59 protein-coding genes (1 of these 59 cut by a window edge) are annotated in these 54,252 nt (G+C 71.8%); 27 read left to right on the top strand and 32 right to left on the bottom strand.

All coding sequences use genetic code 11. The features are described from left to right. Positions 1 to 86 precede the first annotated feature (86 nt). The 6 genes from JAO84_RS20575 (at position 87) to JAO84_RS20550 (ending at position 4,926) form a co-directional block, all read left to right on the top strand. Positions 87 to 1,190, top strand: a complete 1,104-nt coding sequence (locus tag JAO84_RS20575; protein WP_370414191.1) for an XRE family transcriptional regulator — start codon at positions 87 to 89, stop codon at positions 1,188 to 1,190. Between the two features lie 15 nt (positions 1,191 to 1,205). Beyond that, positions 1,206 to 1,784 carry an HD family hydrolase gene (locus JAO84_RS20570; RefSeq protein WP_370414190.1) on the top strand — a complete coding sequence of 193 codons (579 nt, stop codon included), beginning with the start codon at positions 1,206 to 1,208 and terminating at the stop codon, positions 1,782 to 1,784. A 26-nt stretch (positions 1,785 to 1,810) separates the two neighbouring features. After that, positions 1,811 to 2,704, top strand: a complete 894-nt coding sequence (locus JAO84_RS20565; protein ID WP_370414189.1) for a glycosyltransferase family 2 protein — start codon at positions 1,811 to 1,813, stop codon at positions 2,702 to 2,704. Between the two features lie 389 nt (positions 2,705 to 3,093). After that, positions 3,094 to 3,810, top strand: coding sequence for a helix-turn-helix domain-containing protein (locus JAO84_RS20560; protein WP_370414188.1), 717 nt, complete (start codon positions 3,094 to 3,096; stop codon positions 3,808 to 3,810). A gap of 79 nt (positions 3,811 to 3,889) precedes the next feature. Beyond that, on the top strand, positions 3,890 to 4,396 hold the full coding sequence (locus JAO84_RS20555; protein ID WP_370414187.1) for a DinB family protein: 507 nt from the start codon (positions 3,890 to 3,892) through the stop codon (positions 4,394 to 4,396). 62 nt (positions 4,397 to 4,458) lie between these two features. Beyond that, complete coding sequence (locus JAO84_RS20550; protein WP_370414186.1) at positions 4,459 to 4,926, top strand: hypothetical protein; 468 nt, start codon at positions 4,459 to 4,461, stop codon at positions 4,924 to 4,926. 69 nt (positions 4,927 to 4,995) lie between these two features. On the opposite strand, the gene JAO84_RS20545 is transcribed toward JAO84_RS20550, so the two are convergent. The 3 genes from JAO84_RS20545 to JAO84_RS20535 all read right to left on the bottom strand — a co-directional run bounded on the left by JAO84_RS20545 (position 4,996) and on the right by JAO84_RS20535 (position 8,150). Further along, complete coding sequence (locus JAO84_RS20545) at positions 4,996 to 6,039, bottom strand: SGNH/GDSL hydrolase family protein (RefSeq protein WP_370414185.1); 1,044 nt, start codon at positions 6,037 to 6,039, stop codon at positions 4,996 to 4,998. A gap of 366 nt (positions 6,040 to 6,405) precedes the next feature. Beyond that, complete coding sequence (locus JAO84_RS20540) at positions 6,406 to 7,101, bottom strand: copper homeostasis protein CutC (RefSeq protein ID WP_370414184.1); 696 nt, start codon at positions 7,099 to 7,101, stop codon at positions 6,406 to 6,408. Positions 7,102 to 7,166: 65 nt separating this feature from the next. Further along, positions 7,167 to 8,150 carry a hypothetical protein gene (locus tag JAO84_RS20535; protein WP_370414183.1) on the bottom strand — a complete coding sequence of 328 codons (984 nt, stop codon included), beginning with the start codon at positions 8,148 to 8,150 and terminating at the stop codon, positions 7,167 to 7,169. A 191-nt stretch (positions 8,151 to 8,341) separates the two neighbouring features. Between JAO84_RS20535 and JAO84_RS20530 the strand changes: the two genes are divergently transcribed. The 10 genes from JAO84_RS20530 (at position 8,342) to JAO84_RS20485 (ending at position 17,672) form a co-directional block, all read left to right on the top strand. Continuing rightward, positions 8,342 to 8,632, top strand: coding sequence for a heavy-metal-associated domain-containing protein (locus JAO84_RS20530; RefSeq protein WP_265863753.1), 291 nt, complete (start codon positions 8,342 to 8,344; stop codon positions 8,630 to 8,632). A gap of 111 nt (positions 8,633 to 8,743) precedes the next feature. Next, complete coding sequence (locus JAO84_RS20525; RefSeq protein ID WP_370414182.1) at positions 8,744 to 11,017, top strand: heavy metal translocating P-type ATPase; 2,274 nt, start codon at positions 8,744 to 8,746, stop codon at positions 11,015 to 11,017. Between the two features lie 92 nt (positions 11,018 to 11,109). Next, complete coding sequence (locus JAO84_RS20520) at positions 11,110 to 11,391, top strand: metal-sensitive transcriptional regulator (RefSeq protein WP_265863751.1); 282 nt, start codon at positions 11,110 to 11,112, stop codon at positions 11,389 to 11,391. Positions 11,392 to 11,560: 169 nt separating this feature from the next. After that, a complete protein-coding gene (locus JAO84_RS20515; protein WP_370414181.1) occupies positions 11,561 to 11,935 on the top strand; it encodes a BlaI/MecI/CopY family transcriptional regulator in 375 nt (124 codons plus the stop codon). After that, positions 11,932 to 12,843, top strand: coding sequence for a M56 family metallopeptidase (locus JAO84_RS20510; protein WP_370414180.1), 912 nt, complete (start codon positions 11,932 to 11,934; stop codon positions 12,841 to 12,843). Before JAO84_RS20515 ends, JAO84_RS20510 begins: the two co-directional genes overlap by 4 nt. 228 nt (positions 12,844 to 13,071) lie before the next feature. After that, on the top strand, positions 13,072 to 13,431 hold the full coding sequence (locus tag JAO84_RS20505; protein ID WP_370414179.1) for a GNAT family N-acetyltransferase: 360 nt from the start codon (positions 13,072 to 13,074) through the stop codon (positions 13,429 to 13,431). A gap of 239 nt (positions 13,432 to 13,670) precedes the next feature. Next, positions 13,671 to 14,561, top strand: a complete 891-nt coding sequence (locus JAO84_RS20500; RefSeq protein ID WP_370414178.1) for a cyclopropane-fatty-acyl-phospholipid synthase family protein — start codon at positions 13,671 to 13,673, stop codon at positions 14,559 to 14,561. Positions 14,562 to 14,709: 148 nt separating this feature from the next. Further along, entirely contained in the window at positions 14,710 to 15,162 is a 453-nt protein-coding gene (locus tag JAO84_RS20495; protein ID WP_370414177.1) for a Fur family transcriptional regulator, read from the top strand. A gap of 97 nt (positions 15,163 to 15,259) precedes the next feature. Beyond that, positions 15,260 to 16,294 carry a LuxR C-terminal-related transcriptional regulator gene (locus JAO84_RS20490; RefSeq protein ID WP_370414176.1) on the top strand — a complete coding sequence of 345 codons (1,035 nt, stop codon included), beginning with the start codon at positions 15,260 to 15,262 and terminating at the stop codon, positions 16,292 to 16,294. A 253-nt stretch (positions 16,295 to 16,547) separates the two neighbouring features. Further along, complete coding sequence (locus JAO84_RS20485) at positions 16,548 to 17,672, top strand: LuxR C-terminal-related transcriptional regulator (protein WP_370414175.1); 1,125 nt, start codon at positions 16,548 to 16,550, stop codon at positions 17,670 to 17,672. 119 nt (positions 17,673 to 17,791) lie between these two features. On the opposite strand, the gene JAO84_RS20480 is transcribed toward JAO84_RS20485, so the two are convergent. The 6 genes from JAO84_RS20480 to asnB form a co-directional block, all read right to left on the bottom strand. Beyond that, the gene (locus JAO84_RS20480; RefSeq protein WP_370414174.1) at positions 17,792 to 17,974 is read right to left on the bottom strand and encodes a hypothetical protein; all 183 of its coding nucleotides are present in this window, start codon (positions 17,972 to 17,974) and stop codon (positions 17,792 to 17,794) included. A gap of 217 nt (positions 17,975 to 18,191) precedes the next feature. Continuing rightward, the gene (gene mshA / locus JAO84_RS20475) at positions 18,192 to 19,529 is read right to left on the bottom strand and encodes a D-inositol-3-phosphate glycosyltransferase (protein WP_370416819.1); all 1,338 of its coding nucleotides are present in this window, start codon (positions 19,527 to 19,529) and stop codon (positions 18,192 to 18,194) included. Positions 19,530 to 19,679: 150 nt separating this feature from the next. After that, positions 19,680 to 21,245 carry a class I tRNA ligase family protein gene (locus JAO84_RS20470; protein WP_370414173.1) on the bottom strand — a complete coding sequence of 522 codons (1,566 nt, stop codon included), beginning with the start codon at positions 21,243 to 21,245 and terminating at the stop codon, positions 19,680 to 19,682. Between the two features lie 18 nt (positions 21,246 to 21,263). Then, positions 21,264 to 22,010: an SDR family oxidoreductase gene (locus JAO84_RS20465; protein ID WP_370414172.1), complete on the bottom strand. Its 747-nt coding sequence runs from the start codon at positions 22,008 to 22,010 to the stop codon at positions 21,264 to 21,266. A 135-nt stretch (positions 22,011 to 22,145) separates the two neighbouring features. Further along, the gene (locus JAO84_RS20460) at positions 22,146 to 23,021 is read right to left on the bottom strand and encodes a hypothetical protein (protein WP_370414171.1); all 876 of its coding nucleotides are present in this window, start codon (positions 23,019 to 23,021) and stop codon (positions 22,146 to 22,148) included. Positions 23,022 to 23,379: 358 nt separating this feature from the next. Next, positions 23,380 to 25,191, bottom strand: a complete 1,812-nt coding sequence (gene asnB, locus JAO84_RS20455) for an asparagine synthase (glutamine-hydrolyzing) (RefSeq protein ID WP_370414170.1) — start codon at positions 25,189 to 25,191, stop codon at positions 23,380 to 23,382. A 152-nt stretch (positions 25,192 to 25,343) separates the two neighbouring features. Here asnB and JAO84_RS20450 point away from each other — a divergent pair, with 152 nt between their 5' ends. The 3 genes from JAO84_RS20450 (at position 25,344) to JAO84_RS20440 (ending at position 27,068) form a co-directional block, all read left to right on the top strand. Beyond that, entirely contained in the window at positions 25,344 to 26,096 is a 753-nt protein-coding gene (locus tag JAO84_RS20450; protein WP_370414169.1) for a PIG-L deacetylase family protein, read from the top strand. A gap of 76 nt (positions 26,097 to 26,172) precedes the next feature. Then, positions 26,173 to 26,595, top strand: a complete 423-nt coding sequence (locus JAO84_RS20445; RefSeq protein WP_370414168.1) for a hypothetical protein — start codon at positions 26,173 to 26,175, stop codon at positions 26,593 to 26,595. Between the two features lie 71 nt (positions 26,596 to 26,666). After that, positions 26,667 to 27,068: a DUF302 domain-containing protein gene (locus JAO84_RS20440; RefSeq protein ID WP_370414167.1), complete on the top strand. Its 402-nt coding sequence runs from the start codon at positions 26,667 to 26,669 to the stop codon at positions 27,066 to 27,068. A 9-nt stretch (positions 27,069 to 27,077) separates the two neighbouring features. Here the strand turns inward: JAO84_RS20440 and JAO84_RS20435 are convergent, their stop codons facing one another. The 4 genes from JAO84_RS20435 to JAO84_RS20420 form a co-directional block, all read right to left on the bottom strand. Then, on the bottom strand, positions 27,078 to 27,224 hold the full coding sequence (locus tag JAO84_RS20435) for a carboxymuconolactone decarboxylase family protein (protein ID WP_370416818.1): 147 nt from the start codon (positions 27,222 to 27,224) through the stop codon (positions 27,078 to 27,080). A 114-nt stretch (positions 27,225 to 27,338) separates the two neighbouring features. Next, entirely contained in the window at positions 27,339 to 27,614 is a 276-nt protein-coding gene (locus tag JAO84_RS20430; protein ID WP_370414166.1) for a hypothetical protein, read from the bottom strand. Then, positions 27,611 to 27,982, bottom strand: coding sequence for a hypothetical protein (locus tag JAO84_RS20425; protein ID WP_370414165.1), 372 nt, complete (start codon positions 27,980 to 27,982; stop codon positions 27,611 to 27,613). The genes JAO84_RS20430 and JAO84_RS20425 overlap by 4 nt, the downstream gene beginning before the upstream one ends. Positions 27,983 to 28,414: 432 nt before the next feature. After that, positions 28,415 to 28,624, bottom strand: coding sequence for a hypothetical protein (locus JAO84_RS20420; protein WP_370414164.1), 210 nt, complete (start codon positions 28,622 to 28,624; stop codon positions 28,415 to 28,417). Positions 28,625 to 28,740: 116 nt separating this feature from the next. On the opposite strand from JAO84_RS20420, the gene JAO84_RS20415 reads away from it, so the two are divergent. Together JAO84_RS20415 and JAO84_RS20410 are read left to right on the top strand one after the other, a co-directional pair. After that, the gene (locus JAO84_RS20415) at positions 28,741 to 29,619 is read left to right on the top strand and encodes a helix-turn-helix domain-containing protein (protein ID WP_370414163.1); all 879 of its coding nucleotides are present in this window, start codon (positions 28,741 to 28,743) and stop codon (positions 29,617 to 29,619) included. Then, positions 29,576 to 29,782, top strand: coding sequence for a DUF397 domain-containing protein (locus JAO84_RS20410; RefSeq protein WP_370414162.1), 207 nt, complete (start codon positions 29,576 to 29,578; stop codon positions 29,780 to 29,782). The genes JAO84_RS20415 and JAO84_RS20410 overlap by 44 nt, the downstream gene beginning before the upstream one ends. 11 nt (positions 29,783 to 29,793) lie before the next feature. On the opposite strand, the gene JAO84_RS20405 is transcribed toward JAO84_RS20410, so the two are convergent. From JAO84_RS20405 to JAO84_RS20395, 3 genes are all read right to left on the bottom strand, one after another. Then, the gene (locus tag JAO84_RS20405) at positions 29,794 to 30,210 is read right to left on the bottom strand and encodes a hypothetical protein (protein WP_370414161.1); all 417 of its coding nucleotides are present in this window, start codon (positions 30,208 to 30,210) and stop codon (positions 29,794 to 29,796) included. 61 nt (positions 30,211 to 30,271) lie between these two features. Beyond that, complete coding sequence (locus JAO84_RS20400) at positions 30,272 to 30,883, bottom strand: SMI1/KNR4 family protein (protein WP_370414160.1); 612 nt, start codon at positions 30,881 to 30,883, stop codon at positions 30,272 to 30,274. Beyond that, positions 30,880 to 31,167, bottom strand: a complete 288-nt coding sequence (locus tag JAO84_RS20395) for a hypothetical protein (protein ID WP_370414159.1) — start codon at positions 31,165 to 31,167, stop codon at positions 30,880 to 30,882. Before JAO84_RS20395 ends, JAO84_RS20400 begins: the two co-directional genes overlap by 4 nt. Before the next feature lie 184 nt (positions 31,168 to 31,351). On the opposite strand from JAO84_RS20395, the gene JAO84_RS20390 reads away from it, so the two are divergent. After that, the gene (locus tag JAO84_RS20390) at positions 31,352 to 32,590 is read left to right on the top strand and encodes a pentapeptide repeat-containing protein (protein ID WP_370414158.1); all 1,239 of its coding nucleotides are present in this window, start codon (positions 31,352 to 31,354) and stop codon (positions 32,588 to 32,590) included. A gap of 40 nt (positions 32,591 to 32,630) precedes the next feature. Further along, positions 32,631 to 33,149 (top strand): GNAT family N-acetyltransferase, encoded by a 519-nt coding sequence (locus JAO84_RS20385; protein ID WP_370414157.1) that lies wholly within the window; start codon positions 32,631 to 32,633, stop codon positions 33,147 to 33,149. Positions 33,150 to 33,168: 19 nt separating this feature from the next. On the opposite strand, the gene JAO84_RS20380 is transcribed toward JAO84_RS20385, so the two are convergent. Beyond that, positions 33,169 to 33,519, bottom strand: a complete 351-nt coding sequence (locus tag JAO84_RS20380) for a VOC family protein (protein ID WP_370414156.1) — start codon at positions 33,517 to 33,519, stop codon at positions 33,169 to 33,171. Between the two features lie 44 nt (positions 33,520 to 33,563). After that, positions 33,564 to 33,950, bottom strand: coding sequence for a VOC family protein (locus JAO84_RS20375; RefSeq protein WP_265863725.1), 387 nt, complete (start codon positions 33,948 to 33,950; stop codon positions 33,564 to 33,566). Positions 33,951 to 34,093: 143 nt separating this feature from the next. On the opposite strand from JAO84_RS20375, the gene JAO84_RS20370 reads away from it, so the two are divergent. Continuing rightward, the gene (locus JAO84_RS20370; protein ID WP_370414155.1) at positions 34,094 to 34,717 is read left to right on the top strand and encodes a histidine phosphatase family protein; all 624 of its coding nucleotides are present in this window, start codon (positions 34,094 to 34,096) and stop codon (positions 34,715 to 34,717) included. A gap of 11 nt (positions 34,718 to 34,728) precedes the next feature. Here the strand turns inward: JAO84_RS20370 and JAO84_RS20365 are convergent, their stop codons facing one another. The 3 genes from JAO84_RS20365 to JAO84_RS20355 all read right to left on the bottom strand — a co-directional run bounded on the left by JAO84_RS20365 (position 34,729) and on the right by JAO84_RS20355 (position 37,277). Further along, complete coding sequence (locus tag JAO84_RS20365; RefSeq protein ID WP_370414154.1) at positions 34,729 to 35,529, bottom strand: hypothetical protein; 801 nt, start codon at positions 35,527 to 35,529, stop codon at positions 34,729 to 34,731. Between the two features lie 163 nt (positions 35,530 to 35,692). Beyond that, complete coding sequence (locus JAO84_RS20360) at positions 35,693 to 36,493, bottom strand: class I SAM-dependent methyltransferase (RefSeq protein WP_370414153.1); 801 nt, start codon at positions 36,491 to 36,493, stop codon at positions 35,693 to 35,695. A 16-nt stretch (positions 36,494 to 36,509) separates the two neighbouring features. Further along, positions 36,510 to 37,277, bottom strand: coding sequence for an MBL fold metallo-hydrolase (locus tag JAO84_RS20355; RefSeq protein ID WP_370414152.1), 768 nt, complete (start codon positions 37,275 to 37,277; stop codon positions 36,510 to 36,512). Between the two features lie 205 nt (positions 37,278 to 37,482). Between JAO84_RS20355 and tpx the strand changes: the two genes are divergently transcribed. Beyond that, positions 37,483 to 37,983: a thiol peroxidase gene (gene tpx / locus JAO84_RS20350; protein WP_265863721.1), complete on the top strand. Its 501-nt coding sequence runs from the start codon at positions 37,483 to 37,485 to the stop codon at positions 37,981 to 37,983. A 101-nt stretch (positions 37,984 to 38,084) separates the two neighbouring features. Here tpx and JAO84_RS20345 read toward each other — a convergent pair whose 3' ends face one another. Continuing rightward, the gene (locus JAO84_RS20345) at positions 38,085 to 38,309 is read right to left on the bottom strand and encodes a hypothetical protein (RefSeq protein WP_370414151.1); all 225 of its coding nucleotides are present in this window, start codon (positions 38,307 to 38,309) and stop codon (positions 38,085 to 38,087) included. A gap of 79 nt (positions 38,310 to 38,388) precedes the next feature. Between JAO84_RS20345 and JAO84_RS20340 the strand changes: the two genes are divergently transcribed. Beyond that, positions 38,389 to 39,792 (top strand): FAD-binding oxidoreductase, encoded by a 1,404-nt coding sequence (locus JAO84_RS20340; protein ID WP_370414150.1) that lies wholly within the window; start codon positions 38,389 to 38,391, stop codon positions 39,790 to 39,792. Between the two features lie 84 nt (positions 39,793 to 39,876). Next, complete coding sequence (locus JAO84_RS20335; RefSeq protein ID WP_370414149.1) at positions 39,877 to 40,449, top strand: dihydrofolate reductase family protein; 573 nt, start codon at positions 39,877 to 39,879, stop codon at positions 40,447 to 40,449. 34 nt (positions 40,450 to 40,483) lie between these two features. Here JAO84_RS20335 and JAO84_RS20330 read toward each other — a convergent pair whose 3' ends face one another. The 10 genes from JAO84_RS20330 to JAO84_RS20285 all read right to left on the bottom strand — a co-directional run. After that, complete coding sequence (locus JAO84_RS20330) at positions 40,484 to 41,110, bottom strand: LysE family transporter (RefSeq protein ID WP_370414148.1); 627 nt, start codon at positions 41,108 to 41,110, stop codon at positions 40,484 to 40,486. A gap of 164 nt (positions 41,111 to 41,274) precedes the next feature. Then, positions 41,275 to 41,556, bottom strand: coding sequence for an antibiotic biosynthesis monooxygenase (locus tag JAO84_RS20325; RefSeq protein WP_370414147.1), 282 nt, complete (start codon positions 41,554 to 41,556; stop codon positions 41,275 to 41,277). Positions 41,557 to 41,674: 118 nt separating this feature from the next. After that, positions 41,675 to 45,433, bottom strand: coding sequence for an amino acid adenylation domain-containing protein (locus tag JAO84_RS20320; protein WP_370414146.1), 3,759 nt, complete (start codon positions 45,431 to 45,433; stop codon positions 41,675 to 41,677). A 69-nt stretch (positions 45,434 to 45,502) separates the two neighbouring features. Then, positions 45,503 to 46,198, bottom strand: coding sequence for a maleylpyruvate isomerase family mycothiol-dependent enzyme (locus JAO84_RS20315; RefSeq protein WP_370414145.1), 696 nt, complete (start codon positions 46,196 to 46,198; stop codon positions 45,503 to 45,505). Positions 46,199 to 46,204: 6 nt separating this feature from the next. After that, positions 46,205 to 47,602: an adenosylhomocysteinase gene (ahcY, locus tag JAO84_RS20310; protein ID WP_370414144.1), complete on the bottom strand. Its 1,398-nt coding sequence runs from the start codon at positions 47,600 to 47,602 to the stop codon at positions 46,205 to 46,207. Beyond that, the gene (gene metF / locus JAO84_RS20305) at positions 47,595 to 48,455 is read right to left on the bottom strand and encodes a methylenetetrahydrofolate reductase [NAD(P)H] (RefSeq protein ID WP_370414143.1); all 861 of its coding nucleotides are present in this window, start codon (positions 48,453 to 48,455) and stop codon (positions 47,595 to 47,597) included. Before metF ends, ahcY begins: the two co-directional genes overlap by 8 nt. Continuing rightward, positions 48,452 to 51,907 (bottom strand): methionine synthase, encoded by a 3,456-nt coding sequence (gene metH, locus JAO84_RS20300; protein WP_370414142.1) that lies wholly within the window; start codon positions 51,905 to 51,907, stop codon positions 48,452 to 48,454. The genes metF and metH overlap by 4 nt, the downstream gene beginning before the upstream one ends. Further along, on the bottom strand, positions 51,904 to 52,890 hold the full coding sequence (locus JAO84_RS20295) for a carbohydrate kinase family protein (RefSeq protein ID WP_370414141.1): 987 nt from the start codon (positions 52,888 to 52,890) through the stop codon (positions 51,904 to 51,906). The genes metH and JAO84_RS20295 overlap by 4 nt, the downstream gene beginning before the upstream one ends. A gap of 16 nt (positions 52,891 to 52,906) precedes the next feature. Next, the gene (gene metK, locus JAO84_RS20290) at positions 52,907 to 54,115 is read right to left on the bottom strand and encodes a methionine adenosyltransferase (protein ID WP_370414140.1); all 1,209 of its coding nucleotides are present in this window, start codon (positions 54,113 to 54,115) and stop codon (positions 52,907 to 52,909) included. Beyond that, positions 54,112 to 54,252, bottom strand: partial view of a phosphopantetheine-binding protein gene (locus JAO84_RS20285; RefSeq protein ID WP_370414139.1) — the 3' portion only. 105 nt of this gene lie beyond the right edge of the window; the window shows 141 of its 246 coding nt (coding positions 106-246); its start codon lies beyond the right edge, outside the window; it ends in the stop codon at positions 54,112 to 54,114. The genes metK and JAO84_RS20285 overlap by 4 nt, the downstream gene beginning before the upstream one ends.

Here is a 54,252-nt window from a genome sequence, read left to right as displayed (position 1 = left end):
ACGACTTGAACGTACGGTCGGTCCGGGCACGGTAGGACTGACCAGCAGTACGTGTTGGAGGACGGAACGTTCTCGGGGAGCAGCTCATGGCGGTGACACCGCCCGCACGGAGGCGTACGAGCACTGGAGCGGTCACGGGCTTCGTGCTGCGGTTGGCGCGGGAAAGCATTCCGCAGACGCAACTGTCGTTGGCCGAGGCCCTGGAGGTTGATCTCGGCACGATGCAGGGCTGGGAGTCGGGAAGACGCCCGCTGGCGAACATGAAGGCCGGCGCGTTGTTGAGCCTCCGGCGTCGGCTGTCCGCCCTGGGGGCGGACCCGGCGGTCGTGGGGTGGCTGGATTCCGCGATGGACGCCGATCAGATCATCGCTGCCGCCCTGGAGCCGACCGGAGACATCAGTCTGCACCCACTGGCGGCATGGGTTCACACCCGTGACACGGCGCACATGCTGGCCTGGGCCTTGACCGGGGTGTCACCACCGGGCCTGACCGACCGCGCGCCTCTTCCTCGCCGTGGACCCGTCGCAGCCGGACCCCTGCTGGCGTCGGCGGACCGTGTCCAGTTCTTTCAGCACTTACGAGCGACTGCCGAGGCAGCGCGTTCGGGGTCTGGTGGAAGCACTCTGCTCCACCGCCAGGCGCTCTACCTCGCCTCGTACGACCGAGGCCCCGAGTCGGCCTCGTGGACGGCACACGCCCTGCACGCCCGCCGGGGCGTACTCGCCACGCGAGGATGGTCGGAGAGCTGGGCGGAAGCCCGATCGACAGCGACGGCACTGGCTCGGCTGGGAGATCCTCAGCCGCTGCTCGACTTCATCGAACGCTCCCTGGCCGACGACGACACGGCGGAGGCCGCGAACCTCAACTACTGGGCCTACTGGCTCGGCGGCGTACGACTTCCGCAGGCCGATGACCGGTTCATGCAGGACCGTGAGCTCAGCGGATGGGATCCAGTCACCCTGCTCCGCGGGCTGACGTACGGAATGCACCACGCCCCCGGCTACGTCGACCTGTACATCCACACCCTGTGGGCCCTGCTGACCACCCATCCATGGCTACCTCAGGCCTCACCCCGACTCGCCCACGACCTGGCCGGCCGTGTGGCACAGGTGCTCGACGAGCGTGGCACCTCCGAAAGGTCCCGTCGCGAACTCCACACCGTGCATTACGTTTTGCTTGATCGCACCTGACACGGAGGTCACCGCATGGCAGACGAGACCGCGTACGCCGAGGGCACGGCCGGGTTCCTGTTCGAGATGGGCGTGCTGAAGAACGCGAAGCGCACCGGGTGGTGGTTCACCGGGAACAACAATCCCGAGTCGATCGCCGAGCACTCGTTCCGCGTGGGGATCATCGGGGCCGTGCTGGCCATGATGGAAGGCGTGGATCCGGCGAAGGTCGCCCTGATGTGCCTGTTCCACGACACGCAGGAGACGCGGATCGGCGACATCCCGCACATCGGCCGCCGCTATCTCGACGCCGCCGCCAACCAGACCGTCACCGCCGACCAGGTGTCCGCCGCGCATCCGGCGGTACGGGACGGGGTGAAGCGGGTGGTCGAGGAGTACGAGGCGAAGGAGTCGGCCGAGGCGGTGGTGGCCAGGGACGCGGACAAGCTGGAGTGCCTGGTGCAGGCTGTGGAGTACCGGGCGCAGGGGAACACGCTGGTCCAGGACTGGATCGACACGTCACTGAACAGCCTGAAGACGGCGTCCGCGCGCGAACTCGCCGAGGCGGCGCTGACGATGTCCCCGCTGGAGTGGCGGCAGACCTTCCTGCACTGAGCACGCGATACCTCGGAAGCGCGGACATGGACATGGACCCATCGCGAAGGAGCGTCTCGCTCGGCGTCGTCGTGCTCACGATGGGCGATCGGGAGCGGGAGCTTGAGGCGCTCCTTGAGTCGGTCGCGGCGCAGGAGGGGGATGCGGCGGCGGTCGTCGTTCTCGGGCAGGGGGTAGGGCTGCCGGAGCTGCCCGCCGGGGTGGCGGGCGTCGAACTGGCGGAGAACCTGGGGATTCCGGGAGGGCGGAACGCCGGGGTGCGGTGGTTGCGGGAGCGTGGGGGCGTGGATGTGGTGGTGGTCCTCGATGACGACGGGCTGTTGCCGAGGACGGACACGCTGCGGCTCGTGCGGGAGGCCTTCGCCGGGAATCCGCGGCTGGGGGTGGTGGGTTTCCGGATCGTCGATGAGGAGGGGCGGACGCTGCGCAGGCATGTGCCGCGGCTGGGTGGTGCGGATCCGGCGGAGTCGGGGCCCGTCACGACGTACCTGGGCGGCGCGCATGCGATCCGTATGAGCGTGATCGAGGAAGTCGGCGACTTCCCGGCGGAGTTCTTCTACGCGCACGAGGAGACGGACTTCGCGTGGCGCGCGCTCGACGCGGGGTGGGAGATCCACTACCGGACGGACCTGCTGCTCCGGCACCCCCGCACGGAGGCGTCACGACACGCCGTCTACTACCGGAACACGGGCCGGAACCGCGTGTGGCTCGCCAAGCGCCGGCTTCCCGCCGTGCTGGTGCCGGTGTATCTCGCCTCGTGGGCGGCGTACACCCTGGTCCAGCGGCCGCCGCTGCACGGGCTCAGGGCGTGGTGGGCGGGGTTCTTCGAAGGGGTGCGTGTGCCGTGCCCGCCGAGGCGGCCAATGCGGTGGCGGACGGTGTGGCGGATGGCTCGGCTCGGGCGGCCTCCGGTGATCTGACGACGTCCCGGCCGGGACGTGGCCGGGCGCGTCCCGGGGATGCTCGACTCCCTTAATAGGTAAGTACTGAGGGAGAGAAGAACTCCCCAAACCGACCCCCTCCGTCCCCCAACTGGCCATCCCACACGATCGGGTGACAGATAGTCCGGAACTCGGACAGGTGCGGTACGGTCGGCCTCGACAACGGCATATGCAACAACTCGGCCCCCGGCAGGACGGCAATCCTGACCGAGGGCCTACCGATTAGGAAGACAGACCCCTTCCCAATGGATGTTTCGAAGTCTAACGCGGGCACGCCCGCGTCTCCCGCTCCGTTCGAGATCCCCGCCGACGCGCCACGCTCAGGAGTGATCCACGTACGGCACCGGCACCGCGCGCGGTTCACCGTCGTGGGGAACGACCTCCTCCAGCATCCGACGCTCTCGGGGCTCGCGATCGGGCTCGGGGGCCACATCCAGTCGCTGCCGGACGGTGCCGACGCGTCCGTGAAGCGGCTGACGCTGCGCTTCCGTGAGGGCGAGATCTCGATTCGGCGGGCGCTCAACGAGCTGGTGGCGGAAGGGTACTTGGAGCGGAGGCGGGTGGCGCTCGGAGGTGGGCGGTTCGCCACGCGGCTGGTCTGGTACGACAAGCCCGGGGCCGTACGGGAAGCCTCAGCGCCCCCGCCCGCGCCCCCGGCACCACCCGTACCCGTACCCGTACGGGAAGAAGAACCGCCACCGCCGCCGCCACCGGCCGCGCCGGCCTCCGGGCCCGCCGTCGCAGTGCTCGCGCGGCTGCGGACGGTCGATTCGCGGCTGTTGCTGTCCCGGCGCGACGTGGAGCGGCTGGCGCCCGCCGTCGACGAATGGCTCGGGCTCGGGATCGGCGGCGCGCAGATCACGCGGACGCTCACCACGGCCCTGCCACCCGCGCACGTACCCATTCACCACCCGGCCCGCTTCCTCGCGTACCGGCTCGCCACCCAGCTGCCGCCACCGGCGCCCGCCGAGGAACCGTGGGCGGCGCCGTCGGCCGTACCCCTCGTGAGCTGTGACGGTTGCGAGCGGGCAGTCAGGACGTATGAGGAGCATCCGCTGTGCGAGGAGTGCAGAGAGGCGGCATGAGCGGGCGGCAGATCGGCTGCACATCGGCTCGACGCAAATTGGCTCGACAACGGGCGGCGGCATCAGCGAACCTCGCGCGATGACCAGAATCTCCGACACGCCGTCCGCGTGGGACGAGCGCACGCAGCTCACCACGCTTCTCGACTACGCCCGCGACACCGTCCGCACCAAGTGCGAGGGCCTCTCCGAGGAGAACGCCCGCAAGGCGCTCCTGCCGGGGTCGCCGCTGATGACCATGAGCGGGTTGGTCAACCACCTCCGCTGGGTCGAGTACTGGTGGTTCCAGATCGTCTTCCTCGGCGAGGAGGACCAGGGGCCGTGGACGGAGGAGGACCCCGACCGGGAGATGCGGATCGCCGTCGACTTCCCGCTGGCGCAGCTGCTCGACGAGTACGCCGAGCAGAGCGCCCGCTATCGCGAACTGGTCGCCGCCAACGACCTGGACACGAAGGCCAAGCGCGCCGTCCGCGGCGGCACGCATGTCGATCTGCGCTGGATCCTCCTCCACCTCACCGAGGAGACGGCCCGCCACAACGGCCACCTGGACATCCTGCGCGAGATGCTGGACGGCGCGACCGGCGACTAGACGAGCAGGGCTAGACGAGCAGGGCTTGCCCGCACGCCTGCGCGAGGTCAGAGTTCCACTTCATGATCACTCAGCTAGTGACGCTCGCCGGCGTCCTCGTCGGCGCCCTGACCTCCTTCCTCGCGACGTCCATGGCCGAGCGCACCCGGCATCGGCGGGCCATGGCGACACGTTGGGACGAGCGCAAGCTCACCACTTATATCGAGTACGCCGCGTGCGTGAAGGAGATATCCAGCACGGCCAAACGGGCCCGCTACGCCGCGGAAGGAACGGATGACCAGCGGGAGTTCCTCGCCGCGATGGAGGCGGCCGAGCTGAGGAGGAGCGTGCTGTTCGAGACGCTCGTCCTCCTGGCCTCGCCGGCGGCGATCGAGGCCGCGCACGCGGTCAACCTCACCCTGTGGGAGGTGGAGATCGCGACCCGCGACGGGGGTGGCACTCCCGGCGAAAGCGACCAGAGGCTCATAAAACTGATCAACCGCTATCACGAGCAGGCCCGAGCCGATCTGGGTGTGCCGCACGGCGCCTGACGCGACCTCCCCGAGCATGCGGAGCAGCCCCGGGTCGACGACCCGGGGCTTCGTTCAGGCAAGCGGCACCTAGCGGTTGAGGATCTCCTCGATCTTGGTGGCCACCTGCGCGGCCTGAAGGTCGCGGCCCTTCTCGTTGGGGTGGGCGTACCACGGGAGCTTGGCGCTGCCGAAGATGTCGACCTGGGAGGTCTCAAGGAGGCCGCCGATGCCGCGGTCGGCGCCGTCGCAGGCCGTGTTGGCGCCAGTGGTGGCGTAGAGGTCGACGAAGTCGGCGCCGAATTCGTCGGCGACCTTCTTCATCGTGTCGTTCAGCCGCTTCTGAACCTGGTCAAGGACCGGCAGGGCGTCCTGGGGAACGTCGGCGAACGGCAGCTCCGTCTGATCGGGCGCCGCCGTCTGGCACTTGGTCGTGTCCGCAGGTACGAGCCGGGGGTAGCCGACCAGGACGCGATCCGCGTGGGGTGCGAAGTACCCCACGCGCTCAAGCATCTCCTCCAGGTCGTACTCGACCTGCTCGAACCGGGAGTCCAGCCATTCCTTGCCGTCCCCGGACCCGAAGAACTCGGCGCACTTGGCGGCCGGTTCGTCCGCGTCCACGGGCTCTCCGGGCAGCAGACGGTGCTCGTCGGAGCGCAGCTTGTCGGAGCACTGCTTCAGGATGCGGACGAACCCCACCGTGTTGCCGCCCATGCTGCCCACGACCAGCCGGGTGCTTTCGGCCTTGAGCGCGTCCTGCTGCGGCGGAACCTTCAGGTCGGGGATGAGGGGAAAGGTCTCCTGCTCGGTCCAGAAGTGGTGGACGAGCGCGCCTCCGCAGGAGACGTCCGACTGGACGTCGAGCGTGATGCCCTTGTCCGCGAGGCTCCGGGTGGCGACGGTGGGGTAGTTCTCCTGCGCCTGGAAGCAGAAGGCCCTGTTGGGGTCTTCCTGGTTATTGATAGGCGCGATGCCGAAGTTGGCGGTGTACGAGTCGCCGAAGAAGACGGTCGGTACGGGGTCGGTGGGCGCCGCGGCGGCGCTGCCCGCCGGGCCGGCGAGCGCCAGGCAGCTGCCCAGCGCGACGGCTGCGGCGGCGAGGCGTCGGGTGAGGGTGGTACTCGTCGACGACATGGCTGTGCCCTTTCATCGGTACGCACGGGAGTGGCACGCAAGATCTGGAACGTTCCGTATTGATTCAGATACGGAGGGTGATCTTCCACTTGTCGCGCACCGCAACCGGGGCTTCTCGGCCAATCTCCGCACAGTTCGTCATCTCGCCTGGTCAGAGCCGGTGAAAGGGGCGCGTGAGCCCGGCGGGGCGGAGGTGATCAGGACCCGAACGAGGAAGGCCCCCCGCCCCTTTACGGGACGAGGGGCGTCGGCGCGCGGCCGGCCGTGTCGTACACGAGGGCGACCGCCGGAGGTGCGTACAGAGACCGGAACGGCTGCTTCCGAACGATCGGCCGGAACTCCGCCTACACGCCACCTACGTGCCGCCTACGCGTCCAGGGCCGCGCGCCACTCCCGTACCGCGGCCACCGACACCGGGGCCGTCCAGCCGCCCGGGCGGGCCGCGCCGCCGATGTGGAAGGCGTCGAGGCCGGCGGCGCGGAGCTCGGGCAGGTGGTCGAGGCGGAGGCCGCCGCCGACGAGGATCTGCGGCTCGTAGCCGGGTTCACCGGTGCGGGCCCGGGCGGCCTCGGCCTTGAGGGTGGCGAGGCCGTCGTCGACGCCGGTGGCCGCGCCCGCCGTGAGGTACGTGTCGAGGCCGGGCAGGTCCGCGAGCTGCTTGCGCAGCGCGTCGCGGTCGGCGGCCCGGTCGACGGCGCGGTGGAAGGTCCAGCGGCAGCCGTCGATGACGGCGATCAGCCGCTCGACCGCGACCAGGTCCGGATCGCCGTCGGGGGTGAGGAAGCCGAGCACGAACTCGGTCGCGCCCGCCTCGCGGAGCTCGGCGGCCCGCCGTACGAGCGCCTCGATGTCACCCGCCGCGAAACCGTCCGTCAGCCTCAGCATCACGCGCAGCGGGATGTCCACCGCGGCGCGGATCGCCTTGAAGCCGGTCGTGGACGGGGTGAGCCCGTCCGCCGCCATGTCGGTGACCAGCTCGAGGCGGTCCGCCCCACCGGCCTGGGCAGCGACCGCGTCCTCCTCGTCGAGGGCGATCACCTCCAGCACTGCACGGTTGCTCATCGAGTCCGTTCCTCCATGGATCGCACGACGCCGCCTACAGGTCTAGTCCAATGTTCGGGACCAGACTAGCCGTGCGCGTGGGCTCCCGCATCGTGTCCCGCGTCGTGCCCCGCCTCGGACGGCGCCGGGAGAGCCGTACCCGCACCTCCGGCCCGTACGGTGAAGGCCGCCGTACGGACCTTCCCCTCGTGCTGGAAGTCGAGGAAGAGGCGGTACGTGCCGGAGCTCGGCGCGGTCGCGGTGAACGAGACGTCGGGTCCGGGGCCGCCCGCGTTCGGGTGGACGTGCAGGTAGGCGAGGTCGCCTTCGCGCAGCGCGACCAGGTGGCCGTAGGCGCCGAGGTAGGGCTCCAGGTTCGTCACCGGCTTGCCGGCCTTGGTGACGGTGAGCCGCAGCTCGCCCGCCTTGCCCGGGTCGAGGGTGCCGCCGAGGCGCACCTGGTAGCCGTCGACGTCGGCGGTCGGGTTCACCGGCGGCATGGGCTTCGGGGCGTACGCGCCGGGCACGGACAGGTCCACGCCGAGCGTGACCCCCTTCGCGCCCTTCGCGCCCTTGTCGGCCGGCTTGAAGTCGGCGAACGCCTTGTACGCGCCGGCCGCCGGCAGGTCCGCGTCCACGGTCCAGGTGCCGTCGACGGCCTTCACCGGGTGCAGGTGGCGGAAGACGGTGAGGTCGCGCGAGGCGACGATGAAGTGCAGTTCCTTGCCGTGCTCCGTGGTGAACGCGGTGACCTTCTTGCCGGCCGCGTCCTTGATGGCGAACTTCAGGGTGCTGCGGCCGACCGCCGGGGTCGGGGTGTCGAGGGCGAGGGTGTAGCCGCCCTCGGAGACCTGCAGGCCGCCGGCGGCGGGTGCGCTCGCCGCGCCCTCGGCGTGACCGGCATGTCCCTCCGCGGCCCCCTCGCCCTTCGGCGCCGCCTCCGCGTGGCCGCCGTGCTCGGCCTTCTTCGGCTCGTCGACCGGTCCGACGCCCTTGCCGACCCCGTACGCGGTCCCGAAGGTCGCGGCGAGCGCGGCGGCAAAGGCAGTGATCTTCACTCCGGTGTTCATGGCTGCTCTCCCGTACGTGGGGTGGCTGGGTTCTTCACCTTCAATGCACCTCACCATACCCCTGGGGGGTATCAAGTCAAGTCGAATCCGTACTTGCACGGGATACGGGAGGGGGGTATACATGGACTCACACCAATACCCCCCGAGGGTATCCACCGGGCCCAAGCGGGTCACTGACGACGGAGGACGACATGGGTTCCTGCTGCACCCCCGACAACAGCTGCCACACCAACGCCGCCGAGGCGACCACGGCCACCGCCGTCGCCGACGCCACCACCACGGTCTACGCCGTCACCGGCATGACCTGCGGCCACTGCAAGACCGCCATCACCAACTCCGTCAGCGCGCTCGACGGCGTCATCTCCGTGGACGTCGACGTGGCCGGCGGCCTGGTGACCGTCACCACCGGCGGCGCGCCCGACGACGCCGCCATCGCCGCGGCGGTCGACGACGCCGGCTACGAGCTGACCGGCCGCGCCTGACCGACCGGCTCGACCGGCGCGCCGCCCGCGCCCACCGGCCGCCGGGGCTCGCCCACCACGCCCGGGCCCCGGCCCCCGACCCGTACCACGCGAGGAACGAGGAGCAGCCTCATGACAACGACGACCCCCGGCACCGCCCAGGTCGAGCTCGCCATCGGCGGCATGACCTGCGCCTCGTGCGCGGCCCGGATCGAGAAGAAGCTCAACCGCATGGACGGGGTCGAGGCCACCGTCAACTACGCGACCGAGAAGGCGAAGGTCACCTTCGACGCCGACATCGACGTCTCCGAGCTCATCGCGACCGTCGAGGCCACCGGCTACACCGCCAAGGAGCCGGAGCCGCCGAGGACCGAGACCCCCGGCGCCGGTGCCGCCGACGGGCCCACCGACGAGGAGAGGGCCGACGCCGAGCTGCGGCCGCTGAAGCAGCGGCTGATCACCGCCGTCGCCCTGGCCGTACCCGTCATCGCCATGGCGATGATCCCGGCCCTGCAGATCGAGTACTGGCAGTGGCTGAGCCTCACGCTCGCCGCGCCGGTCGTCGTCTACGCCGCCTGGCCCTTCCACCGCGCCGCCTGGACCAACGCCAAGCACGGCGCCGCGACCATGGACACGCTGATCTCGGTCGGCACCATCGCCGCGTTCCTGTGGTCGCTGTGGGCGCTGTTCTTCGGCACCGCCGGCACCCCCGGCATGACGCACCCCTTCGAGTTCACCATCGCCCGCACCGACGGCGCCGGGAACATCTACCTGGAGGCCGCGGCCGGCGTCACCGCCTTCATCCTGGCCGGCCGCTACTTCGAGGCCCGCTCCAAGCGCAAGGCGGGCGCCGCGCTCAAGGCGCTGATGCAGCTGGGCGCGAAGGAGGTGACCGTCCTCCAGGGCGGCCGCGAGGTCACCGTACCGACCGCCGAACTCCAGGTCGGGATGCGCTTCCTGGTCCGCCCCGGCGAGAAGATCGCCACCGACGGCACCGTCGTCGAGGGCTCCTCCGCCGTCGACGCCTCCATGCTCACCGGCGAGTCCGTGCCGGTCGAGGTCGGCGTCGGCGACGCCGTCACCGGCGCCACCCTGAACGCCGGCGGCCGCCTCGTCGTCGAGGCCACCCGCGTCGGCTCCGACACCCAGCTCGCCCGCATGGCCAAGCTCGTCGAGGACGCCCAGAACGGCAAGGCCGCCGCCCAGCGCCTCGCCGACAAGATCTCCGCCGTCTTCGTGCCGATCGTCATCGCGCTCTCGCTCGGCACCCTCGGCTTCTGGCTCGGCACCGGGCAGGGCCTCACCGCCGCCTTCACCGCCGCCGTCGCCGTACTGATCATCGCCTGCCCCTGCGCCCTCGGCCTCGCCACCCCGACCGCCCTCATGGTCGGCACCGGCCGCGGCGCCCAGCTCGGCATCCTGATCAAGGGCCCCGAGGTCCTGGAGACCACCCGCAAGGTCGACACCATCGTCCTGGACAAGACCGGCACCGTCACCACCGGCCGGATGACCCTCATCAAGGTCCACACCGCCGCCGGTACGGACGAGACCGACGTCCTGCGCCTCGCCGGCGCCCTGGAGCACTCCTCCGAGCACCCGATCGCCCAGGCCGTCGCCACCGGCGCCGCCGCCAAGGTCGGCACCCTGCCCACCCCCGAGGACTTCGCCAACATCCCCGGACTCGGCGTCCAGGGCGTCGTCGACGGCCACGCCGTCCTCGTCGGCCGCGAGAAGCTCCTCCAGGAATGGGCCATGGAGCTCACCCCGTCCCTCCGGGCCGCCAAGGAGGCCGCCGAGGCCGCCGGCAAGACCGCCATCGCGGTCGCCTGGGACGGCGAGGCCCGCGCGGTCCTCGAAGTCGCCGACGCCGTCAAGGAGACCAGCGCCGAGGCCATCCGCCGGCTGCGCGCCCTCGGCCTCACCCCGATCCTGCTCACCGGCGACAACAAGGCCGTCGCCGAGGCCGTCGCCGCCGAGGTCGGCATCGACGAGGTGATCGCCGAGGTCATGCCGCAGGACAAGGTCGACGTCGTCAAGCGCCTTCAGGACGAGGGGCGTTCGGTCGCCATGGTCGGCGACGGCGTCAACGACGCCGCCGCGCTCGCCCAGGCCGACCTGGGGCTGGCCATGGGCACGGGTACGGACGCCGCGATCGAGGCCGGCGACCTGACCCTCGTACGGGGCGACCTGCGGGCCGCGGCCGACGCCATCCGGCTCTCCCGCAAGACCCTCGGCACCATCCGCTCGAACCTCTTCTGGGCCTTCGCCTACAACGTGGCCGCCCTGCCGCTCGCCGCGGCCGGACTGCTCAACCCGATGATCGCCGGCGCCGCCATGGCCTTCTCCTCGGTCTTCGTGGTCGGCAACAGCCTCCGGCTGCGCGGCTTCCAGGCCGCCGACAAGTAACACCCCGCAACACCCCGCGATACCCCGTAACACCCCTTGCAGCGCCGAGATCTGACGTGACGTGATGTGACGTACTGACGGGAGAGGCCGCCGTGGCCGGTTACGTACAGCAGAAGGAAGACATCATCAGACGCCTCCGGCGCATCGAGGGACAGGTCCGGGGGGTGCAGCGGATGGTCGACGAGGACACCTACTGCATCGACGTCCTGACCCAGGTCTCCGCGATCAACGCGGCCCTCCAGTCCTGCGCGGTGGCCCTCCTCGACGAGCACCTCAGCTGCTGCGTCACGGAGGCCATCGAGGCCGGCGGAGACCAGGCCAAGGTCAAGGTCGGCGAGGCGTCGAAGGCGATCGCACGCCTGATCCGGACCTGATCCGGACCTGGTCGGGGTCCGATCCGGACCTGACGTACTTCCGAGGGCGGTTCCGGACAGGGGCCGCCCTCCGGGCCGTCCACCCACATGCGTCATACCCCTAGGGGGTATACCTGAGCGGGTGTGGCGGCCCGTACGATGAGCCGCCCGGAGCGGGGAGGGGATGCACGTGCGCCGGCTGGGAGAGCTGGAGGCCGAGATCATGGACCGGCTGTGGGCCTGGCAGCGGCCCGCCACGGTCCGCGAGATCGTCGACGACATCAATCTGGGGCGCCGGGTCGCCTACACGACGGTGATGACCGTCGCGGACATACTCCACCGCAAGGGCTGGCTGCGCCGCGAGAAGTCGGGCCGGGCCTGGCTGTACGAGCCGGTGCGCAGCCGCGAGGAGTACACCGCCGGGCTCATGCAGGACGCGCTCGGCGACAGCCAGGACCGACCCGCCGCGCTGCTCCGCTTCGTGGAGACCATCTCCGACGAGGACATGGCGGCCCTCGACGCGGCGCTGCGCACCGCCCGCCGCGCCCAGGACGTGGACCGATGAACCACCACACCCTGCCGCCGCTCGGCCTCCTCCTCTGCACCGGCTTCCTCGTCCCCTGGCTGCTCGTGCGGGCCCGCTGGGCGCAGCAGGTGCCGCGGCTCGCGCTCGCGGTGTGGGTGGCGAGCGGCGTGCTGTTCACCGGTTCGGCCGCGCTGCTGCCGGCCCAGCTGATCCTGCCGAGCGCGACCGGCCACCGGCTCAGCGACGCGCTGTTCGCGCTCCGGCTGCCGACCGCCGAGGAGTTCGTGCAGTTCACGGCCCTCGAGTACACCGCCCTCGGCATCGCCCTCGGCGTGTTCGCCGTCCCGGTCACCGGTTTCGTACGGGTGCTGCTGCGGGCGCGCCGGCAGCGCGGCCGGCACGCCGAGACCCTGCGTCTGGTCGGGCGGTACGACGCGGGGCTCGGCGTCACCGTCCTGGAGCACGAGCGGCCCGCCGTCTACTGCCTGCCCGGCCGCTCGCGCCGCGTGGTGGTGTCGTCCGGCGCCCTCGACGCCCTGACCGGACCGCAGTTGGCCGCCGCCCTCGCGCACGAGCGGGCGCACATCGCGGGCCGGCACCATCTGCTGGTCGCGGCGGTGGAGGCGTTCGCCGCGGCGTTCCGGCATCTGCCGCTGGCCCGACACGGCAGCACCGCCGTGCCCCTGCTGCTCGAAATGGCCGCGGACGACCGGGCGTTGCGCCGTTGCTCGCGCGACGCGCTGGCCACCGCGCTGTACGCACTGGCCTCGGGACGGGCACCACGGCAGGCCTTCGGCGCCGGCGGACCCTCGGCCGCGCTGCGCATGCGCCGCATCCTCACCCCCCACAGCGCCGGGCATCCGGTGCTGTGGGGACTGGCGACGATCGCGGCGGCCGGCCTCGCGGCCGCCCCGCTCATCATCGCCTGCTGCTCGTTCCCGAATTAATTACTAAGGGAATTCGTAGATTTCACATCGGTCACACTCCGTACGAATTCCCGGCTATTGTGGGTATGTTGGCGTTCAGCTCGGCACGTCGAAGGGTACGAACCAATGCAGCTGGCGGACGTGCGGGCGGCGGAAGCCGCCGACGCGACGACGATATCCAGGCTGCTTGCGGAGTGCATTCGGGACAGTTACGCGGAAATACTCGGCGAAATCCCCACCCGTCGGCTCGTGTCCGCGCAATGCGCACTCCCCCGTATCCGCGCGGAAATTGAAATTCCCGGCGGGGCGCCCGGCTGGCTCGGCTGGCTGGTGGCGGCGGGGCCGGACGGCACCCTGCTCGGCGCGGTGGCCGGCGGCGTGCCCGTACCGGGCGAGGGCGAGCTGTACGCGCTCGCGGTGCTCCCCGGATCCCGCCGCGCCGGCATCGGTACGGCCCTGCTCGCCGCGACGAGCGAGCGGATGCGGGCCTACGGGGCCACCGAGCAGCGGCTCACCCTCCCCGCGGACCCCGACCCCTCGCTCCCCTTCTACGAGCGGAGCGGCTTCGTGGCCCTCGACGGCGGGACCCGGCGGAGCCGCCCGCTCTGAGCCGGCCGCTCTGAACCGCCCGCTCTGAACCGGGGCTCCCCGACAGCCGGCCCCCGGCCCCGGCTCGTACGACTCCTCCGCGCGCCCCCGTGGCAGACACACGCCATCGCGTGTTCACGCCCCCGGATCCGCTGGAACCGGCCATCCGCCGCAGGTCAGGATGGAGCCCAGCGGCGCGGCCCCGGCGGCACGGGTGCCCCGCCCGGACGGCACGGACCGAGCGAGCCCCTGGAGGAGCGATGCACACACCGAGCGGCACTTCCCTGCCCGTCGTGCCCGTGCCCGCACCGCTCGCCCCGGTCCTGCCGTCCCGATACGACCTGCCCGCCCCCGGCGCCGGGATCCGACTCCCGTCCGACACCCTTCCCGGACTGGAATCCGTCTCCCCCGGCGACGAGGACTCGGTCTGGCTGCACGACGCGCTCCTCGGCCCGCACAGCGCCGACATCGTCCGGTACCTCGGTCTCGCCCGGTCCACCGGCGGCCCCGTTCTCGATCTCGGCTCCGGCGCCGGACGGCTCGCCGTCCCCTTCGCCCGGCACGGCTTCGCCGTGGAGGCCGTGGACCGGGACGGCCCCGCCCTGGAGCGCCTCGAGAACTGGGCCCGGCGCATCGGTCCGCAGGTCGCCGGGCTCGTCGTGACCACCAAGGCCGACCTCTCGGAGCTGCGGCTCGACGGCGACTACCGGCTCGCGCTGCTCGCGGGCGCGATGGTCTCCGCCGTACCGCCGCAGGCACGGCCCCGGCTGCTGCGCGAGATCGCCTCGCACCTGGGGGCGGGCGGTGCGCTCGCGCTCGACTACACGGCCCATCTACTGCCCGGCCTGGTCGCCGATCCGCAGCGCACCTGGGCCTTCCAGGTGCCGCGCTTCGACGGCATCGACGAGTGGGTGGTGGCCCGGCAGACCTTCGACCTGCGGACGATGAGCGAGCGGATCACGTACTACTCGGCCCGTACCGGAAAGCTCTCCACCGAGCGGGTCGTGCTCAGCACCGACAAGTGGATCGTGGACGGCGAGCACCTGGCCGCCGAACTCCACTCCGCCGGCCTGCACATCGAGGGCCGCCGCCGGCACCGGATCGACGACCGGACGGAGAGCGTGCTGCTGGTCTGCCGGACGGACGACTGAGCCCCGCTCCCGTACTCACGCCTGGCTCACACCTGGCCGAGGATCCACTGACGCCAGGGATGGGCAAGAGGTACGATGCCCGCAAAGGTTTGGGCCGACCAGACATCGGGCTCCAGGCATCGGATGGCGGGCGGGCGAGGCGGAGAAGATGGCAGTCGTGGAAGAGCTGACGGGCCGCGAGGCCGTGATCCAGCGCCTGCGCGACGTCGGCCTGCGCGTGACCGGTCCGCGCCTCGAGGTGCTCACCGTGCTCGCCGCCGGCGGCCATCTCGACGTGGAGGCGATCACCGCGACCGCCCGCGAGCGGCTCGGCACCCTCACCAGCCAGGCCGTCTACGAGATGCTGCGGCACTTCCAGGAGACCGGCCTGGTCGGCAAGTTCGACCGCCCCGGTCTGCCCGCCGTCTTCGAGATCTCCGGCCCGCCGCACCAGCACGCCCTGTGCCTGCGGTGCGGCCGCGTGGAGAACGTGACGGCCACCGCCCCCGCCCCGCCCCGCGGCAGCCTGCCCGAGTGGCAGGTCAGCGACGCCGAGGTGGTCTTCAAGGGCCTCTGCCCGGACTGCCGGGCCGCCTCGGAGGAAACCGCCGGCGCGGTCTGAATGCGTGTGAACTCCATGCGACACGTTCGATTTTGTGGCAGGGTCTAGCGGGGCGTTTCAACAGGATCCGCGCGATCCGAGGGGAGTCTGCTGCGCCGTGTCCAAAAACGCCGCCGGAGCGCGTACGGGGAGCGAGCAGGCCCTCGCGCTCTACCAGGAGTTGCGCAGCACGACCGGCGAGTCCTTCGACGACGTGGCGCACCGGCTCGACCTCGGCAAGGCCGAACGCGAGCGCTGCCACGAGGAGTTGGTCGCCCTCGGCCTGATCGACGGGGCGAGGGACAAAGCCCCGAGCGGGACCCCCGCCGTCGTCGCCCCTGACATCGCCCTGCTCCGCCTCCTCCAGCACGAGCGCGAGCGCCTGGAGAGCCGGCTCGCCGAGACCAGCCGCGCGCACACCACCCTGGAGACGCTCGCCGGACCGTTCCTGCGGGCCGGCATGGAGCCCGGCTCCGAGGTCGAGGTCGAGATCGTGGAGGATCCGGCCAGGATCGGCCGGGAACTGGCCGACCTGACGAACACCGTGCGAACCTCCGTCCATTCCATGCACACCGGCTCGGTCCGCCGCGAGGAGATGGCCCTCGAACTGGCCCGGGACCGCGACCGGGTGGCCCGCGGCGTGCTCGTCCAGGCCATGTACAGCCACCGGGTGGGCCAGGTGCCCGAGATGATCCAGCACCTCGCCGAGCGGACCGCGCTCGGTGTCGAGGTGCGCCTGTCCGCCGTGGTCCCGATGAACATGGTCCTCGCCGACGAGAACTTCGCCCTGCTCCCCACCGACCCGCACGATCCGGACTCGGCCGCGATCCTGGCCCGCGGCCCGGGCCTGGTCCGCTCCTACCGGGCCCTCTACGACTACTGCTGGCACGCCGCCACCCCGTACGGCCACGAGGAACCGGCCGAGCCCGGCGGCGACGGCCTGTCCGAACAGCAGCGCGCCGCCCTGCGGATGCTCGCGTCCGGCATCAAGGACGAGCAGGTGGCCCGCAACCTGGGCGTCTCGCTGCGCACGGTCAGCCGTCTCATCTCCGAGGTCATGCAGGAACTCGACGCCGCGAGCCGCTTCGAGGCCGGCGTCAAGGCCGCCCGGCTCGGCCTCCTCGACGGCGAGCCGTACGAGCAGTCGACGTAGCCTGATCTTGGGGACGCGGGCGAGCACGGACACCACAGCGCAGGCGAACACGGCGTAGACGGCAAGGCCGAGTCGACGACGAGGGGGGCGGCATGACGACGGCGGACACCCACGCGCCGGAACCCCACGCGCCCCACGCCCGCCACGCACCCCACTCCCCCGCTGCAGCGACGCGACGGAGGGCCGCCCGCGATCGGCCCGTAGCCTGACGATTTCGACGGTGGAACCACGACGACGAGGGGGAAGACGCGCCATGGCTGCGACCGACGACACCACGGGCGGCGGCACGACTGGCGGCGCCGTGTCCGCCGCTCATCACGCCCACCACGCCCACCAGGGCGATCCGGACTCCGCGCGGCAGCAGCAGCGACTCGTGCCCGTCTACCAGGAGTTACGCAGGCGAGGGGTGTCCAGTTTCGCCGAGGTGACCACCGAACTCGGGCTCACCGACGAGGAGTACGAGCGATGTCGGGCCGAACTGATCGCGCTCGGTCTGATCGTGCCGACCACGCGCACCCACGCCACCATCGCCGACGTCCGCAACACCGCCTGGCGTCCGGACGCCGACACGGTCGCGGCGGTCGACCCGGAGATCGCGCTGCTCCGCCTCCTCGACCGCGAGCGGGACCGGCTGCGGGAGCACCTGGCCGAGGCGGACCAGGCGTACGCGACCCTGGAGGCGCTGGCCGGCACCTTCCTGCGAGCCAGTGTGCTCGCGGGCTCCGAGGTCGAGGTCGAGGCGCTGACCGACTACCGGCGCATCCAGCAGGCCCTGGACGACATCATCGACGTCATGCAGGAGAGCTCGGCGTCCATGTACCCGGGCGGGCCGAGCCGCGAGGTGCACGATGTGACGCTCGACCGCGACCGGCGGCGTCTCGAACAGGGCATCCGGGTCCGGGCGATCTACGCGCACGAACACGCCACGCGACCGGACGTCGCCGAACTGCTCGACGCCCGCGCCGAATTGGGGGCGGAGATCCGGGTCGCCGCGGTCGTGCCGCTCAACATGATCATCATCGATCAGCAGTACGCCATGCTGCCGATCCGGCCCGAGGACGCGCGCAAGGGCGCCATCCTGGCCCGCGGCCGGGCCCTGGTCCGCTCCTACCTCGGGCTCTTCGAGCACTGCTGGCACACGGCCGTGCCGTACGGCTCCGGGGCCACGGCCGAGCGGGGCGGCGACGGGCTGTCCGAGCAGCAGCGGGCGGCGCTGCGGATGCTGGCCACCGGGATGAAGGACGAGAAGATCGCCCGCAGCCTCGGGGTGTCGCTGCGCACGGTGAGCCGCATGCTCTCGGAACTCATGCAGGAATTGGGCGCTGCCAGCCGTTTCGAGGCCGGTGTGCGCGCGGTGCGGATGGGCTGGCTGGACTGAGCCGGCGGGCACGCGCATGGGGACGGGCACGGGCACGGAAAAAGGCCCTGTGATCGTGGCAGGACGATCACAGGGCCTATTCCGTCGTTTTGCTCGTTCGAAATATGCCGCCGGATATTTCAGTTGCCGGGCGCCGGGGTGGGGACCGGCCAGTTGTCGTCGGCGAGCATCAGGCGGGGCGCGTCGTTCGGGGCGTCGGCCTCACCGCTGGTGGCGGCGATCGTCGCACCGCCGGCGACGGCCAGACAGGCCACGAGGGCGAGCGCGAACTGACGGATGGTCTTGTTCATGGTCTTGTTCATGATTCCTCCAGGAGTTGGAATGTGAATTCCGGCTTCTGGGGGCCCGTGCCGCCGGGCGTTCCCTGAAGACATCTCCATTCTGTCGGCCGCTCGAGGGCGAATCCAGGGATTCTCTCTGCGTGGACCCGCCATGGCGTGAGTGCGTCAATGCGCCACCGCCGGAACGGAATTGGCGCATCCTGGCCGCTCCTAACCTTTGGTCGAACCAAAAGAGATGCTAAACTCGCACTACGGCCTTCTCGTTCCTCCAGGAGAGAGGGGCCGCCGGGGCAGGGGCGTGCCGCCGCCCTTGCCCCACCCGTACCGGCGCCGACGGCTGCCGCCTCGCCCTCGCGTCCTCGTACACGTCGATCGTCCGCGTGGCGGAAGCGCGCCAGCTCATCCCCCGGGCGTGCCGGGCCGCCGCCTCCCCCATCGTGATCCGCGCCTCGGGGTTCCGGGCCAGCCACAGCAACCGCCGCGCGTACTCGACCGGGTCGTGGCCCCGTACGAGCAGCCCCGACACCCCGTCCCACACCGCCGTCGGCAACCCGCCGACCGCCGCCGCGAGCACCGGCGTCCCGCAGGCCTGCGCCTCCAGGGCCACCAGGCCGAACGACTCCGAACGCGAGGGCACGACGAGCACGTCCGCCGCCCGGTAGTACTCCGCGAGCCGCTCCTGCGGCACCGGCGGGCAGGGCTTCAACACGTCGTCCACACCGAGCTCTGCCGCGAGCCGCCACACCGTGCCCTGCTCGGTCGCGCCCGAGTGCCCGCCGACCACCGGGACGACCATCCGGTGCCGCAACTCCGGTGCCATGCCGATGAGTTCCGCGACGGCCCGCACCAGCACGTCCGGGCCCTTCAGGGGCTGGATCCGCCCCGCGTACAGCGGGACGAAGGCGTCCGCCGGCAGCCCGAGGCGCGCGCGGGCCGCCGCCCGGCCGTGGGCCGGGGAAGACGCCGGGGCGTCGAGCCTGGCGAAGGTCCGCAGGTCCACCCCGGGCCGTACGACCTCCGTACGCGCCGGGTCCGCCCCGTACAGCGTGCGCAGCGCCTCCGCCTCGTCGCGCGTGTTGGCGATCAGCCGGTCCGCGTCCCCCACCACCTGGCGCTCGCCCCGGACCCGCAGCTCGGGCTCCGGGGTGTCGCCGGCCGCGAGGTGCGCGTTCTTCACCAGGGCCAGGGTGTGCGCGGTGTGCACCAGCGGTATCCCCCAGCCGAAGGAGGCGATCCGCCCGGCCTGCCCGGACAGCCAGTAGTGCGAGTGGACCAGGTCGTAGGGCCGGCCGCCCCTGCGGCCCTCCTTGAGCAGCGCGAGCGAGAAGGGCACGACCAGGTCCGGCATGGCCTCCTTCGGCAGCGGCCGGCGCGGCCCGGCCGGCAGGTGCCGGACCCGGACGCCGGGCTCCAGATCGACCAGGCCGGGCAGGCCCTCGCCGCGGCAGCGGGTGAACAGGTCGACCTCTACGCCTTGTTCGACGAGGGCCCGGGACAGCTCGACCATGTAGACGTTCATTCCGCCGGCGTCCCCGGTTCCGGGCTGGTGGAGCGGGGAGGTGTGGACGCTGAGCATGGCGACGCGCAGGGACACGAGGGGCTCCTGTGGGGAGGGCCGCGCGCCCCCGCGCGTGGCGCGCACGGTCACGCGGCAGGGAGGGGATGTACGTGACTTCTTAGGGGCTTAGAAGCCGGGGGCTGTACGACTACAGGTACGGGTACGGGCTCAGAAGCCGAACACCGGACCGGACGGCGGCGCGAGCCGCGTCCCCGGCAGCGGAGCGATCAGCGCCGACCAGTCCACCGGCCGCCCCGGCTCCACCTGCAGCGCCGCCGCCAGCCGGTCCGCGCCCTCCGGCATCACCGGCCGCGCCCAGGCGGCGAGGGCGGACGCCACCGCCAACTGTGCGGCGAGCGCGGGCAGATGGCGGCAGTTGGTGGTCGGGCGGCAGCGCTCGTGCGCGTTGACGTAGCCGAAGTCGGCGGCCGAGCGGACCATCTCGTCGAGCACGGCCACCGCCCGCCGCGGATCGAAGGCGTCCGGCCCGTACGCCTCGCGCAGGTCGTCCACGGCGCGGTGCAGCCGGCGCTCCAGGACCGCCCAGCCCGTGCCGCCGGGCATCGCCTGCGGCGCCACCCCGTCGCACTCCTCACGGACGGCCGCGAAGAGCCGGGTCAGCCAGCTGTTCCAGCTCTCGTCGAGCTCCTGCCGGACGGCGGCGAGCCGGTCGCGCTGGTGCACGGTGCGGCGCCCGGTCGGCCTGGCCTGCAGGACGTGCCGGCGCAGGGTGTCGGAGCCGTACTCGGTGAGCAGGTCGAGCGCCCACACATTGCCCTCGCGGACGCCCTCCTCGACCACGTACGACTCGTTGACGTTGAACTCCTGCGGCAGCTTGATGTCCTGCGCGAGCAGCAGCACCGGCAGCAGCACGGCATGGCAGAAGGAGTGCCCGAAGCCGCAGAAGTGGATGGTGCGGCGCGGCAGCGGGCCCTTGGGGTCGTAGCCGAAGAGGTGCATCGCCGCCGCCTCGAAGCAGGCGTCGATGCGGTGCTCCGGGAAGCCCTCGACGGGCACGTCGAGCCCCCACTCCGCCGGATGCCCGACGGCGATGTCCGGCAGCCCGTCCTCGACGAGCGACTCGCACAACGCGGCGAGGCGGGGCGGGAGTTCGGCCATCGCCCAGTAGTCGGACAGCTGGTCGCGGAACGGCTCCAGGGGCACGTACAGGCGCCGGCAGCGCTTGGCGACCGCCGGGGTGTCGCACATCGAGCAGCGCGGTGCGATCAGGTCCCCGCCGTCGTTCGGCCGGGCGCACTCGTGGCACATCCCGCCGTCGCTCGACGCTCCGCAGTGCGGGCAGGTGCCCGTCACGTGCGCCCCGTACAGCCAGCGCTCGCACGGCTCGCAGTACGGCAGGAGGCGGGTGCGCGGGGCGATGACCCCCTGCGCGTACAGCCGGCTGAAGAGGTCCTGGACCCAGCGCGCGTACCCGCGGTCCTTGCGCGGCTTCACGATGTGGTCGAACGCGACGCCCGAGCGCAGCCAGTCCGCGGTGATCGCGGCGCGGTAGCCCTCGGCGACCTCCTCCGGCTTGCGGTTGTGGCGCAGCGCTCTGACCTCGACCGAGCTGGCGTGATCGGCGGTACCGGTGGTGAACCGCACGGGCTCGCCCTCGGCCCGCAGGAAGCGGGTGAGGACGTCGGCCGCGACGTACGGGCCGGCAAGGTGGCCGATGTGCAGTTCGCCGTGGGTGGCCGGAGGGGTCGCGGTGATCCAGACGGGCGTGTTCATGGGACCTCCTTGACGCGGTCAGCGAGGTTCGAAGTGGAAGGAGCGGATGAAGCAGTCGCGGGGCTGCTCGACGGCGTAGACGATGCATTCGAAGAGCGCCTGGGTGGTGAGTTTCTCGTCGGGCGCTATTCCGTCCGGATTCGCTCCGTCCCATTCCGCGTGCCGCGGGTCGGAGGTCGAGAAGTCCGGCGGGAAGAGGGAGAAGACGCGGACGCCGGAGGGCCGGAGCCGGCGGGAGAGAATGTCGGCGAATCCGGCCTGGGCGCTCTTCGCCGCCCAGAACGCCTCATGCGCGGCGCCCGCCGTCGCGGCCGAGGCGCCCTCGGCGTCGCGCACCGCGACCATGTTCACGATGTCGGGCCGGAGGGATCCGCGCAGCAGCGGCAGGAAGTGCTTCACCATCAGGACGGTGCCGCCGGCCGTCGACTCGATCGTCTCCACGATCTGGTCGTCGCTCGCCGCCTCCAGATCCATCCCGTCCAGCCACCGCGCCCCGTTGTTGACCAGCAGGTCCACCCGGTCGGTGCGTTCGCCGACCCGGGCCGCGAACTCCCTGATCTCGGCGGGCCGGCTCAGATCGCACCCGAAGGCGTGGATCCGGTCCCGGGCCGAGCCCATGACCTCGGTACGGGTCCGCTCGGCGGCCTCGACGGTGCGGGCCGACACATAGACCTCGGCCCCGAGGTGGGCGAATCCGACGGCGAGCGCGCGGCCGAAATAACGGCTCGCCCCGGTCACGACGACACGCAGATTCTCGAATTTCATGTGCGTCTGCTCTCCCCACGGATACGGCACGGGAACGCGTTACGGGTACGGGAACGGCTTGGGCATTGACTGGTCGTCTCGCCATTCAGCGTGGCAGAGGGCTGGGACGAAAACCCTGGCCTGAGAGGTGCGCGTTCACGCCTTTGCGTGGATACGCCAGGGGAGTTCGAGCCGCGCGAGGACGTAGGCGCGCTTGTCGTGGACCCGCACGGTGGTGGCCGTGACCGACACCCGTACCGGCCCGCCGGGCGTCCCGATCCGCGTCACGGGACCTCGGACGACGGTCCCGTCGATGGCTCCGGCCGCGGCGAACGCGGTGGCCCCGGTCAGCGCGAGCCGCGGATGCCAGCCGCCCACGGTCAGCGCCCGGGCAGCGATTCCCCCGTCGGCCGTCTCCCGGAACGCCGCGATCTTCGGGAGGAGCGAGTGGGGCGCGTACCCGAGCATCCGGGCGGCGCGGGCGCGGAGCGCGAGCAGGGCCTGCTTCTGACCTGTCGGGGGGAGGTGGCGGGCGTCCACGAGGACGTACGGGTTCCCGTAGCGGACGAGCGTCACGGGCACGCCGTCGAGGAGGTCGACGGGGCGGCCGGTGGGCAGGGTGCCGGGCGCGTCGGGGGCTCGTTGGAACTCCAGCGTGTACGTGCCGTCCGCGCCCCCCTCGTAGCACCGCACGGTGTCTCCGGTGGTCACCGCCCGCACGGTCACCCCACCGGGGTGGGGAGCACCCCCTTCGGCCACGACACACGCGAGCAGCGAATGCCCGCACCCGGTCCGGAAGTCGAACCCGGTGGGGGTGAGCAGGCCCTGGACGAAGCGGTAGTCGAGGTGCCGGGGGCCGGTGGGCTGGTAGAGCGCGATCTTGTTGAGGTGGGGGTACGGGGTGGCGGCGAGGGCGCGCCGGAGGTGAGTGAGCTCGGAGCCGAGGGCGAGGGCGCCGGGGGGAAGTTGGTCGTGCCGAAGGACGAGGGTGGGCCCGGGGGCGTCGTGAGCGAGGACGACGCGAGCAGTCACGGCGCGCGTTCGCGCGCCAACCCGTTGCGGCCGAGCCCCCGCGCCCTCGCCGCCATCCCGTTGTGGGCATTCGTCCCGCAGGGCGGTGGGGGTCCCCCCGACGAAGTCAGGGGGAGGGTGGGCTACACGGGACGGCGCCCTCGGCGGCGCCTCCGCCCCCCGTACCCCCGCGCCCCGAGCACCCGCGCCTAGCGGTGCGGCCGGGCCCGCCGGACCCGCGGTCCCACCCCCGGCGCCCGCGCCAACCGGTGCCGCCCGGCCCGCAGGGCCGAACCCGCCGCCCGCGGGGGCCGCGCCCAAAGGCGCCTCCCGGCCCGCGAGGGCCGACGCCGGCCCGGGACGCCAAGGTCCCGTCAGCTCACGCCGCACAACCCACCGGTATCCGCATCCCCTGCACAACCTCCGCCCACAGCTCATGCACCGCCACCCCCCACAGCGCCAGCGCCACGTGCTGGTTCGGCCGCTCCAGGTGCCGCGCCAACAGCCGGTTCACCCGGTCCGCCCGCACCTTCCCGCCAAGGACGAGCCGCGCCGGCGAGAGCAGCTCCCGCACCGTGTCGAGCAACGGTCCGCCCGGCGCGATCATCGCCGCGATCGGCAGCGTGAACGGCTGCTTGGGCCGCTTCAGGACGCCCGCCGGGAGGAGCTCCGCCCCCGCCTCGTACAGCGCCCGCTTCCCCGTCCGCTCGCCCACCGGCAGCTCGCGCGCGTGCGCGACCACGCCCGGCTGGCAGAACGGCATGCGCGCCTCCACCGCCCACGCCATGGACAGGTGGTCGACCCGCCGCAGGTGGTACGCGGGCAGCCGCCACCGCGTCTCGAAGGCGGACACGACCGACAACCGATCCCCCTCCGCGGAGCGGAGCTCCTGCTCGATGCGGTCGGCCGCCGACCCCTGGTCGGCGATGAAGGCGGCGTACGAGGACGTGTACAGGTGCTCCCGCAGCAGCCGCGGCGCCGCCGACAGCGCGTCCGCGTACGCGCCCGCCCAGTCCACGCCGGGCGGCGCCGTGAGCGCGGCCCGCATCCGGTCGTACCCGCCGAAGAGCTCGTCCGCGCCGTCCCCGGAGAGCGCGACGGTGAAGCCGTTCTCGCGCACCGCCCGGAAGAGGGCGTAGGTGGAGAGGGTGATGGGGTCGGCGTTGGGCTGCCCGAGGTGCCGGACCGTGCGGGTGAGCAGGGAGGGGATCTCGGTGGGGTCGACGGTGACCTCGTGGTGCACGGTCCGGGCCCGGCGGGCGACGGAACGGGCGTACGCCGCCTCCGAGTCGGGCCACTTGCCGCGGTAGGTGAGGTGGAAGGTGTGCAGCGGCGGCGCGTCCGTCTCGCGCGCGTGCTCGGCGGCGAGCGCCGTGACGAGTCCGGAGTCGAGCCCGCCGCTGGTGATCGCGCACACCGGCGCGTCGGCGGTGGCGAGCCGCCGCACCTCGTGCCGCAGCACGTCCTGCGTGTCGCCGAACGGCGCCGCCGCCGCGTACGGGGCCCGCCGCCGTACGACGGGGGCGCGCCCCGGCCGTACGAGCGCGGTCGCGCCGGGCGGCAGGACGCTGATGCCGTCGAGGGCGGTCTGGGAGGTGTACGAGGTACGGGTGGCGAGCACCGTGTCGAGCGCGTCCTCGCGCGGCGCGATCCGCACCCCCTCGAACGCGAGCAGCGCCGGGATCTCGGACGCGAAGCGGGTCGTCCCGTCGTACGGGTCGTGGTGGAGGTGGATCGGCTTCATGCCCATGTCGTCGACAGCGAGGACGAGTTGGGCGCTTCCGGGCCGCAGGTCGAGGACGGCCACCGCGAACATCCCGTCCAGGTGCTCGGCGAAGGCCGGCCCGTACTCGGCGTACAGCGCGGGCAGCAGCGTGCCGTCGCAGCGGTCGGGGAAGCGGTGGCCGCGGGCGGCGAGGCGGCGGCGCAGTTCGGCGTGGTTGTAGATCTCGCCGTTGAGCACGGCGAGGATGCCGGGGAGGTGCGGCAGGCGGTACGGCTGGGTGCCGCCGCACGGGTCGGTGACGGCGAGCCGGTCGCAGCCGAGCGACCAGCCGGGGCCGCTGAGCACCTGGTGCTCGTCGGGGCCGCCGTGCCGCTGGCGGGCGGAGACCGCGGCGAGTTCGGCCGGGTCGGGACGGGCCGCGTCCGTGCCTGCGCCTGCGGCGAGGGAGCCGAGAATCCTGCACATTGCCGGTCGCCTCCGGATCACTTGACCACACGTCAACTTGCCTTACCAATGATTTGAATCTACCAAGTTTTTGGATGGCGCGTAAGTGCCATGTCCGGTTCACGCCAGGACTTGGCCTTGCGACGCCCCCGCCACGCCAACAGGCTGGCCTTATGGAGGACTTGGAGACCGACTTCGCGACCGACCCGACCGTGCGCAGTGCGCCGCAATCGCTGCTGGTGGTGGCCGCGCACCCGGACGACATCGAGTTCTGCGTGAGCGGCACCGTCATGCAGTGGATCGAGCGCGGCACCCGCGTCACGTACTGCATCGTGACGGACGGCGGCGCCGGCGGTTACGACCCCCTGCTCCCCCGCCAGGCCATGGCGGACCTGCGCCGCGCCGAGCAGATGCACTCCGCCAAGCTCAGCGGCGTCGCGGACGTGCGCTTCCTCGGCTACCCCGACAGCTTCGTCGAGGCGGATGTGCAGCTCCGGCGCGACCTGTGCCGGGTGATCCGCGAGGTGCGGCCGCAGCGGTGCATCGTGCCCTCCCCCGAGATCAACTGGGCGCGCGCGGCCGACCTCCACCCCGACCACCGCGCCGTCGGCGAGGCCTGCCTGCGCGCGATCTACCCCGAGGCCCGCAACCCCTTCGCCCACGCCGAGCTGCTGAGGGAGGAGGGCCTGGAGCCCTGGATCGTCCACGAGCTGTGGCTGATGACCGGCCCGACCCCCAACCAGTACGTGGACGTCACCCCCGTCTTCGACCGCAAGGTCGAGGCCCTCCGCATCCACACCTCACAGACCGCCCACTTCGACGACCTGTCGGGGCTGCTACGGGACTGGCTGAGCGAACACGCGCGGGCGGGCGGCCTGCCGGCGGGGCGGATGGCGGAGGCGTTCCAGATCGTCCACATCGACTGACGCGCCTGGGCCGGGCGGGCCCGGGCGGCCCGGGCGGCCCGGGCCCGATGTCAGTGGTGGCTGCCAGCATGACCGCATGCTGTTCGACTACTTCGCCGCGCCCGACGACGCGACGGCACTGGACGCCTTCGAGGAAGGCCCGGAGGCCGTCGGCCTGGCCACCCTGCCCACCAAGGGCGTCGAGCCCGCCGTCCTCCTCGGGCGCGCGGAAGCGCTGCTGCGCGACCTGCCCTACGAGACGGTCGCGGCGCAACCGCGCCAGGCCGGTCTCCTCTCCGACCCCGAGGACGGGGCGGTCTTCCTGCTCACCGTGACAGACGAACTGCGCGACGCGATACGGACGGCCGGGCGCGAGCGGCTCGCGGACGTGGCGGCGGAGTGGGCGCGGGCGGAGGAGTTCCACGTCGGCGCGGACGCGGACGAGCTGGCCTCGTGGTTGGGCCGGCTGGGCGAATTGGCGGATCCCGGGCTGCGGCTCTACTGCCGGATCGTGGTCTGAGGTGATGGGGTTCCGGTACCCGGCCCGTATACCCGGGCGGGTATGACGCGACGACTGGAGCACCCCACACCATGGACTACGGCATCCCCGTCACCCTCGACCTCCCCTTCGCGGACGCCGTCGACCGCGTGCGCGCGGCCCTCGCCGAGCAGGGCTTCGGCATCCTCACCGAGATCGACGTCCAGGCGACCCTGAAGGCGAAGATCGGCGCCGACATCGAGGACTACCTCATCCTCGGCGCCTGCAACCCGCCCCTCGCCCACCGCGCCCTGCAGGCGGACCGCCACATCGGCCTGCTCCTGCCGTGCAACGTGGTGGTCCGGAGCGCCGACGGCGACCCGGGCCGCACCGTCGTCGAGGCGATGGACCCGCAGCTGATGGTGTCGGTGACGGGCCGCCCGGAGCTGGCGCCGGTCGCCGAGGAGGCGGGGGCGCGGCTGCGGGCGGCGCTGGGTTCGCTGACGGCGGGGTGAGGTCGCCCGTCAGGCTTTCTCGTCGTACTCGGCGAAGACCTCGCGCGCCACGGCGTAGCTGTCGAAGGCCCGGGCCACACCGGCGTACACGGCCATCTGGATGAACGCCTCGACGATCTCCTCCTTGGTCACGCCGTTGTGCAGCGCGATCCGCAGCTGACCGCGCAGCGGCTCCAGGATGCCCAGGCTCGGCGTTGTCCAGGGCGCGGGTGTACTCGGGGGAGTGCTCGGTCATACCGCACATGGTGGCGCGGCTCGCGACCACCGCGTTCAGAGCAGGTGCGGTGGCGGCACGATCAGCACCACGGCGATCAGCCGCGGCCTCAGTCGGGGAAGAGCCTGGGTCTCGAACCAGCCGCCGCACGGCAGCGTGTGCCGACGGGCGGTGCCGGGGGTGGGCTCACCGAGCTCGGAGGGGTCGATGCCGAGGTTGGCAAGGTCGACGATCTGGTCAGCGAGGGCCTTCACCTCGTCGCGGACCAGCTTGGGATAGCTGACCTGATCCTCGGCCTGGAACGCGTAGTCCCACATCCACTCATCGGTCACCGGCTGGACCCGCCGCCCGTGGCGAGGCCGGCCTCGACTGCGGCAGCACGGCGGATACCACTGATCTCGGCGGCGATACCGAGTGCGGCGGGCGGGTCGGCGGCTTCCTCGGCGGCCGCCTCCAACTCGCGCAGCCGGGCCGCAGTCTCGGGGTGCCGGGCGATGGCGACCTCGACCGCCCAGGCCTCTGCGAACACCCGCAGTGGTGTCGCCGACGTCTCCGCGCGGGCGCGCGCGGTGGCGGCCGCCCGATCCTGATCGAACTGCGGAAGCAGGTGAGGGGCAACCTGGGCGAGCGCGGAACGGATCGCCTCGGCCTGCACGGGCGGCTGTGGTACGGCGGCGGGGTTGTGGGCGGGCTGACTCATGCCGCTTCGCTCCCTTCGTCGAGATCGCCGTTCATGCGCTCAGGCTCCCATAGAAGTCCCTTCGGAGGGGACTCCATGACGCTGGGGCCGTTCCGGTGGTCCGCCGCCACGCAGCTCGCACCACACCGTCTTCCCGCACGGCCCCTGCTCCACCCCCCACCGCACCGCCACCGCCTCCACCAACCCCAGCCCCCTCCCCCGCCTGCCGCAGTACGGGCCACACCCGCGGGTCCGGATCGGTGACCGCGAGCCGTACCGCACCGGAGTGCGCGGCGGTCACCCGTACGGTCACGGGCGCGCCTTCGCCGACGTGCTGAATGACGTTCGTCAGCAACTCGCTCACACAGAGCCGCAACTCGTCCCCGACCAGCATCCGCCGCACCTCCGGAACCGCCTTCGGAATGGCCAGGAGGTCGACCGCGAACGGCAGCCTCACCCGCCGGCCGCCTTCCGCAGCACGGCGGTCAGCTGGCGCGCACTCGCCACGGTGCAGTTCCCGAGCGCGACGAGCGGGGGCCGGATGTGCGTCCCGGCGAGCGTGACCGGGTCCACGCCGAGGGAGGGCAGGGTGATGCCGTGAGCTGCGAGCGCGCCGCGCAATGCATCGATGTCGGGTCGGATGTCGTCGTTCGTGGGGGTCATGGGGAATGTCACCTTTCGTAGCCAGGAGTGACGAACCCCTCACACGCTGCCGCCTCCTGGCCCTACCGTGGAAGGGTTTCCCGCTCCACGAAGCAAGGTGCGAAAGGCGGTCAACGGTGGCTGCGCGCAAGGAAATCGACGGCTCGGCGGGTGTTCCGCAGTTCTACGGGAAGGAGCTGCGCTTCAAGAGGGAGGAGGCCGGCCTGACGTTGAAGAAACTGGTCGAGGGCAGCTTCTACGGCATCACGTATCTGAGCGAGATCGAACGCGGCGAGCGCAGTATGCCGCTGGACCTGGCCAGGCACGTGGACCGCGAGCTCAAAACGGACGGCTTCTTCGAACGGCGCTGCGACGACGCTCGCGAGGCGAGACTGAAGGGTCATGCGCCGTACTTCGAACGCGTGCTGGAGGCGGAGAAGCGCGCCACGACGATCGAAGAGTGGGCGCCGACCGTGCTCCCGGGCCTCCTCCAGACCGCCCCGTACATGCGAGCGCTGTTCCGGGGCGAGTGGTCGCAGGAACTGCCCGAGGAGATCGAGAAGAAGATCACCGGCCGCCTTGAGCGCGCCGAGCTCTTCGAACGGGACCACAAGCAGCCCGAGTACACGGTCGTCCTGCACGAGTCCCTGCTGCGACTGCCGGTCATGCCCGGCCCCCAGATGGCCGACCAACTCGACCACATCGCCGCCCTGATCAGGCGCGGCCGGATCTTTGCACAGATCCTCCCGTGGACCTCCGGGGCGCACCCCCTGATGCTGTGCAACGCCATGATCCTCGACTTCGCGGACGCGCCTCCGCTCGTCTACATGGAGGGCCAGCACCACGGAAATACCGTCGACGATCCGGCCCTCGTGAAGCAGTATCGGAGGTCGTACGATCTCTTGAGGGCCGCCGCCTCGCCGCTGGAGGCGTCCCTCGCCCTGCTCGAGGATGCGGCAGAGGGTTACCGAAATGGCAAGCAGCCGGATCGATCTGAGCGCCGCGACCTGGCGTAAGAGCAGCTACAGCAACACCTCCGGCGGCAACTGCCTCGAAGTCGCCGTCAACGCCGCCGGCTTGGTCCCCGTCCGCGACTCCACGCGCCCCACCGGCCCCGTCCTCGTCCTCACCGCCGCCGCCTGGGCGCCCTTCGTCGAGGCGGTGCGGCGCGGGATCTGAGGCCTGAGGGGTCAGGGCGCCCAGTACCAGCAGTACAGGGTCAGGCCCTCCTCCGCGCGCCTGCCGGCCAAGGCCGCCAGACGCTCAAGGAGGTCGACCGCGTTCTCAGGAGAGACCTCGTCGCCTATCCCGGTGACGATCTCGGCCCAGGTGAGGGCTGTGGTGCGAAGCCGATCCGTTCCTGCGCCGATCAACGCGGCGCGGAGCGGCTGTGGAACAGCGAAGACGGTGAAACCGTCGTTGGCCATGGGCACCACATGCCTGAGGGGACTTTCCGCCCCCGTCAGCAGAAGCTCCCACCTCGGAACCGCGTCATCCGGATAGATGCCGTCACATCGCACGGCGGGAAAGTCGTGGCTCTTGCGCGGACCTACCCGCCTTGCGGACTCGTCGTCTCCGGCGAGGAAGAACTCCCCTATGAGCACCATCTGCCGATGATGGCATGCCTCGATATTCGGGAGCCCGGCCAACTGATGGCTCCGCCCCGAGTCACCACGGGGTCAGGTGAAAACCTCGGTCGCGCCAGTCCGTGAAGGTGGCCGGGCGGCCGGCGATCTTCAGCGGGAGGATCTGGTCGCACGTGGCGCGGCTGTCGAACCACATCTCGCCCCGGTGCGGACCGGTGACGACCAGGAGGGTGCTGAAGCCGCAGCCGCCCTCCTGGAGGTAGACGGCGCCGGCGGTCTTCCGCTCCTCCAGGACCCCGCACTCGTCGTCCCAGGCCGCCCAGGCCGCCGCGTCCTCGCGCGGTGGCTCGCGGTCGCCCAGCTCGGCGTCGTACGCGGCGTACGAGTCGGGGTGCGGGAACGGCTCGGTGAGGAGGCCGTAGTTGGTGTCGGAGTCGCCGTACCAGACCCAGCCCCGCGGCCCCCGCCACAGCGGGCGGAAGCCGGCGCCGCGGCTCACGCGGGACAGGTGGTCGCGGTAGGCGTCGGGGAAGGTGATCCCCAGGTCGCCCTCCGCCTCCCGGATCTGGGCCTCGGTCAGCGGGGGATGCGCCGGGTCCACGTAGGTGTCCCCACGGCCGGGGATGACGCGGTCGTGGCGGTGGCCGCGTGACAGGCGGAGGTACTCGGCCGACCAGTCGGGGCCGCTCGTCATCCGTTCAGGGCGCCGGAGAGGGCGGCCGCGATCACGAGGAACACGAGGAGAGCCGCGACCGCGGTTCCCAGCATGGCTATCACCTTGACGGGCGTCGACAGCTGCGTGCGCGCGATCTTCACGTTGGTGAGCATGGCCAGCGCGCCCAGTACGCCGCCGATCAGCCCACCGACGGCGACCAGGGCCAGCGGGAGCACCGAGAGCGCCTTCTGCCAGGGCGTGAGCCCGGCGAAGGGCTTCTTCTTGTCGACGGGAGCGAGGGGACCGAGCTGCGGCTGGGACATGTCAGAGCTTTCTGTCGCGAGTGGGAGAACGAAAGAAGACGACGCCCCGCTCGACGGGCTCGCGGGGCGCCCGATCGTATCCGGCCGGATCGGCTGCGAACAGGACTCGCTCCCGGGCGGTGGGGTTAGGCCGAGTGCCGGGGTGTGGCGGGCGGGGGGAGGGGGTGTGGTGTGGCATGGGGGTGTGCAGAGGAAGTGGGACCTGGGGCGGCTGCGGGTGCTCGCGCGGAGGCAGGCGGCCGGGCGGGCGGAGGGTGGCCCGGCTGCCCAGCCGCAGCCCGGGGCCGGGGCGGGGGCGGGGGCGCGTGGGAGCCGGTTGCAGTGGTGGGCGCTGGGGGCGTCCACGTTGCCGGGGCTGGCCGCGGTGGCGGCGGTGTGGTTCACCTGGGCGCAGGTGGGTCAGGCGGCCAAGGAGGTGCGCGTCGCCGAGACCGGGCAGATCACCGACCGGTTCAACACCGCCATCGCCAATCTGGCGTCGACGTCGCCGCACGTGCGGCTCGGCGGCATCTACGCCCTCGGCCGCATCGAGCAGGACTCGCCGCGCGACGACCCCGCCGTCACCTCCGTGCTGTCCGCCTACGTACGGGACCGGGCGCCGCTGTCCGCGAGGAAGCCGGCGCCGGCGGGCAAGCCGCACGTGCCGCCCTCGGACGTCGCCGCGGCGCTGACCGTGCTGGCCAACCGCCGGGTGACGCCCACGCCCTTTCTCGTCGACCTCAAGGAGGTAGACCTCCGAGGACTCGAGTACGAGGACGCCCCGGTCTTCGGAGACCTCGACACGGCCAAGCGCAACTTCCGCTACGTGGATCTGTCGGGCTCGGATCTGTCCGACAGCAACCTCTCCTGGGCCGACTTCTACAGAGCCACCCTGGAGGACGCGAAGCTGACCGACCTGCTGGCGTCGGAGTCGGACTTCCGCGAGGCTTCGCTCAACACCGCGGATCTGACCCGCGCGACCCTCACCGGCTCGGACTTCACCCACGCCCAGCTGCCCTTCGCCGATCTCTCCGGTGCCGTGCTCAGCAAGGCTGACGAAAGCGTCGGTTTCATCGCCCGGAACACCGAACTTGTCGGCGCGCTGCTCTGGGGCACCAACCTGACCGGCGCCGACCTACGCGGCGTGAACCTGCGCGACGCCTATCTGGCCGAGGCCGACCTCACCCGGGCCGATCTGACCGGCGCGAACCTGAGCGGTGCCAATCTGAGCGGCGCCGACCACACCTTCGCCGAGACCGGCGCCACCCTGGCCCGGACCTCGCTCCGGAACGCCGATCTGCGCGGCGCCGACCTGCGGGACGTCGACCTCCGGAGCGCCGATCTGCGCGGCGCGGATCTGCGCGGCGCGCGGCTGGCCGGGGCCCGGCTCACGGGTGCGAAGACCGATGCCAGGACGAAGGGCCTACCGGGCGAGACGGGGTGACATCGATCAATTCGCTTACGTACGGGGTACGTTGGCGCGCATGAATGGACCTGCACTCGCGCCCGACGCCTGGCCGCCCGCGCCGATCCGTACCGAACGGCTCGTGCTCCGCGCCTCGGAGGGCCGGGACCGGGCGGCGTTCGTCGAGCTGTTCGCGTCGCCGGAGGTGGGCACGTACATCGGGGGCGCGCAGCCCCGCGAGGAGCTGGAACGCGCCATGCCCGAGGTGCCGGGGCAGCGGCCCGGCGTCTTCGTGGTCGAGTGCGGCGGGGTGATGATCGGCACGGTCACGACCCTCGACCGGCCCGACCCCGGGCAGGCCGAGGCCGAACTCGGCTATCTGTTCCTGCCGGAGGCGTGGGGGCACGGATACGCGGCCGAGGCGTCCGCCGCCGCGCTCGACTGGCTCGCCCGCGCCCTGCCCGGCACATCGGCGCTGCTCCGTACCCGGTCCGCCAACGAGCCCTCGATGCGGCTCGCGGCGAAGCTGGGGTTCACGGAGGTGAAGCGGTACGAGGAGTACGGCGCCGAGCAGTGGCTCGGTGTACGGGCCCCCTGAGCGGGTGAGCTCAGGACGCTCAGGGGCCGACGTACTCGTAGACGCCGCCCTCGGGGTGGCGTACGACAGCGCGGTGGCCGTTCGGGGTCGGCTGCGGCGGCATGACCACCGTGGCGCCGGCCGCGACCGCCGCCTCGACGGCGGCCGTCAGGTCGCCGACCGTGAGGGTGGCGCTCACCCCGGCGACCCGCTGTACGGCCTCGTCCGGGCCGCTGTACAGCAGGAACGACCCGACGGCCGCGAGCCGTACCCCCGCGAAGGCGAACCGCTCGGCGGTCCGGCCGGTCAGGCGCTCGTAGAACGGGACGGCCGCGTCAAGGTCGTCGACGCGCTGGCGGGCGATGACGGAGGTGATCACAGAGTCGGTCACGAAGTGGTCCTTTCCAGGGGACGAGTACCGCCGGGGTGGCGGCGTCACGCCTTCGGACGCTGGCGCAGCGAGATGCGGTTGCCGTCCGGGTCCGCCGTCTCGATGCGGATGCCGAAGCCGTAGTCCTCCGGCTCCTCCTCGTCGAAGACGACCCCGCGGTCGCGGAACACCTTGAAGTCCGCCCGCAGGTCGTCCGATTCGAGGATCACCGGGCCGGGCGTGGCGCCCCGCTCAGCCGGCTGGCCGGCGGCCGCCGGGTGCGACCAGAGGAGCAGCTCGACCGGGGTTCCCGGGACGCCCACGGTGAGGAAGCGGCCGGCGGGGTTGGGGTAGTCGATGCGCTTCTCCAGGCCGAGCTGCTCGGTGTAGAAGCGCAGGGCGCGGTCCTGGTCGGTGACGTAGAGCGTGACGTACATGATGTTGGTCAGCATGACTCTCTCCACAGGGCGGTCGGTCGGTCTCAGAGGACTGACGGATGCCGGGAGGGGAGTGTGACCGGTCCCGGGAACCTTTTTCGGCGGAGAGCGCGTCCGTTCCGGGGTACGTCTGATCGACCACCCCCTGGAGGCCCCCTATGACCGCCACCGCCGCCCGCTACCTCTACCTCGCCCGGCACGGTCAGGCCACGGACGACGAGAGCGCGCTGACCGAGGCCGGGCGGCGGCAGGCCGGGCTGCTCGGGGAGCGGTTGCGCGGGGTGCCGCTCGCGGCGATCCACCACGGGCCGCTGGCCCGCGCCGAGGAGACCGCGCGGCTGGTGGCGGAGCAGCTGGACGGCGTACCGCTGAAGTGCGACCCGGCCGCCGGGGACTACGTGCCGTACGTGCCGAAGCGCGAGGAGCTGCCGGCGGAGTCGGCGGACGCGATGCTCGGCTTCCTGGGCGGGTTCCCGGCGGCGGAACGGGAGCAGGGGCCGGGGCTCGCGGCAGCGGCGCTCGCGCGGTTCACCGGGCCGGTGGCCGGGGACGAGCCGCGCCACGAGCTCGTCGTGACCCACAACTTCCTGATCGGCTGGCTGGTACGGGCCGCGCTCGACGCGCCCGAGGCCCGCTGGCTGGGCCTCAACCACGCCAACGCGGCGCTGACCGTGATCCGTTACGCCCCCGGTCGCGCGCCCGCGCTGCTCCTCTTCAACGACACCGGCCACCTGCCGACGGAGCTCCGCTGGACGGGCTTCCCGCCGGAGCTCCACGTCTAGTTGCAGGACATTCAGGCCGCGCGGCGAATTCCGTTGGCGTCGCAGGGCAGTTCGGCGGCCGGGTGGTGCGCGGTGAAGTCGCGGTAGGCCTGGCGTTCGGTGTCGGCGATCGCGGTCGGTTCGACATCGACGATGCCGCCGAAGGGGCGGTCGACGTCCTTGATGATGACAAGCGCCGTGGTCAGCAGCGCGGTGATCACGACGAGGGTGATGAGCTGGCCGCGGTTGTTGCGGCGGGGCAGGCAGATGCCGAGGGCCGCGACCGTGATGACCAGGGTGGAGAGCAGGAACCAGAAGACGGCGGTGGGGATGCTGGCGGTGGCCTGGGTGAGGCGCTCCTCGCGTTCGTCGGAGCGCTTGTTGTCGGCGGCGACCACCATTCCGAAGACCGGCGTGCCCACCAGCGGGCGGAACGCGGCCCGGACGTCGGTCGACCAGACGCTGGGGGCGGTGGAGCCCTTGCCGTCGGACATGGCCGGCCACTCCTGTGTACGGACGGCCCGGGCGTAGCAGACGGCGTCGGCCTGGATCCGGGCGCGCTGCGCCGCGGGCGCGTACTCCGCGGACTCGACCATCTGGTCAAGCGCCCGCGCTTCGCCGCGCGAGGCGACCTCGGCCTTTCCGTACGAGCCGTTGGCGGTGACGAGGACGAAGCTGAGGAGCAGGACGGTCATGGTGAGGAGCGGGCCGACGAGGTCCTTGACCGCCATGCCCTCGTCGTCGTCGGCGTTGACCAGGCGCGGGCGCAGCCAGCGGTTCGCGGCGAGGCCCGCGAGGAGGGCGAGTACGGCGACGACGATGATGAGGGCCACGGGTGGCCACCTCCGGTGGGGGCGGGGGCAGGTAACGGGTGCGTGCGCGTCGTGATCATGTCCGGGGCGTACGCGCCGCTGAACTGCGGAAACGTTCTCCCCACCCCCATGAGGGACCGCCCCTCCGCCAGAGGCCCTAACCGGCGCGCCCTGGGTGGCGGCCCTAGCCGGCCGGCCTCCGGCCCCGTACCGCCCAGGCGCGCGCCGTGAGCGCGATCGAGCCGTCGCGTTCGAGGGGGACGGCCTCGGCGTACGCCGTACGGACGCGGTCGCGGTCGCCCGGGGCGAGGGAGGTGACGTAGGCGGGGGCCGGGCCCTGGCCCGCCAGGAACGGCTCCCAGAGGTCGCCGAAGCCGGTGAAGACGGTGGGGACGTCGATCGGGGCGGTCATGACGTCGGTCAGGCCGGCCTCCGTCCACAGGCTGCGCAGACGGTCGGGGCGGCAGACCGGGAAGCGGCGGCCCTCGTCGAGGGCGACGGCCGCGGCCGGGTCGACGGTGGCGACGGCGTCCCAGAAGCGGCGCAGGAAGCCCGGGGTCCCGGCGTAGTCCCAGACGTACGCGGCGACCAGGCCGTCGCCGGGGCGGACCGCGCGGGCCAGCTCGGCGGCGCCGGCGGCCGGTTCGGGCAGGAAGTTCAGGGCCAGGCCGCTGACGGCCACGTCGTACGCGCTGTCCGGCACCGGGAGCGCCGTCGCGTCGGCGACGGCGAAGGAGCCGGCCGGGACCTGGGCCCGGGCCGTACGGACGAAGGGCTCCGACAGGTCGACGCCCAGGAGCGCGCGGGGTCGGCAGCGGTCCGCGACCGTGGCGGACAGGGCGCCCGTGCCGCAGCCCACGTCCAGCCAGCGGAGCCCCTCAGGACGGTCGAGCCAGTCCGTGAACCGGGCGGCGACGAGCCGGCTCCAGCGGCCCATGTACCGCTCGTACGCCTCGCCGCTCGCCCATACGTCGCTGCCGCCCATGGCACCGCCCTTCTCCTCAGTCCAGCGTCTCCTCCTTGCCCGGCGCGAGCCAGCGCAGGCGGTCCGCGAGGTGCGGGTCGGCGGCGAAGGCGGCGGTGATGCGGGCCGGGTCCTCGGCGAGGTGGGCCCAGGAGTCGAAGTGCAGGGGGATCACCCGGCGGGCGTCGAGGGTACGGGCGACGGCGGCGCCCTCGGCGGCGCTGAGCGAGAACGCCAGGTCGCCGGTGGACGGGAAGTGCGCGTCGCCGAAGTGCAGGAAGGCGGTGTCGAGCGGGAAGCGTGCGCCGATCTCGGCGAGCGCGTCGTGGCGGACGGTGTCCCCGGAGACGTACAGCGCCGTGCCTTCCCACTCGATGACGAAGCCGGTGACCGGGCCGGTGGCCTGCTCGGTGCCCTCGGGGCCGTGCCGGGCCGGGGTCGCGGTGACGGTGACGGTCGTGGCGCCGGCGGTGACGGTACGGGTCTCCCAGGGCGCCAGTCCCTGCGCCCGGCCGCCGAGGCGGGCCGCGGCCTCCGGCGTCGTGAGGACGAGCCCGGCCCGGCCGAGCACCTCGCGGCCGGTGCGGTCCAGGTTGTCGGCGTGCTGGTCGTGCGAGAGCAGCACCAGGTCGACCGGCGGCAGCGCGTCGGCGGCGAGGGCGGGGCCGGCGGTCCGGTGGAGGGGGCGGGCCGCCGGGTAGTCGGCGGGGGCCGCGTCGAAGGCGGGGTCGGTGAGGACGGTCAGCTCGCCGATGCGGAGCAGCACGGTGGCCGTGCCGATGTACGTGGCCGTGATGGCGGTCATTGCGCCTCCTGCTGAAGAGGGTTCGACTCGACGCCGAGGAAACTAGACCGATCGGTCTCGGTTCGTCAACTGAACTTAGCAGTTCAGAAGTTGTTCACCCCTGGCCGTCGCCGAGCGGAATACGATCGGGCCGTCGGCGGCTGATCACAGCTGACGGCACCACCATCCTCAGCACCAGCAGCACTCAGTCGAAGGAGAGATCCTCATGGCGCAGGTCGCGCTCAAGGGCAACCCCGTTACGGTCGACGGCACCCTGCCCGCCGCGGGCAGCCAGGCTCCCGCGTTCACCCTGGTCGGCGAGGGTCTCGCGGACAAGTCGCTGAAGGACTTCGCGGGCCGGCGCAAGGTCCTCAACATCTTCCCGAGCGTGGACACCCCCACCTGCGCCGCGTCGGTCCGCGCCTTCAACGCCAGCGCCGCCGACCTCGACAACACCGTGGTGCTCTGCATCTCCGCGGACCTGCCCTTCGCGCAGGCCCGCTTCTGCGGCGCCGAGGGCCTGGAGAACGTGCAGAACCTCTCCACCCTCCGCGGCCGCGAGTTCCACACCGACTACGGCGTCTCCATCGCCGACGGCCCGCTGGCCGGCCTGACCGCCCGCGCGGTCGTCGTTCTCGACGAGGACGACAAGGTCCTCCACACGGAGCTCGTCAACGAGATCTCCCAGGAGCCCAACTACGAGGCCGCCCTCGCCGCCCTGAAGTAGCCCCCGCGGCCCCGCGGCGCCACAACACCGCACACCGCACCCACCCCGGGCCCACCCGCCGCAGCACCGTCGCGCCGGGTGGGCCCGTGGCGCGTACCGGCCTACGCTCGGACCATGTCCTCACGTACGCGCTCCGGCTCGGCGCTCTCCCTCTGGTCGAAGAACTCCTTCCTCTCCATCGGGTCCGTCGGGTCCTTCATGTCCATCGGCTCGGTCGGGTCGTCGTTCTCGATCGGGTCCGTCGGGTCCTTCCTGAGCGTCGGGTCGCTGCTCTCCGCGCGGTCCGTGCTCTCCGTGATGTCGTGGCGGTCGGCGCGGGGCGTCATGAGCTCGCGGTGCTCAGCCGGTGGGCGGAAACTGGAGAAGTAGCGCGGCCGCCAGGCAGGGGTGCCACGGAGGCATGTCATGGGCGGCACGGCGGTGGAGACCCTGCGGGAGCGGTTGCGGGGCGAGGTGATCGGACCGCAGGACGCGGGATACGACGAGGCGCGCACGGTCTACAACGCGATGGTCGACCGGCGGCCCGCGGCGATCGCGCGGTGCGCGGACCAGACGGACGTACGGGCGGCGGTGCGCTTCGCCCGCGAGAACGGCATCGACCTCTCCGTCTACGGCGGCGGGCACAGCGGCGCCGGGCTCTGCATGATCGACGACGCGCTGGTCGTGGACCTGTCGCACGGGCTGCGCTGGGTACGGGTCGATCCCCGGTCCCGGACCGCGCTGGTCGGCGGCGGCAGCCGGCTCGGCGACCTGGACCACGAGGCGCACGGTCACGGGCTCGCGACCCCCGCCGGGATCATGTCGACGACCGGCGTCGGCGGGCTCACGCTGGGCGGCGGGCACGGGCATCTGACCCGGGCGTACGGGCTCACCATCGACAACCTCCTCGCCGCGGACGTGGTGCTCGCGGACGGCACCACCGTCACCGCCTCCGCCGAGGAACACCCGGACCTCTTCTGGGCGTTGCGCGGCGGCGGGGGCAACTTCGGCGTCGTCACCGCCTTCCGCTTCGCGCTGCACCCGGTGGACACCGTCGGGCTCGGCGTGACGCTGTGGGAGCCGGAGCACATCGGCGCGGTGCTGCGCTGGTACCGGGAGTTCCTGCCGGCCGCGGCCGAGGACCTGAACGGCTTCTTCGCCACGCTGGTGGTGGCGCCGGGGCCGCCGTTCCCGGAGGAGATCCACCACAAGAAGATGTGCGGCGTGGTGTGGTGCACGACCGGGCCGACGGACGAGGAGAGCCTGGCGAAGCTGTTCGTGCCGGTCTCCGACCCCGCCCCGCCCGCCTTCCACTTCGCGACGCCCGTCCCGTATCCCGGGATCCAGTCGATGTTCGACGAGCTGATCCCGAAGGGGCTGCAGTGGTACTGGCGCGGCGACTTCTTCGACCGGATCACGGACGACGCGATCGACGTGCACCGCTCCTTCCTGGAGGACATCCCGAGCGAACTGTCGACCATGCACCTCTACCCGGTCGACGGCGCCGCCCACCGGCTCGGCCCGGTGGACACGGCGTGGGCCTACCGCGACGCGGTCTGGTCCGGCGTGATCGCCGGCATCAGCCCGGAGCCGGGCGACGCGGGCGCGATCCGCGACTGGGCGGTGAACTACTGGGAGGCGCTGCACCCGCAGTCGATGGGCGGCTCGTACGTCAACTTCATCGGCCAGGACGAGTCCCGGGACCGGGTGAAGGCGACGTACCGCGGGCACTACGAACGCCTGGCGGAGGTGAAGAAGACGTACGACCCGGAGAACGTCTTCCACCACAACCAGAACATCCGTCCGGCGGATCGGGCCGACGACCGATGAGTTTCCCGGTGATCATGGGTCGTAGTAGGTGTACGTGAGACGTACGTGAGACCACAGACATCACCGAGATCCCGAGGACACACCATGCGCAAGCTCATCGCCTCCGCCTTCGTCTCGCTCGACGGCGTCGTCGAGGCCCCGGGCGGCGAGCCCGGCTACCGCAACTCCGGCTGGACCTTCAAGCACACGGAGTTCCTGCCCGAGGCCTTCGAGCTGAAGGGCCGCGAGCAGCAGGAGGCCACGGCGATGCTGCTCGGCCGTACGAGCTACGAGGCGTTCAGCCCGGTGTGGCCCGACATGGCGGACTTCGCCGACTACAAGGAGATGCCGAAGTACGTGGTGTCCACCACCCTCGGCGAGGACGACCTGGTGTCGAACTGGGGCGAGACGACGATCCTGCGCTCCCTCGACGAGGTCGCCGCCCTGAAGGAGACCGAGGGCGGCCCGATCATCGTCCACGGCAGCGCGACCCTGGTCCGCGCCCTCGCGGACGCGGACCTGATCGACCGCTACCACCTGCTCGTCTTCCCGCTCCTCCTCGGCGCGGGCAAGCGGCTCTTCAGCACGACGGACAAGGACGCGCAGAAGCTGGAGCTGGTGGAGCAGGAGGCGTACGCGAACGGGGTGCAGAAGCAGGTCTTCGACGTGGTGCGGTGACCCGCCCGCACGGCGGGATCCGTGGGATCCGCTCTCACCCCACCAGCCGCACCGCGAGCACCACGATCAGCGTGCTCGACGCGAGGGCGGTCGCCAGGCGGCCGCGGGGGCCGGTGAGGGTGCGGCCCAGGAGGGTGCCGCCGGTGGTGAGGAGGAGTTGCCAGCTGGCGGAGGCGAGGAGGGCGGCGAGGACGAACGCGGTGCGTTCGGGGGCGGAGGACGGGGCGGCCGGGCCGGTCGCGAGGATGAGGGCGGCGAAGTAGATCACCGTCATGGGGTTGAGGATCGTGATGCCCAGGAAGGTGAGGTAGGCGCGGGCCGGGCCGGGGCCGGGGGCGCCGTCGTCGCGGGAGGCGAGCGCGCCGGCGCGGTGGGCGCGGACGGCCGTCCAGGCGGCGCGGACCGCGAGGACCACCAGGACCGCGGCGGAGACCCACCGCAGCGGCGTCATCACCGGCGTGAGCAGCGGGACGAGGACCGAGCCGCCCGCGACCGCGAGCAGCGCGTACACGCCGTCCGCCGTCGCGACGCCGAGCGCGGCCGCGGCGCCGGTGCGCCAGCCCGTGCGCGCCGTGACGGCGACGAGGTAGGCGCCGACCGCGCCGACGGGGATCGCGATGCCGTAGCCGGCGAGCAGGCCGGCGACCGCCGCGGTGATCACGCGACGGGTGGGGTCGCGCCTCCGGGGGTGCCGGGCTGCTGCTGTCGGCGCGCGGCGGCGACGACGTGGCAAGCAGCAGCGGCGGGGAAGGTGATGGCGGTCATGGCCCGTAGGGTGCCGCCGCTGCCCGCCCCGCCGCAATCGGTTTACCGCGATCGTGCGGCCTACGGGTTCAGGATCACCTGCACCGCCTCGTCCACCTTCGGCATCACCGGGGGCATCCCCATCTCCTCGAAGATCGGCCTAGCCTTCTCCGCGAACGCCTGGAACGCCGCCTCCGACTCCCAGAAGTCCACCACCCGCCAGCCGCCGGACCCGTCCGGGCCGGCCGCATGGGCGAGGAACCCCGGCATCGGGAACCAGGGGGCCGAGGTGATCTGCTCGGTGGTGCGGCGGTAGGTCTCCTCGGTGCCGCCGGGGATCTCTACGGTGACGATGACGGCCATGGGTGCTCCCGTACGGGGGAAGGGGAAGGGCGGAGTGCCGACCACCAGCACACCAGCCCGGCCCCCACCCCGCACGGCCACCACGGCCGAACGAACGACCCGGCCGCCTGCCTCTCCGCTACCTCCCCAGCCGGTAGCGGATCTTCTTCACCAGCTCCTTCAGCTCCGGCGCCCGCAGCAGCCCGTAGTGGTCCGCGTCCAGCTCCACCACCGTCGGCGGGCGCTCCGACCAGCCCGTCGCCCCCTCCAGGAAGGAGTAGTCGTCGCCGCGCGCCTTGAAGACGGTGACCGGGCAGGACACCGTCCGCTCCGTCAACTCGCGGAAGGTGTACGTGAATTCGAAGGTCTTCTCGACGATCGCGACGATCCGCCCGACCAGCTCCGGGTCAAGCGCCGGGAAGCTCTCCGCCACATGCTTCACGAACGACTCCGTGTCCGACACCGACGCCGGCACCTCCCCCAGCGCGCCCGCGAAGACCGACCACAGGATCTGGGTGAAGCCGGGGTTCGCGTACGAGGCGCCGCCCGCCGCCGACTCCGCCCGCACCTTCGGCGACCCCGGCGCGATCAGGAACAGGTGCTCCACCTGCTCCCCCGCCGCCTCCAGCCGGTGCGCCGCCTCGAAGGCGACGCGGGCGCCGAAGGAGTAGCCCCACAGGGTGTACGGGCCCGAGGGCTGGCGGCGCCGGATCGCGGCGACATCGGCCTCGGCCATCTCGCGGATGGTGGCGTACGGGCTCTCGCCCCGGTTGATGCCGTGCGCCTGCACCCCGTAGAAGGGGCGGTCGAGGCCGATCTCCTCCGCCAGGAAGCGCAGGTTCATGGTGTAGCCGCCGAGCCCGGGCCAGCAGTACACGGGCGACTGCGCGCCGGTCGCGTGCAGCCGTACGAGTCGGGAGGCGGGGGCCGCGGCGGCGCCGTCCACGCGGTGGGCGAGCTTCTCGATCGTCGGGCACTCGAAGAGGATCTGGAGCGGCAGCGTCGAGGCGCCGAACTCCTTGTTGATCCTGGTGATGAGCGCGACCGCGATCAGCGAGTTGCCGCCGGACTCGAAGAAGTCGTCCTGGACGGAGACCGCCTCGACCTCCTCGTACTTGAGCGCCGCCGCCCAGATCTCCGCGAGCCGCTGCTCGGTGCGCGTACGGGGCGGGACGTGCGGGCGGCCGTGCAGGCCCGCGTTGACGAGGGCGAGCTCGCCGAGCGCCTTGGTGTCGACCTTGCCGTTGGCGGACAGCGGCAGCCGGTCGAGGACGACGACCCGATTGGGGATCATGTAGTCGGGCAGCTGCCGGACCAGGTCGTCGCGGATCATCTCCGCGGGGCCCTTCATGTGGACGGTGTCCTCGTACATGCCCTCGTCGAGCCGCTGCTCCTCGCTCACCCGGCCGCCGACGAAGAAGTACGACGGCCCGGTCGGCCGGCCCGCCCCCGCCAGGACCTCGTCCATGCGGCGCGCGGCGGGCAGCGGGTGGCCGGACGTCGAGCTGTAGCCGGAGGACATGAACCCGAGGCCGTGGGCGCCGAGTTGGAGCCGCTGGAGGGCGCGGCCGAGGTCGATGTACGAGCGCCAGGCCTCGGCGCCCCGACCAGCCCGGCTGATGACCGTCACGCCGAGCGAAGCCCGCTCGTACACCGCCTGGTTGATCGCGATGACGTGCTTCTTCTCCACCTGCCCGTCGGCGATCCGTACCAACTCGCCGCCCTCGTACGCATACTGGCCCGCTTCCAGGTCAGCGATCCGGCCCGGGTGCGCCTGAACGTACAGATCCACCTCCGGTCCGCACGCCGACTCCCCGTCGTACGGGGTGAGTTCGAAGGTCGCCAGCTCGGTGCCCGCTCCGCCGCACACCGGGCGGATGTCCAGGCCGAGCGGCGGCAGGATCTCCTCGAAGAGGCCGACCATGTGGCCGGTCTCGATCTCCAGGACCTCGCGGATGTTGTTCTTGTAGACCGGCTCGATCGCCTCCCAGGTGCCGTGGAAGCCGAAGCGGACGAAGGCCTCCCCGTCACCCGACCCCGGCTCCATCGGATCCATCGGCTCCATCGGCTCCATCAGATGCAGCTGGTGGTGGACCGGGTGGTAGTAGTACGTGCCGGGCTCCAGGCCCGCGACGCCGCGCAGCTCCACGTACAGGCGGGTCGCGTAGAGCGCGCCCGGCGAGGCGTAGCCGTACTTCGGGAGCAGCCGCTCCTCGCTGTGGAACTGGCCGAACCAGCGCAGGATCTCGCCGAGGTCGGCGGCGGTGAGGGTGCCGAGGGCGCGGGAGCCGATGGCCTCGGGGCGGCGGCCGAGGGCGGTGAGGATGTCGGCGCGGGTGACCGGGCCGCCGTCGTAGAAGCGGTATGTCTTGCGGGCGAAGACGGTACGGCGCGTCCGCTCGCTCGCGGTGCGGCCGGGGAGCTCGACGACGGGGCGGCCGGCGAGGGCGGCGGCGTCGAGGGTGCCCGCGTTGGACAGCTGCGCCTTGACCTGGAGCTTGGACTCCTTGGACTGGTGGTGGGCGCCGTGGTTGCCCTGGTCCATCAGGGCGGCTTCCTTGGGGGACAGCTCGACGCAGGCGACCAGGTTCTGGAAGCCGGTGCGCGGCTCGTTCTTGACGATGACGGCGGCGTTCTTGACCCAGTCGTGGTCCTCGATGGCGAGGGCGACCTCGTCGAGTTCGACGCGGAAGCCACGCAGCTTGATCTGGTTGTCGGCGCGGCCGGCGAACTGCACGGTGCCGTCTTTGTTGAGGGTGGCCAGGTCGCCCGTACGGTAGAGGCGTTGGCCGTCCTTGCCGGTGACGAACTTCTCGGCGGTCAGCTCCGGCCGGTCCAGGTACCCCCGCGCCACCTGGACGCCGCCGATGCACAGCTCGCCGTCCCGTATGTGGAAGGCGGTCGCGTACGCCGGTCTGCCGATCGGTATCGCGGCCGGTCCGGCGGCGACCGTGGCGCGGTCGACGGTGTGCGAGGAGGCGTTGATGGTGCACTCGGTGGGGCCGTACAGGTTGACCAGGTCGGCGTCCGGCAGCTCGCCGAGCACCTGCACGGCGAGGTTCCGGGACAGGATCTCGCCGCCCGAGTAGACCCGGCGCAGGCTGGTGCAGGAGGCGAGGCGCTCGGTGTCGACGAGCGCCTGGAGGAGGGTCGGCACGCACTGCAGCATGGTGACGTCGTGCCGCCGCACGGTGTCGATCAGGCCCTCGGGGTCGCGGTAGACGCCGGGCGGGCCCATGGCGACGCGGGCGCCGACGGCCGGGGCGAGGATCTCCCACTGGGCGGCGTCGAAGCTCATCGGGGTCTTCTGGACGACGGTCTCGCCCGGGCCGAGATGATGCTCGGCGGCCATCCACTCCATCTGGGAGACGATCGAGCGGTGCTCGACCATCACGCCCTTGGGCTTGCCGGTGGAGCCGGAGGTGTAGATGACGTACGCGAGCTGCGACGGCTCCAACTCGGCGTCGATGATGGGCTGTTCGTCACCTGCGGTGCGCCAGGCGTACTGGACGGCGTCCTTGAGGGTGACGACGGCGGTGCCGGGCGGGGCGAGCTCGGCGACGCGGTCGCGGAAGGCCTCCTGGGTGAAGACGATCCGGGCGCCGCTGTCCTCGATCATGTAGCGCAGCCGCTCCTCCGGGTACTCCGGCGAGAGCGGCACATAGGCGCCACCGGACAGCACGACACCCCACGTGCCGATCACCAGTTCGAGCGACGGTTCGACGTGGACGCCGATCCGCTGGTCGGCGGTGACGCCGAGGGTGCGGAGGTACGTGGCGAGGACGGCGGCGCCCTCGTGGAGCTCGTGGAAGGAGAGGGTGTCGTCGCCGTAGACGACGGCGGTGGCGTCGGGCCGCGCGTCCGTCTGGGCGCGCAGAAGCCGGTCGAGCGTGGGCATACGGGTCCTCTTCTTTGGCGTGAGTGAAAGGGGCGGGCCCCGGTCCGTGGGGACCGGGGCCCGCCGCCCTCAGCGGTAGATGAGAAGTTCCTGCTCCGTCGCGCCCGTCAGTTCGTAGCGCGTCCTGACCAGCGGGCGTCCCGAGTAGATGCGGATCAAGGTGGCCGCGTCGCCGTGGAAGCGGGCCGGGGCCCGGCCCTCGACGGCGTTGCCGAGGTCGACCTCGCCGCCGCCCCGGTCCGCCAGGACGCCGACCAGACGCGGGGTCTCCCGCTTGCGGCTGGTGACGGAGAGCAGCGGCAGGGCCAGGTCCAGGGCCTCGCCGCAGTAGGCGCCGGGCTCGCCGAAGGCCTCCCGTACGTCCCCGGCGTGCACCCACTCGCCGAGCGCGACCGCGTCGAGCCGGCCGTCCGCCCGCTCGGCGATCACCGGGCCGGCCTCGGTGAAGCCGCGCTCCAGCTCGTCGAGGACCCGCCCGAGCGGCCAGTCCTCGCGCTCGGCCACGTCACAGGCGTTGGCCTCCGGCAGGAACACGCCCTCCTCGAGCCGCCCCTCGACGATCCTGACGAGCGCGGCCCCGCAGTGCGCGAGCACCTGCCGCGCGGTCCAGCCGGGGCAGGCGGTGCGGTTGGCGTACGCCTCCTCCGGCGTGCGCCGGAGCAGCGGCATCAACAGGTCCCGTTCCGTGGTCAGGAGCCGGTCCGGGAGCCATGGGTCACGTACGTCGACGTCGGTGCCGGTGTCGGTGTCGGTGTCGGTACACATACGGCCTCAGTAGCGGTAGTGGTCCGGCTTGTACGGGCCCTCCACCGGGACGCCGATGTACGACGCCTGCTCCGGGCGGAGGGTCGTGAGCCGCACGCCGAGGGCGTCGAGGTGGAGGCGGGCGACCTTCTCGTCCAGGTGCTTGGGGAGGGTGTACACGCCGATCGGGTAGTCGCCGGTCTTCGTGAACAGCTCGATCTGGGCCAGGGTCTGGTCGGCGAAGGAGTTCGACATCACGAAGGACGGGTGGCCGGTCGCGTTGCCGAGGTTGAGGAGGCGGCCCTCGGACAGGACGATGACGACCTTGCCGTCGGGGAAGGTCCAGGTGTGGACCTGGGGCTTGACCTCGTCCTTGACGATGCCGGGGGTGCGGGCGAGGCCGGCCATGTCGATCTCGTTGTCGAAGTGGCCGATGTTGCCGACGATCGCCTGGTGCTTCATGCGGGCGATGTCGGACGCCATGATGATGTCCTTGTTGCCCGTGGTCGTGATGAAGATGTCGGCCGTCTCCACGACGTCGTCCAGGGTCGCGACCTGGTAGCCGTCCATGGCGGCCTGGAGCGCGCAGATCGGGTCGATCTCGGTGACGATGACCCGGGCGCCCTGGCCGCGCAGGGACTCCGCCGAGCCCTTGCCGACATCCCCGTAACCGCAGACGACGGCCGTCTTGCCGCCGATGAGGACGTCGGTGGCCCGGTTGATGCCGTCGACGAGGGAGTGGCGGCAGCCGTACTTGTTGTCGAACTTCGACTTCGTCACGGCGTCGTTCACGTTGATGGCGGGGAAGAGCAGGGCGCCGTCGCGGTGCATCTCGTACAGGCGGTGCACACCCGTCGTGGTCTCCTCGGTCACGCCCCGGATGCCGGCGGCGATCGACGACCAGTCCAGGGTGGTGGTCTCCAGGAGGGCGCGTACGACCGCCAGCTCCTCGTTCGAGGCCTCCGGCAGGACTCCCGTCTTCTGGTACTCCACACCCTTGTGGACGAGCAGCGTCGCGTCGCCGCCGTCGTCCAGGATCATGTTGGGGCCGCCCTGCGGGCCCGGCCAGGTCAGCGCCTGCTCGGTGCACCACCAGTACTCCTCCAGGGTCTCGCCCTTCCAGGCGAAGACCGGGATGCCGGCGGCCGCGATGGCCGCGGCGGCGTGGTCCTGGGTCGAGTAGATGTTGCAGGAGACCCAGCGGACCTCGGCGCCGAGCGCGACCAGCGTCTCGATGAGGACAGCCGTCTGCACGGTCATGTGGAGGGAGCCGGTGATGCGGGCGCCGGCCAGCGGCTGGGCGGCCGCGTACTCGCGGCGGATCGCCATCAGACCCGGCATCTCGTGCTCGGCGAGGGTGATCTCCTTGCGGCCGAACTCCGCGAGCGAGAGGTCAGCGACCTTGAAATCAGTGAACTCAGACACGTGCGAAGCTCCTTGAGGCTTGGATCGATCGGTGGATTTCGAGGGCCGCGGTGCTCTTGTTGAGCGTGATGTAGTGCAGGCCGGGCGCACCCTCGTCGAGCAGCCGCAGGCCCATCGCCGTCGCGTGCTCCACGCCGATCCGGTACGCGGCGGCCGGGTCGTCCTTCGCCGCCTCCAGGCGGTGCGCCAGGTCCTCGGGGAAAGCGGCGTTCGACAGCTCGGCGAAGCGGCGGATCTGCCGTACGTCGGTGGCGGGCATGATCTCCGGGATGATCGGGGTCTCGCAGCCGGCCGCCGCGACCCGGTCACGGAACCGCAGATAGTCCTCCGGGTCGAAGAACATCTGCGTGATCGCGTAGTCCGCGCCCGCCCGGCACTTGGCGACGAAGTGCCGGATGTCGCTCGCGGCGTCCGGCGAGCGCGGATGCCCCTCGGGGAAGGCCGCCACGCCGATCCGGAACTCCCCCAACGCCCGTACGAGCTCGACGAGTTCGTACGCGTGGGTGAAGCCGTCCGGGTGCGGCGTCCACTCCCCGCGCGGGTCGCCCGGAGGGTCGCCGCGCAGGACGAGGACGTCCCGGACGCCGGCGTCCGCATAGGCGCCGATGATGGCGCGCAGCTCGGCCACCGAGTGCCCGACCGCCGTCAGGTGGGCGACGGGCCGCAGGGTGGTCTCGGCGGCGATGCGCTGGGTGACGTCGATGGTGCGGTCGCGGGAGGAGCCGCCGGCGCCGTACGTCACGGAGACGAAGTCCGGGGCGAGCGCCTCCACCCGCCGGATGGCCTCCCACAGCGTCCGCTCGCCCTTGTCGGTCTTCGGCGGGAAGAACTCGAAGGAGTACGTGGGGGTCACCTGCGGCCTCCCGCGTTGAAGTAGCTCGCCTCCGGGTGGTGGACGACGATCGCGTCCGTGGACTGCTCGGGGTGCAGCTGGAACTCCTCCGACAGCACGACCCCGATCCGCTCCGGCCGGAGCAGTTCGGCGATCTTCGCCCGGTCCTCCAGATCGGGGCAGGCGGGATAGCCGAGGGAGTAGCGGCAGCCCTGGTACTCGGTGCGCAGCATGCCGCCCAGGCCGGCGGGGTCGGCACCGCCGATGCCCCAGTCGGCACGCACCCGCGCGTGCCAGTACTCGGCAAGGGCTTCCGCCAACTGGACGCTGAGGCCGTGCAGTTCGAGGTAGTCACGGTAGGCGTCGGCAGCGAACAGCTTCGCCGTCTCCTCGCCGATCCTCGACCCGACCGTGACGACCTGGAAGGCGACCGCGTCCACCTCGCCCGAGTCCGCGGCACGGTGGAAGTCGGCCAGGCAGAGCCGCCGGCCGCGCTCCTGGCGCGGGAAGGTGAAGCGGGTGCGCTCGCTGCCGTCCTCGTCCAGGACGATCAGGTCGTCGCCTTTGGACACGCACGGGAACCAGCCGTGGACGACGGCCGCCTCGACCAGGTTCTCGCGCTCGATCCGGTCGAGCAGCGCGCGCAGCCGCGGCCGGCCCTCCGTCTCGACGGTCGCGGCGTCCTTCAGTCCCCACTGGCCTTTGAAAAGGGCGGTCTCGTCGAGCCAGGGGGCGTACTCGGCGAGCGGGATGCCGGTGGTGACCTTCGTCCCGAGGAAGGGGGGCTCGGGTACGGGGTTGTCGGCGGCGACGTCGGAACGGCCGCCGGGCTCCGGCTCGCGCACGTCCAGGACGGGCGTCTCGCGCTTCGGTACGCGCCGCTGCTTCAGCGGCGGCAGTACGGCTCCGGGGACGCCCCGCTTGACGCCCATCAGCGCGTCCATCAGGCGCAGGCCCTCGAAGGCGTCACGGGCGTAACGGACCTCGCCGTCATACAGCTCGTGGAGGTCCTGCTCGACATACGCCCTGGTCAGCGCCGCGCCACCCAGAATCACCGGGAAGCGGTCGGCCAGGCCGCGGCCGTTCAGCTCCTCCAGGTTCTCCTTCATGATCACGGTCGACTTCACCAACAAGCCCGACATCCCGATCACATCGGCCCGGTGCTCCTCGGCCGCCTCCAGGATCGCCGACACCGGCTGCTTGATCCCGATGTTGACCACGTTGTAGCCGTTGTTCGACAGGATGATGTCGACGAGATTCTTTCCGATGTCATGGACGTCACCGCGGACGGTCGCGAGGACGATCGTGCCCTTGCCTTCCGCGTCGGACTTCTCCATGTGCGGCTCCAGATAGGCCACCGCCGTCTTCATCACCTCGGCCGACTGCAGCACGAACGGCAACTGCATCTGCCCCGAGCCGAACAGCTCCCCGACGGTCTTCATGCCGTCGAGCAGCACCTCGTTGACGATCTCCAACGCCGGCCGTCCGGCCAGCGCCGCGTCCAGATCCGCCTCCAGGCCGTTCTTCTCGCCGTCGACGATCCGGCGCTTCAGCCGCTCCTCCAGCGGAAGCGCGAGCAGCTCCTCCGCCTTCCCGGCCTTCAGGGACTTCGCCGTCGCGCCCTCGAACAGCTCAAGCAACCTCTGCAGCGGGTCATAGCCCTCCCGCCGCCGGTCGTAGATGAGATCGAGCGCGACCTCGACCTGCTCCGGCTCCAGGCGCGCGATCGGCAGGATCTTCGACGCGTGCACGATCGCCGAGTCCAGGCCCGCCTTCACGCACTCGTCCAGGAAGACGGAGTTGAGGACGATCCGCGCGGCCGGGTTCAGACCGAAGGAGATATTGGAGAGCCCCAGCGTCGTCTGCACATCCGGATGCCGGCGCTTCAGCTCACGGATCGCCTCGATCGTGGCGATGCCGTCGCCCCGGGACTCCTCCTGGCCCGTGCAGATCGTGAAGGTGAGGGTGTCGATCAGGATGTCGGACTCCCTGATCCCCCAGTTCCCCGTCAGGTCCTCGATGAGTCGCTCCGCGATCGCGACCTTGTCCTCGACCGTCCGGGCCTGGCCCTTCTCGTCGATCGTCAGGGCCATCAGCGCCGCACCGTGCTCCCGCGCCAACGCCGTGACCTGCGCGAACCGCGACTCGGGCCCGTCACCGTCCTCGTAATTGACCGAGTTGAGCACCGCCCGGCCGCCCAGCTTCTCCAGACCGGCCCGCAGCACCCCCACCTCGGTGGAGTCGAGCACGATCGGCAGCGTGGAGGCCGTCGCGAACCGCCCTGCCAGCTCCGCCATGTCGGCGGCGCCGTCCCGGCCCACGTAGTCCACGCACAGGTCGAGCATGTGCGCGCCCTCGCGGATCTGGTCCCGGGCCATCTCGACGCAGTCGTCCCAGCGGCCCTCCAGCATGGCCTCGCGGAACTTCTTCGAGCCGTTGGCGTTCGTCCGCTCACCGATCGCCAGGTACGAGGTGTCCTGGCGGAACGGCACATGGCTGTAGAGCGACGAGGCCCCCGGTTCGACGACCGGCGTGCGGTCCGCCACGGCCGCGCCCCGCACCCGCTCCACGATCGCCCGCAGGTGCTCGGGCGTCGTACCGCAGCAGCAGCCCACCAGGGCCGGGCCGTAGTCCCGTACGAACGCCTCCTGGGCATCGGCCAGTTCGACCGGCGACAGCGGATAGTGGGCGCCGTCCGAGGTGAGGACCGGCAGGCCGGCGTTCGGCATCACGGAGACCGGGATACGGGCGTGCCGGGACAGGTGGCGCAGGTGCTCGGCCATCTCGGCGGGGCCGGTGGCGCAGTTGAGGCCGATCATGTCGATGCCCAGCGGCTCAAGCGCTGTCAGGGCGGCGCCGATCTCCGAGCCGAGCAGCATCGTGCCCGTCGTCTCCACCGTCACCTGCACGATCAGCGGCAGGTCCAGGCCGGCGGCATCGAGCGCCCGCCGTGCGCCGATAACGGCCGCCTTCGTCTGCAGCAGGTCCTGCGAGGTCTCGACGAGCAGCGCGTCCGCGCCGCCCGCGAGCAGCCCCTCGGCGTTCTGCCGGTACGCGTCGCGCAGCGGCTCGTACGTGACGTGGCCGAGGGTCGGCAGTTTCGTGCCCGGGCCCATCGAGCCGAGCACCCAGCGCGGGCGCCCGTCGGCCGCCGTGTGCCGGTCGGCGGCCTCGCGCGCGATCCGCGCGCCCGCCTCCGACAGCTCGTACACGCGCTGCTCGATGCCGTACTCGGCGAGCGCCGCCAGGTTCGCGCCGAAGGTGTTGGTCTCGACGCAGTCGACGCCGACCGAGAAGTAGGCGTCGTGGACCGACCGTACGATGTCCGGCCTGGTCACGTTCAGGATCTCGTTGCAGCCCTCCAACTGCTGGAAGTCGTCCATCGACGGGTCGGCGGCCTGGAGCATGGTGCCCATCGCCCCGTCGGCGACGACGACCCGCCTCGCGAACTCCTCACGAAGGGACGGCTTCATGCCAGCCCCCTCAGATGGGTGACGAGCGTCGCCGTGCAGCCGACGCCGTACGTCGTGCGGATCCGGTCCAGGAGGGTGTCCCGGTGCAGCCGGTACTCCTGCGTCCCCACATAGTCGAGGACGGTCGCGGCGACCGCGCAGCCCAGCTGGGCCGCGCACCGCTCGGGCACACCCCACAGCGTTCCGGCGAGGAAGCCGGCCCGGAAGGCGTCGCCGACGCCCGTCGGGTCGACCACGCCCGCGACCGCGGGCACCGCCGGCACGGCGAGCGGGGACCGGCCCTCGCCCCGTACCCGTACACCGGCCTCGCCGTGGGTGGTGACCCACGTCCCGACCCGGGCCAGGACCTCCGCCTCGCTCCAGCCGGTCTTCTCCGACAGCAGGGCGGTCTCGTACTCGTTGGTGAACAGGAACCGCGCCCCGTCCACCAGTTCCCGCACCTGGCCGCCGTCGAGCCGGGCCAGCTGCTGCGACGGGTCGGCGGCGAAGGGCACGCCGAGCTCACGGCACGTACGGGCGTGCCGCAGCATCGCCTCTGGGTCGTCCGGGGAGACGAGCACCAGGTCGAGCCGCCCGGTGCGGGCGAGGACGTCCCGCAGGTCGATCTCGCGGGCCTCGGCCATCGCCCCGGCGTAGAAGGTGGCGATCTGGTTCTGCGCCCGGTCGGTGGTACAGACGAATCTGGCGGTGTGGAGCGACTCGCTGACGCGCACCGAGTCAGTGTCCACACCGTGGCCCTTCAGCCAGATCCGGTACGGCTCGAAGTCGGCGCCGACCGCGCCCACGAGGACCGGGCGCAGGCCGAGCACGCCGAGTCCGAAGGCGATGTTCGCTGCCACTCCGCCGCGCCTGACCTCCAGGTTGTCGGCGAGGAACGACAGGGAGACCTTGTCGAGCCGGTCGGCGATCAGCTGCTCGCTGAACCAGCCGGGGAAGGTCATCAGATGGTCGGTCGCGATGGATCCGGTGACAGCGATACGCATCTCTTCGCAGCTCCCCTCAGATCCCCGCCGCGCGCTTCAGCGCGTCCACTCGGTCGGTGCGCTCCCAGGTGAACTCCGGCAGCTCACGGCCGAAGTGCCCGTACGTCGCCGTGGCCGCGTAGATGGGGCGCTTCAGGTCGAGGTCGCGGATGATCGCGGCCGGGCGCAGGTCGAAGACCTCGCTGACGGCCTCCTGGATCCGCTCGTCGGGCAGCGCGCCCGTGCCGAAGGTCTCGACGAAGAGACCGACGGGCTCGGCCTTGCCGATGGCGTACGCGACCTGCACCTCGCAGCGCTTCGCGAGCCCGGCCGCGACGACGTTCTTGGCCACCCAGCGCATCGCGTACGCGGCGCTGCGGTCGACCTTCGACGGGTCCTTGCCGGAGAAGGCGCCGCCGCCGTGCCGGGCCATGCCGCCGTACGTGTCGATGATGATCTTCCGGCCGGTGAGGCCGGCGTCGCCCATCGGGCCGCCGATCTCGAAGCGCCCGGTCGGGTTGACCAGGAGCCGGTAGCCGTCGGACTCCAGGCTCACGCCCTCCTCGGCCAGCTGCTTCAGGACGTGCTCGACGACGTGCTCGCGCACGTCCGGGGCGAGCAGGCCCTCGACGGATATGTCGGCGGCGTGCTGGGAGGACACGACCACCGTGTCGAGGCGGACCGGCCGGTCGCCGTCGTACTCGATGGTGACCTGCGTCTTGCCGTCGGGACGGAGGTACGGCACGGTGCCGTCCTTCCGGACCTCGGTCAGGCGGCGCGACAGGCGGTGCGCGAGCGCGATCGGCAGCGGCATGAGCTCGGCGGTGTCGGCGCAGGCGTAGCCGAACATCAGGCCCTGGTCGCCGGCGCCCTGGGCCGCCAGCTCGTCGCCCTCGCCCTCCACGCGGGACTCGTACGCCGTGTCGACGCCCTGCGCGATGTCCGGGGACTGCGCGCCGATGGACACGGACACGCCGCACGACGCCCCGTCGAAGCCCTTGGCGGAGGAGTCGTAACCGATGTCGAGGACCGCGTCGCGCACCAGCTGGGCCATCGGCGCGTACGCGGAGGTGGTGACCTCGCCGGCGATGTGCACCTGGCCGGTGGTGATCAGGGTCTCGACGGCGACCCGGGAGTGCGGGTCCTGGGCGAGGAGCGCGTCCAGGATCGTGTCGCTGATCCGGTCCGCGATCTTGTCGGGGTGGCCCTCGGTGACGGACTCCGAGGTGAACAGGCGGCGGCTCATGCCTCCACCGCCGTCTTGAAGAAGTGCTCCTCGATGGCGGCGAGGGTCCGGATGGAGTCGACCTCCAGGGTCTCCATCTGGATGCTGGTGCCGCTCTCCTGCTCCAGCAGGAAGACGAACTCGACGAAGGACAGCGA

The organism is Streptomyces fradiae (assembly GCF_041270065.1).
In the GTDB taxonomy this organism is placed as follows: Bacteria; Actinomycetota; Actinomycetes; order Streptomycetales; family Streptomycetaceae; genus Streptomyces.
This window is presented reverse-complemented; position numbering and strand designations above follow the sequence as displayed.

What these genes read in the sequence shown, in the direction of transcription:
- JAO84_RS20320 (WP_370414146.1), bottom strand. Translation starts at nt 45,433, where the DNA reads ATGCCCACGCTCGACCGGCTTCTGCGCGCCCAGACGGACGCGCGGCCC.
- JAO84_RS20360 (WP_370414153.1), bottom strand. Translation starts at nt 36,493, where the DNA reads ATGGGCGGCAGCGACGTATGGGCGAGCGGCGAGGCGTACGAGCGGTAC.
- JAO84_RS20535 (WP_370414183.1), bottom strand. Translation starts at nt 8,150, where the DNA reads ATGAACACCGGAGTGAAGATCACTGCCTTTGCCGCCGCGCTCGCCGCG.
- JAO84_RS20345 (WP_370414151.1), bottom strand. Translation starts at nt 38,309, where the DNA reads ATGACGCCCCGCGCCGACCGCCACGACATCACGGAGAGCACGGACCGC.
- JAO84_RS20395 (WP_370414159.1), bottom strand. Translation starts at nt 31,167, where the DNA reads ATGTCCCAGCCGCAGCTCGGTCCCCTCGCTCCCGTCGACAAGAAGAAG.
- JAO84_RS20400 (WP_370414160.1), bottom strand. Translation starts at nt 30,883, where the DNA reads ATGACGAGCGGCCCCGACTGGTCGGCCGAGTACCTCCGCCTGTCACGC.
- JAO84_RS20445 (WP_370414168.1), top strand. Translation starts at nt 26,173, where the DNA reads ATGCTGTTCGACTACTTCGCCGCGCCCGACGACGCGACGGCACTGGAC.
- JAO84_RS20510 (WP_370414180.1), top strand. Translation starts at nt 11,932, where the DNA reads ATGAACCACCACACCCTGCCGCCGCTCGGCCTCCTCCTCTGCACCGGC.
- JAO84_RS20420 (WP_370414164.1), bottom strand. Translation starts at nt 28,624, where the DNA reads ATGACCCCCACGAACGACGACATCCGACCCGACATCGATGCATTGCGC.
- JAO84_RS20295 (WP_370414141.1), bottom strand. Translation starts at nt 52,890, where the DNA reads ATGCGTATCGCTGTCACCGGATCCATCGCGACCGACCATCTGATGACC.
- JAO84_RS20325 (WP_370414147.1), bottom strand. Translation starts at nt 41,556, where the DNA reads ATGGCCGTCATCGTCACCGTAGAGATCCCCGGCGGCACCGAGGAGACC.
- JAO84_RS20465 (WP_370414172.1), bottom strand. Translation starts at nt 22,010, where the DNA reads ATGAAATTCGAGAATCTGCGTGTCGTCGTGACCGGGGCGAGCCGTTAT.
- JAO84_RS20440 (WP_370414167.1), top strand. Translation starts at nt 26,667, where the DNA reads ATGGACTACGGCATCCCCGTCACCCTCGACCTCCCCTTCGCGGACGCC.
- JAO84_RS20570 (WP_370414190.1), top strand. Translation starts at nt 1,206, where the DNA reads ATGGCAGACGAGACCGCGTACGCCGAGGGCACGGCCGGGTTCCTGTTC.
- JAO84_RS20540 (WP_370414184.1), bottom strand. Translation starts at nt 7,101, where the DNA reads ATGAGCAACCGTGCAGTGCTGGAGGTGATCGCCCTCGACGAGGAGGAC.
- mshA (WP_370416819.1), bottom strand. Translation starts at nt 19,529, where the DNA reads ATGCTCAGCGTCCACACCTCCCCGCTCCACCAGCCCGGAACCGGGGAC.
- metH (WP_370414142.1), bottom strand. Translation starts at nt 51,907, where the DNA reads ATGAAGCCGTCCCTTCGTGAGGAGTTCGCGAGGCGGGTCGTCGTCGCC.
- JAO84_RS20370 (WP_370414155.1), top strand. Translation starts at nt 34,094, where the DNA reads ATGACCGCCACCGCCGCCCGCTACCTCTACCTCGCCCGGCACGGTCAG.
- JAO84_RS20555 (WP_370414187.1), top strand. Translation starts at nt 3,890, where the DNA reads ATGACCAGAATCTCCGACACGCCGTCCGCGTGGGACGAGCGCACGCAG.
- JAO84_RS20375 (WP_265863725.1), bottom strand. Translation starts at nt 33,950, where the DNA reads ATGCTGACCAACATCATGTACGTCACGCTCTACGTCACCGACCAGGAC.
- JAO84_RS20500 (WP_370414178.1), top strand. Translation starts at nt 13,671, where the DNA reads ATGCACACACCGAGCGGCACTTCCCTGCCCGTCGTGCCCGTGCCCGCA.
- JAO84_RS20425 (WP_370414165.1), bottom strand. Translation starts at nt 27,982, where the DNA reads ATGAGTCAGCCCGCCCACAACCCCGCCGCCGTACCACAGCCGCCCGTG.
- JAO84_RS20565 (WP_370414189.1), top strand. Translation starts at nt 1,811, where the DNA reads ATGGACATGGACCCATCGCGAAGGAGCGTCTCGCTCGGCGTCGTCGTG.
- JAO84_RS20480 (WP_370414174.1), bottom strand. Translation starts at nt 17,974, where the DNA reads ATGAACAAGACCATGAACAAGACCATCCGTCAGTTCGCGCTCGCCCTC.
- JAO84_RS20410 (WP_370414162.1), top strand. Translation starts at nt 29,576, where the DNA reads ATGGCAAGCAGCCGGATCGATCTGAGCGCCGCGACCTGGCGTAAGAGC.
- tpx (WP_265863721.1), top strand. Translation starts at nt 37,483, where the DNA reads ATGGCGCAGGTCGCGCTCAAGGGCAACCCCGTTACGGTCGACGGCACC.
- JAO84_RS20495 (WP_370414177.1), top strand. Translation starts at nt 14,710, where the DNA reads ATGGCAGTCGTGGAAGAGCTGACGGGCCGCGAGGCCGTGATCCAGCGC.
- JAO84_RS20335 (WP_370414149.1), top strand. Translation starts at nt 39,877, where the DNA reads ATGCGCAAGCTCATCGCCTCCGCCTTCGTCTCGCTCGACGGCGTCGTC.
- JAO84_RS20525 (WP_370414182.1), top strand. Translation starts at nt 8,744, where the DNA reads ATGACAACGACGACCCCCGGCACCGCCCAGGTCGAGCTCGCCATCGGC.
- asnB (WP_370414170.1), bottom strand. Translation starts at nt 25,191, where the DNA reads ATGTGCAGGATTCTCGGCTCCCTCGCCGCAGGCGCAGGCACGGACGCG.
- metK (WP_370414140.1), bottom strand. Translation starts at nt 54,115, where the DNA reads ATGAGCCGCCGCCTGTTCACCTCGGAGTCCGTCACCGAGGGCCACCCC.
- JAO84_RS20385 (WP_370414157.1), top strand. Translation starts at nt 32,631, where the DNA reads ATGAATGGACCTGCACTCGCGCCCGACGCCTGGCCGCCCGCGCCGATC.
- JAO84_RS20405 (WP_370414161.1), bottom strand. Translation starts at nt 30,210, where the DNA reads ATGGTGCTCATAGGGGAGTTCTTCCTCGCCGGAGACGACGAGTCCGCA.
- JAO84_RS20470 (WP_370414173.1), bottom strand. Translation starts at nt 21,245, where the DNA reads ATGAACACGCCCGTCTGGATCACCGCGACCCCTCCGGCCACCCACGGC.
- JAO84_RS20550 (WP_370414186.1), top strand. Translation starts at nt 4,459, where the DNA reads ATGATCACTCAGCTAGTGACGCTCGCCGGCGTCCTCGTCGGCGCCCTG.
- JAO84_RS20315 (WP_370414145.1), bottom strand. Translation starts at nt 46,198, where the DNA reads ATGTGTACCGACACCGACACCGACACCGGCACCGACGTCGACGTACGT.
- JAO84_RS20545 (WP_370414185.1), bottom strand. Translation starts at nt 6,039, where the DNA reads ATGTCGTCGACGAGTACCACCCTCACCCGACGCCTCGCCGCCGCAGCC.
- JAO84_RS20355 (WP_370414152.1), bottom strand. Translation starts at nt 37,277, where the DNA reads ATGACCGCCATCACGGCCACGTACATCGGCACGGCCACCGTGCTGCTC.
- JAO84_RS20450 (WP_370414169.1), top strand. Translation starts at nt 25,344, where the DNA reads ATGGAGGACTTGGAGACCGACTTCGCGACCGACCCGACCGTGCGCAGT.
- JAO84_RS20530 (WP_265863753.1), top strand. Translation starts at nt 8,342, where the DNA reads ATGGGTTCCTGCTGCACCCCCGACAACAGCTGCCACACCAACGCCGCC.
- JAO84_RS20575 (WP_370414191.1), top strand. Translation starts at nt 87, where the DNA reads ATGGCGGTGACACCGCCCGCACGGAGGCGTACGAGCACTGGAGCGGTC.
- JAO84_RS20340 (WP_370414150.1), top strand. Translation starts at nt 38,389, where the DNA reads ATGGGCGGCACGGCGGTGGAGACCCTGCGGGAGCGGTTGCGGGGCGAG.
- JAO84_RS20485 (WP_370414175.1), top strand. Translation starts at nt 16,548, where the DNA reads ATGGCTGCGACCGACGACACCACGGGCGGCGGCACGACTGGCGGCGCC.